Annotated in this window: 54 protein-coding genes (2 of these 54 running past the window's edge); 19 read left to right on the top strand and 35 right to left on the bottom strand. The window is 72.4% G+C overall.

The window, feature by feature from the left end; genetic code table 11:
* A protein-coding gene (locus ACWCO8_RS31070) for an acyl-CoA dehydrogenase family protein (RefSeq protein WP_451035040.1) crosses the window boundary here: on the top strand, positions 1 to 862 show its 3' portion. 284 nt of this gene lie to the left of the window's left edge; only the last 862 of its 1,146 coding nucleotides appear in the window; the start codon falls outside the window, past its left edge; its stop codon occupies positions 860 to 862.
* Positions 862 to 1,917 (top strand): acyl-CoA dehydrogenase family protein, encoded by a 1,056-nt coding sequence (locus ACWCO8_RS31065; protein WP_451035039.1) that lies wholly within the window; start codon positions 862 to 864, stop codon positions 1,915 to 1,917. The genes ACWCO8_RS31070 and ACWCO8_RS31065 overlap by 1 nt, the downstream gene beginning before the upstream one ends.
* Here ACWCO8_RS31065 and ACWCO8_RS31060 read toward each other — a convergent pair.
* From ACWCO8_RS31060 to ACWCO8_RS31040, 5 genes are all read right to left on the bottom strand, one after another.
* Entirely contained in the window at positions 1,912 to 2,436 is a 525-nt protein-coding gene (locus tag ACWCO8_RS31060; protein ID WP_451035038.1) for a pyridoxamine 5'-phosphate oxidase family protein, read from the bottom strand. The two genes, ACWCO8_RS31065 and ACWCO8_RS31060, sit on opposite strands and share 6 nt — an antisense overlap.
* A 41-nt stretch (positions 2,437 to 2,477) precedes the next feature.
* Complete coding sequence (locus ACWCO8_RS31055; protein WP_451035037.1) at positions 2,478 to 2,894, bottom strand: VOC family protein; 417 nt, start codon at positions 2,892 to 2,894, stop codon at positions 2,478 to 2,480.
* A gap of 52 nt (positions 2,895 to 2,946) precedes the next feature.
* A complete protein-coding gene (locus tag ACWCO8_RS31050) occupies positions 2,947 to 3,666 on the bottom strand; it encodes a VWA domain-containing protein (RefSeq protein ID WP_451035036.1) in 720 nt (239 codons plus the stop codon).
* A gap of 65 nt (positions 3,667 to 3,731) precedes the next feature.
* Positions 3,732 to 4,787: an acyl-CoA dehydrogenase family protein gene (locus ACWCO8_RS31045; RefSeq protein WP_451035035.1), complete on the bottom strand. Its 1,056-nt coding sequence runs from the start codon at positions 4,785 to 4,787 to the stop codon at positions 3,732 to 3,734.
* Positions 4,784 to 6,385 carry a FadD3 family acyl-CoA ligase gene (locus ACWCO8_RS31040; RefSeq protein WP_451035034.1) on the bottom strand — a complete coding sequence of 534 codons (1,602 nt, stop codon included), beginning with the start codon at positions 6,383 to 6,385 and terminating at the stop codon, positions 4,784 to 4,786. The genes ACWCO8_RS31045 and ACWCO8_RS31040 overlap by 4 nt, the downstream gene beginning before the upstream one ends.
* Before the next feature lie 113 nt (positions 6,386 to 6,498).
* On the opposite strand from ACWCO8_RS31040, the gene ACWCO8_RS31035 reads away from it, so the two are divergent.
* On the top strand, positions 6,499 to 7,062 hold the full coding sequence (locus ACWCO8_RS31035; RefSeq protein ID WP_451035033.1) for a flavin reductase family protein: 564 nt from the start codon (positions 6,499 to 6,501) through the stop codon (positions 7,060 to 7,062).
* Here the strand turns inward: ACWCO8_RS31035 and ACWCO8_RS31030 are convergent.
* On the bottom strand, positions 6,960 to 7,592 hold the full coding sequence (locus ACWCO8_RS31030; RefSeq protein WP_451035032.1) for a PadR family transcriptional regulator: 633 nt from the start codon (positions 7,590 to 7,592) through the stop codon (positions 6,960 to 6,962). The genes ACWCO8_RS31035 and ACWCO8_RS31030 overlap by 103 nt on opposite strands.
* Positions 7,593 to 7,679: 87 nt before the next feature.
* On the opposite strand from ACWCO8_RS31030, the gene ACWCO8_RS31025 reads away from it, so the two are divergent.
* The 3 genes from ACWCO8_RS31025 to ACWCO8_RS31015 are packed head-to-tail and all read left to right on the top strand — an operon-like array spanning position 7,680 to position 10,398.
* A complete protein-coding gene (locus ACWCO8_RS31025; RefSeq protein ID WP_451035031.1) occupies positions 7,680 to 8,807 on the top strand; it encodes an LLM class flavin-dependent oxidoreductase in 1,128 nt (375 codons plus the stop codon).
* Positions 8,804 to 9,529, top strand: a complete 726-nt coding sequence (locus ACWCO8_RS31020; protein WP_451035030.1) for a glucose 1-dehydrogenase — start codon at positions 8,804 to 8,806, stop codon at positions 9,527 to 9,529. Before ACWCO8_RS31025 ends, ACWCO8_RS31020 begins: the two co-directional genes overlap by 4 nt.
* On the top strand, positions 9,526 to 10,398 hold the full coding sequence (locus ACWCO8_RS31015; RefSeq protein WP_451035029.1) for an alpha/beta hydrolase: 873 nt from the start codon (positions 9,526 to 9,528) through the stop codon (positions 10,396 to 10,398). The genes ACWCO8_RS31020 and ACWCO8_RS31015 overlap by 4 nt, the downstream gene beginning before the upstream one ends.
* A gap of 180 nt (positions 10,399 to 10,578) precedes the next feature.
* Here ACWCO8_RS31015 and ACWCO8_RS31010 read toward each other — a convergent pair whose 3' ends face one another.
* The 3 genes from ACWCO8_RS31010 to ACWCO8_RS31000 form a co-directional block, all read right to left on the bottom strand.
* A complete protein-coding gene (locus ACWCO8_RS31010) occupies positions 10,579 to 12,039 on the bottom strand; it encodes a glutamate synthase subunit beta (RefSeq protein WP_451035028.1) in 1,461 nt (486 codons plus the stop codon).
* A complete protein-coding gene (gltB, locus tag ACWCO8_RS31005; protein WP_451035027.1) occupies positions 12,032 to 16,591 on the bottom strand; it encodes a glutamate synthase large subunit in 4,560 nt (1,519 codons plus the stop codon). Before gltB ends, ACWCO8_RS31010 begins: the two co-directional genes overlap by 8 nt.
* 506 nt (positions 16,592 to 17,097) lie before the next feature.
* The gene (locus tag ACWCO8_RS31000; RefSeq protein ID WP_362015989.1) at positions 17,098 to 17,826 is read right to left on the bottom strand and encodes a VIT1/CCC1 transporter family protein; all 729 of its coding nucleotides are present in this window, start codon (positions 17,824 to 17,826) and stop codon (positions 17,098 to 17,100) included.
* A 231-nt stretch (positions 17,827 to 18,057) separates the two neighbouring features.
* Between ACWCO8_RS31000 and ACWCO8_RS30995 the strand changes: the two genes are divergently transcribed.
* From ACWCO8_RS30995 to ACWCO8_RS30965, 7 genes are read left to right on the top strand one after another with little or no spacing between them, the layout of a single operon-like run.
* Positions 18,058 to 19,068 carry an ADP-ribosylglycohydrolase family protein gene (locus tag ACWCO8_RS30995; RefSeq protein ID WP_451035026.1) on the top strand — a complete coding sequence of 337 codons (1,011 nt, stop codon included), beginning with the start codon at positions 18,058 to 18,060 and terminating at the stop codon, positions 19,066 to 19,068.
* Positions 19,065 to 20,375, top strand: a complete 1,311-nt coding sequence (locus tag ACWCO8_RS30990; protein ID WP_451035025.1) for an ADP-ribosylglycohydrolase family protein — start codon at positions 19,065 to 19,067, stop codon at positions 20,373 to 20,375. Before ACWCO8_RS30995 ends, ACWCO8_RS30990 begins: the two co-directional genes overlap by 4 nt.
* On the top strand, positions 20,353 to 21,507 hold the full coding sequence (locus ACWCO8_RS30985; RefSeq protein WP_451035024.1) for an ADP-ribosylglycohydrolase family protein: 1,155 nt from the start codon (positions 20,353 to 20,355) through the stop codon (positions 21,505 to 21,507). Before ACWCO8_RS30990 ends, ACWCO8_RS30985 begins: the two co-directional genes overlap by 23 nt.
* Complete coding sequence (locus ACWCO8_RS30980) at positions 21,504 to 22,892, top strand: ADP-ribosylglycohydrolase family protein (protein WP_451035023.1); 1,389 nt, start codon at positions 21,504 to 21,506, stop codon at positions 22,890 to 22,892. Before ACWCO8_RS30985 ends, ACWCO8_RS30980 begins: the two co-directional genes overlap by 4 nt.
* Positions 22,889 to 23,809 carry a ribokinase gene (gene rbsK / locus ACWCO8_RS30975; protein ID WP_451035022.1) on the top strand — a complete coding sequence of 307 codons (921 nt, stop codon included), beginning with the start codon at positions 22,889 to 22,891 and terminating at the stop codon, positions 23,807 to 23,809. Before ACWCO8_RS30980 ends, rbsK begins: the two co-directional genes overlap by 4 nt.
* Positions 23,806 to 25,035 (top strand): CaiB/BaiF CoA transferase family protein, encoded by a 1,230-nt coding sequence (locus tag ACWCO8_RS30970; protein ID WP_451035021.1) that lies wholly within the window; start codon positions 23,806 to 23,808, stop codon positions 25,033 to 25,035. Before rbsK ends, ACWCO8_RS30970 begins: the two co-directional genes overlap by 4 nt.
* Positions 25,032 to 25,850, top strand: a complete 819-nt coding sequence (locus ACWCO8_RS30965; RefSeq protein WP_451035020.1) for an HpcH/HpaI aldolase/citrate lyase family protein — start codon at positions 25,032 to 25,034, stop codon at positions 25,848 to 25,850. Before ACWCO8_RS30970 ends, ACWCO8_RS30965 begins: the two co-directional genes overlap by 4 nt.
* Before the next feature lie 71 nt (positions 25,851 to 25,921).
* On the opposite strand, the gene lgt is transcribed toward ACWCO8_RS30965, so the two are convergent.
* The 11 genes from lgt to hisI all read right to left on the bottom strand — a co-directional run bounded on the left by lgt (position 25,922) and on the right by hisI (position 35,269).
* Positions 25,922 to 26,884 (bottom strand): prolipoprotein diacylglyceryl transferase, encoded by a 963-nt coding sequence (gene lgt, locus ACWCO8_RS30960; RefSeq protein WP_451035019.1) that lies wholly within the window; start codon positions 26,882 to 26,884, stop codon positions 25,922 to 25,924.
* Positions 26,885 to 27,026: 142 nt separating this feature from the next.
* On the bottom strand, positions 27,027 to 27,854 hold the full coding sequence (locus ACWCO8_RS30955) for a DsbA family protein (RefSeq protein ID WP_451035018.1): 828 nt from the start codon (positions 27,852 to 27,854) through the stop codon (positions 27,027 to 27,029).
* Positions 27,855 to 27,918: 64 nt separating this feature from the next.
* Positions 27,919 to 28,737, bottom strand: coding sequence for a tryptophan synthase subunit alpha (gene trpA, locus ACWCO8_RS30950; protein WP_451035017.1), 819 nt, complete (start codon positions 28,735 to 28,737; stop codon positions 27,919 to 27,921).
* Entirely contained in the window at positions 28,734 to 29,978 is a 1,245-nt protein-coding gene (trpB, locus tag ACWCO8_RS30945; RefSeq protein ID WP_451035016.1) for a tryptophan synthase subunit beta, read from the bottom strand. Before trpB ends, trpA begins: the two co-directional genes overlap by 4 nt.
* A 353-nt stretch (positions 29,979 to 30,331) precedes the next feature.
* The gene (trpM, locus tag ACWCO8_RS30940; RefSeq protein ID WP_362016048.1) at positions 30,332 to 30,520 is read right to left on the bottom strand and encodes a tryptophan biosynthesis modulator TrpM; all 189 of its coding nucleotides are present in this window, start codon (positions 30,518 to 30,520) and stop codon (positions 30,332 to 30,334) included.
* Positions 30,521 to 30,614: 94 nt separating this feature from the next.
* Entirely contained in the window at positions 30,615 to 31,424 is an 810-nt protein-coding gene (trpC, locus tag ACWCO8_RS30935) for an indole-3-glycerol phosphate synthase TrpC (protein WP_362015968.1), read from the bottom strand.
* A gap of 142 nt (positions 31,425 to 31,566) precedes the next feature.
* Complete coding sequence (locus ACWCO8_RS30930; protein ID WP_451035058.1) at positions 31,567 to 32,043, bottom strand: DUF2752 domain-containing protein; 477 nt, start codon at positions 32,041 to 32,043, stop codon at positions 31,567 to 31,569.
* A 274-nt stretch (positions 32,044 to 32,317) separates the two neighbouring features.
* Positions 32,318 to 32,566 (bottom strand): HGxxPAAW family protein, encoded by a 249-nt coding sequence (locus tag ACWCO8_RS30925; RefSeq protein WP_451035015.1) that lies wholly within the window; start codon positions 32,564 to 32,566, stop codon positions 32,318 to 32,320.
* A gap of 170 nt (positions 32,567 to 32,736) precedes the next feature.
* A complete protein-coding gene (locus ACWCO8_RS30920) occupies positions 32,737 to 33,402 on the bottom strand; it encodes a TIGR02234 family membrane protein (protein ID WP_451035014.1) in 666 nt (221 codons plus the stop codon).
* 14 nt (positions 33,403 to 33,416) lie between these two features.
* Positions 33,417 to 34,907: an anthranilate synthase component I gene (locus ACWCO8_RS30915; protein WP_451035013.1), complete on the bottom strand. Its 1,491-nt coding sequence runs from the start codon at positions 34,905 to 34,907 to the stop codon at positions 33,417 to 33,419.
* Positions 34,908 to 34,918: 11 nt separating this feature from the next.
* Complete coding sequence (gene hisI / locus ACWCO8_RS30910; protein ID WP_345692165.1) at positions 34,919 to 35,269, bottom strand: phosphoribosyl-AMP cyclohydrolase; 351 nt, start codon at positions 35,267 to 35,269, stop codon at positions 34,919 to 34,921.
* 84 nt (positions 35,270 to 35,353) lie between these two features.
* On the opposite strand from hisI, the gene ACWCO8_RS30905 reads away from it, so the two are divergent.
* Positions 35,354 to 35,989, top strand: a complete 636-nt coding sequence (locus ACWCO8_RS30905; protein ID WP_451035012.1) for a TIGR03085 family metal-binding protein — start codon at positions 35,354 to 35,356, stop codon at positions 35,987 to 35,989.
* Here the strand turns inward: ACWCO8_RS30905 and ACWCO8_RS30900 are convergent.
* The 10 genes from ACWCO8_RS30900 to hisD form a co-directional block, all read right to left on the bottom strand.
* Positions 35,986 to 37,242 carry an MFS transporter gene (locus ACWCO8_RS30900; protein WP_451035011.1) on the bottom strand — a complete coding sequence of 419 codons (1,257 nt, stop codon included), beginning with the start codon at positions 37,240 to 37,242 and terminating at the stop codon, positions 35,986 to 35,988. The two genes, ACWCO8_RS30905 and ACWCO8_RS30900, sit on opposite strands and share 4 nt — an antisense overlap.
* Positions 37,239 to 37,826: an ArsR/SmtB family transcription factor gene (locus tag ACWCO8_RS30895; protein WP_451035010.1), complete on the bottom strand. Its 588-nt coding sequence runs from the start codon at positions 37,824 to 37,826 to the stop codon at positions 37,239 to 37,241. Before ACWCO8_RS30895 ends, ACWCO8_RS30900 begins: the two co-directional genes overlap by 4 nt.
* Positions 37,827 to 37,985: 159 nt before the next feature.
* Complete coding sequence (hisF, locus tag ACWCO8_RS30890; protein WP_362015952.1) at positions 37,986 to 38,741, bottom strand: imidazole glycerol phosphate synthase subunit HisF; 756 nt, start codon at positions 38,739 to 38,741, stop codon at positions 37,986 to 37,988.
* Complete coding sequence (locus tag ACWCO8_RS30885) at positions 38,738 to 39,136, bottom strand: RidA family protein (RefSeq protein ID WP_362015950.1); 399 nt, start codon at positions 39,134 to 39,136, stop codon at positions 38,738 to 38,740. Before ACWCO8_RS30885 ends, hisF begins: the two co-directional genes overlap by 4 nt.
* Positions 39,133 to 39,861 carry a bifunctional 1-(5-phosphoribosyl)-5-((5-phosphoribosylamino)methylideneamino)imidazole-4-carboxamide isomerase/phosphoribosylanthranilate isomerase PriA gene (priA, locus tag ACWCO8_RS30880; RefSeq protein WP_362015948.1) on the bottom strand — a complete coding sequence of 243 codons (729 nt, stop codon included), beginning with the start codon at positions 39,859 to 39,861 and terminating at the stop codon, positions 39,133 to 39,135. Before priA ends, ACWCO8_RS30885 begins: the two co-directional genes overlap by 4 nt.
* Positions 39,858 to 40,499: an imidazole glycerol phosphate synthase subunit HisH gene (gene hisH / locus ACWCO8_RS30875; protein WP_362016044.1), complete on the bottom strand. Its 642-nt coding sequence runs from the start codon at positions 40,497 to 40,499 to the stop codon at positions 39,858 to 39,860. The genes priA and hisH overlap by 4 nt, the downstream gene beginning before the upstream one ends.
* A 5-nt stretch (positions 40,500 to 40,504) precedes the next feature.
* The gene (locus tag ACWCO8_RS30870; protein WP_362015946.1) at positions 40,505 to 40,672 is read right to left on the bottom strand and encodes a hypothetical protein; all 168 of its coding nucleotides are present in this window, start codon (positions 40,670 to 40,672) and stop codon (positions 40,505 to 40,507) included.
* A gap of 4 nt (positions 40,673 to 40,676) precedes the next feature.
* On the bottom strand, positions 40,677 to 41,270 hold the full coding sequence (hisB, locus tag ACWCO8_RS30865; RefSeq protein WP_158986436.1) for an imidazoleglycerol-phosphate dehydratase HisB: 594 nt from the start codon (positions 41,268 to 41,270) through the stop codon (positions 40,677 to 40,679).
* The gene (locus ACWCO8_RS30860; protein WP_451035009.1) at positions 41,267 to 42,382 is read right to left on the bottom strand and encodes a histidinol-phosphate transaminase; all 1,116 of its coding nucleotides are present in this window, start codon (positions 42,380 to 42,382) and stop codon (positions 41,267 to 41,269) included. Before ACWCO8_RS30860 ends, hisB begins: the two co-directional genes overlap by 4 nt.
* Entirely contained in the window at positions 42,379 to 43,704 is a 1,326-nt protein-coding gene (gene hisD, locus ACWCO8_RS30855) for a histidinol dehydrogenase (protein ID WP_451035008.1), read from the bottom strand. Before hisD ends, ACWCO8_RS30860 begins: the two co-directional genes overlap by 4 nt.
* A 174-nt stretch (positions 43,705 to 43,878) precedes the next feature.
* On the opposite strand from hisD, the gene ACWCO8_RS30850 reads away from it, so the two are divergent.
* From ACWCO8_RS30850 to ybaK, 4 genes are all read left to right on the top strand, one after another.
* Positions 43,879 to 45,480 (top strand): oxidoreductase, encoded by a 1,602-nt coding sequence (locus ACWCO8_RS30850; RefSeq protein ID WP_362015941.1) that lies wholly within the window; start codon positions 43,879 to 43,881, stop codon positions 45,478 to 45,480.
* A gap of 191 nt (positions 45,481 to 45,671) precedes the next feature.
* A complete protein-coding gene (locus tag ACWCO8_RS30845; RefSeq protein ID WP_451035007.1) occupies positions 45,672 to 46,811 on the top strand; it encodes a hypothetical protein in 1,140 nt (379 codons plus the stop codon).
* A gap of 5 nt (positions 46,812 to 46,816) precedes the next feature.
* The gene (locus tag ACWCO8_RS30840) at positions 46,817 to 47,554 is read left to right on the top strand and encodes an LON peptidase substrate-binding domain-containing protein (RefSeq protein ID WP_362015937.1); all 738 of its coding nucleotides are present in this window, start codon (positions 46,817 to 46,819) and stop codon (positions 47,552 to 47,554) included.
* A gap of 14 nt (positions 47,555 to 47,568) precedes the next feature.
* The gene (gene ybaK, locus ACWCO8_RS30835; RefSeq protein ID WP_451035006.1) at positions 47,569 to 48,066 is read left to right on the top strand and encodes a Cys-tRNA(Pro) deacylase; all 498 of its coding nucleotides are present in this window, start codon (positions 47,569 to 47,571) and stop codon (positions 48,064 to 48,066) included.
* Between the two features lie 13 nt (positions 48,067 to 48,079).
* Here ybaK and ACWCO8_RS30830 read toward each other — a convergent pair whose 3' ends face one another.
* The 4 genes from ACWCO8_RS30830 to ACWCO8_RS30815 form a co-directional block, all read right to left on the bottom strand.
* Complete coding sequence (locus tag ACWCO8_RS30830) at positions 48,080 to 48,718, bottom strand: DUF2567 domain-containing protein (RefSeq protein ID WP_451035005.1); 639 nt, start codon at positions 48,716 to 48,718, stop codon at positions 48,080 to 48,082.
* Between the two features lie 34 nt (positions 48,719 to 48,752).
* Positions 48,753 to 49,559 (bottom strand): ABC transporter permease, encoded by an 807-nt coding sequence (locus tag ACWCO8_RS30825; RefSeq protein ID WP_451035057.1) that lies wholly within the window; start codon positions 49,557 to 49,559, stop codon positions 48,753 to 48,755.
* A 64-nt stretch (positions 49,560 to 49,623) separates the two neighbouring features.
* A complete protein-coding gene (locus ACWCO8_RS30820; protein ID WP_362016040.1) occupies positions 49,624 to 50,595 on the bottom strand; it encodes an ABC transporter ATP-binding protein in 972 nt (323 codons plus the stop codon).
* A gap of 37 nt (positions 50,596 to 50,632) precedes the next feature.
* Positions 50,633 to 51,952 carry an NYN domain-containing protein gene (locus tag ACWCO8_RS30815; RefSeq protein WP_451035004.1) on the bottom strand — a complete coding sequence of 440 codons (1,320 nt, stop codon included), beginning with the start codon at positions 51,950 to 51,952 and terminating at the stop codon, positions 50,633 to 50,635.
* 237 nt (positions 51,953 to 52,189) lie between these two features.
* On the opposite strand from ACWCO8_RS30815, the gene ACWCO8_RS30810 reads away from it, so the two are divergent.
* On the top strand, positions 52,190 to 52,363 hold the full coding sequence (locus tag ACWCO8_RS30810) for a hypothetical protein (RefSeq protein WP_175439074.1): 174 nt from the start codon (positions 52,190 to 52,192) through the stop codon (positions 52,361 to 52,363).
* A 72-nt stretch (positions 52,364 to 52,435) separates the two neighbouring features.
* Here ACWCO8_RS30810 and dnaE read toward each other — a convergent pair whose 3' ends face one another.
* Positions 52,436 to 55,601, bottom strand: the 3' portion of a protein-coding gene (gene dnaE, locus ACWCO8_RS30805) for a DNA polymerase III subunit alpha (RefSeq protein ID WP_451035003.1). 377 nt of this gene lie beyond the right edge of the window; 3,166 of the gene's 3,543 nt are visible here — the last part of the coding sequence; its start codon lies off the right edge, out of view; it ends in the stop codon at positions 52,436 to 52,438.

Below are 55,601 nucleotides of genomic sequence, written 5' to 3'. Positions count from 1 at the left end.
GCTCGCCCCGACCCTCTTCGACCACGCGACGGAGGAGCAGCGGGCCCGGGTGCTGCCCTCGATGGCGACCGGGGAGGTCGTCTGGGCGCAGGCGTGGTCGGAGCCGGAATCGGGCTCGGACCTGGCGTCGCTCTCGTCGCGGGCGGTACGGACGGAGGGCGGCTGGCTGCTGTCCGGCCAGAAGACCTGGTCCTCGCGGGCCGCCTTCGCCGACCGGGCCTTCGGGATCTTCCGCACCGACCCGGAGACGGACCCGGCCCGGCCGCACCGGGGGCTGACGTACCTGATGTTCGACCTGCGGGCGCCGGGAGTGACGGTCCGGCCGATCGGCCGGCTCGACGGGAAGCCGGCGTTCGCGGAGCTCTTCCTCGACGAGGTCTTCGTACCGGACGAGGACGTGATCGGGGAGCCCGGCCAGGGCTGGCGGATCGCGATGTCCACGACCGGCAACGAACGTGGCCTGATGCTCCGCTCCCCGGGCCGCTTCCTGGCGGCGGCGGACCGGCTGGTGGGGCTGTGGCGGGAGACGGGCGCGGACCCGGCGCTACGGGACCGGGTCGCGGACGCGGTGATCGGGGCGCGGGCGTACCAGCTCTTCACGGCGGGCGGCGCGTCGCGGTTCGCGGCGGGGGCGACGATCGGGGCGGAGTCGAGCCTCAACAAGGTCTTCTGGTCGGAGTACGACATCGCGCTGCACGAGACGGCGCTCGATCTGCTGGGCGACGAGACGGAGTCGGCGGACGGGGAGTGGGGCGAGGGGTACGTCTTCTCGCTCGCGGGCCCGATCTACGCGGGCACCAACGAGATCCAGCGCGACATCATCGCCGAGCGGCTGCTCGGCCTGCCGAAGGGGCGGCGCTGATGCGATTCCTGCCGACGGACGAGCAGCGCGACTTCGCGCGCTCCCTGGACGCGATGCTGACGGCGGCGGACACACCGACGGCGATACGTTCCTGGGCGACGGGCGACCACGCTCCCGGCCGCACCCTGTGGTCCCGCCTGGCGGAAGCGGGCGTCTTCGCCCTGGCGATCCCGGAACACCACGAGGGCGTAGGCCCCCTCCCGATCGAACTGACCACAGCGTTCGTGGAGTTGGGCCGCCACGGGGTCCCGGGGCCGGTGGTGGAGACGGTGGCGGCGTCGGCACTCCTGACGGAACTGGCCGAACGGGGCGACCCGGCCCCCGCGAAGCGCCTGCTGCCGGGCCTTGCGACGGGGCAGACCATCGCCACGCTGGCCCCCGTTGTGGGCAGTCGTTCCGCTGGGGCCGACTGCCCACAACCCGGGGAGCCCGGGTACACGCTGGACACGGACGTCGCCGACGTGATCCTCGTCGTCCAGGGGGACGAACTCCGCCTGGCCCCCGGGCACGAGCCGGTCCGCACCTCACCGGACCCCGCCCGCCGCCTCGCCCGCCCCACCCCCGGCGGGGAGCTCCTGGCAGCCGGCCCCGTCGTCACCGCGGCGGCCACGCACGCCCAGCAATGGGCCATGCTCGCCACCGCCGCACAAGCCCTCGGCGTAGGGCTCACGCTGCTCGACCGCACCGTCGCCTACGCCAAGCAGCGCCGCCAGTTCGGCACCGAGATCGGCTCCTTCCAAGCGGTCAAGCACCGCCTCGCCGACACCCTGATCGCCCTGGAGTTCGCCCGCCCCCTCCTCTTCGGAGCAGCGGTCACGTTCCGGAGCGCCGATCTCGCCGCCGCCAAGGTCGCCGCGGGCGAGGCCGCGTACACCGCCGCCCGTACCGCCCTGCAGATCCACGGCGCCGTCGGCTACACCGAGGAGCTCGACCTCTCCCTCTGGCTGCGCAAGGCCCGTCCGCTCCGGGACGCCTGGGGCACCCCGTCCTGGTGCCGGGCCAGGGTCATGGAGACGTACGACCGCGACGCCGGCGAGGCCGACGACGGTTCATGACGTCGTCTCACGCGGCGGGCTGTCGTCCTTACCGCGCCGGATCGTCCGCACCGGCCGCCCCGGCGTCCACGAACGGATGACCATGTCGTCGCCCTCGACGAACGTGCGGACGACCTCCGTCGGCTCGACCCGGAAGACATGGAACGGCATCGGCATCCCGACCGCCTCCGCGTACCGGTCCAGCTCCACCGGGTCGGAGATCTCCACGACCCGGCCGGAGATCCGGACGTCCCCGCCGCCCATGTCCGTACCCGAGCCCGGGTTGGCGAGCAGCGAGAAGCGGGGGTCGCGCCGCAGGTCCAGGGCCTTGCGGGAGTTCGGCATCATGCCGAGCCACAGCTCGTCCCAGCGGAAGTCCGCCTCGATCCCGCTGAGCCGGGGCGAGCCGTCCTTCCGCAGGGTGCCGAGCACGTGGTGGGTGAACTGCCCGAAGCGCTCCCGTACGGTCGAGGCGAGTTCGGGCTCGGCGGCGGCGAAGGCCGCCCAGGAGGTTCCGGATCCGGTGCTGGTGTGTCCCATGACTCCAGTGAACACCGGAAACCGGACATCCTCTGTCTGGATTACTCCGACGCCGCCGTGGCCGTCGAAGCCGCCGCGGCCTCCGTGGCCTCACGCTCCGCCCGGCTCCGCTCGACGCAGAACTCGTTGCCCTCGGGGTCCACCATCGTCACCCACCCCAGACCGCCGGGCTTCCGGTGGTCCTCGAAGACCGTGGCGCCGAGGGCGAGCAGCCGCTCGACCTCCTCGTCACGGCTGCGGTCCTGCGGCTGGAGGTCGAGGTGAACGCGGTTCTTGACCGCCTTTACCTCCGGCACCTGAATGAAGAGCAGCGCGCCCGCGGCGGTCTCTACCAGCGCCTCCGGATCACCGGGCTTGTCGTCGTCGGAGACCTTGGAGTCCAGGGCGGAGGCCCAGAAGGTCGCCAGGGTGTACGCGTCGGCGCAGTCGATCGTCACATGTCGCACAAGAGAGGCCATGGGCCCACTATCACGGGCCCACTGCCACCCGGCCACAGGTTTTCGACCGCCGTCACGCCCGGACGATGGACCTGGCCCGGGCGGCCGCCAGCCACGCCGGGAACTCGGCGACGATCCTGTCGTACAGCTCGGCGTCCGGGACGGTACGCGGGTCCAGGCCGGCGTGGAAGAAGCCGGCGTTGTCGACGCACCGCCTCTGCGGAACCGCCAACTCGTCCAGTTTCCGCAGGAATTCGAACTGCCGGCTGCCCGGGTCACCGAAGCCGACGAACTGCCAGAAGAGCGGCAGCTCGGCCGCCTTGCACAGGTACCGTTCGGCCGCGAGCTTGTTGATCGGCCCGCCGTCCGTCTGGAAGACGACGAGCGCGGGGGCGGTCGCGCCGCTGTCGAGGTAGTGGTCGATGACCGCGTCCATCGCCAGGTGGTAGCTGGTCTTGCCCATGTGGCCGAGCCCGGCGACGATCCGGTCGATCCGCCCCGCGTGGCCGGCGAGTTCGATGTCCGTCTCGGCGTCGATGTCGGTGGAGAAGAAGACCACGGGCACCCGCCCGTCGTCGTCCAGGTTGGCCGAGAGCCCCAACACCCGGTCGGCGAGCGCTTGGACGCTGCCGTCCTTGTAGTACGGCTTCATGGAACCCGAGTAGTCGAGCACCAGGTAGACGGCCACCCGCTGCCCGTCCATCCCGTGCTTGCGCAGCGAGACCCCCGCCGACTTGTACAGACTCACCAGCGCCGGTGCGGTCTCCTCGACCTTGCGCAGACTCAGTGCCACGGACGGCTCCCCTCCCCGTTACGAAGAGGGGACCCCTTTCCCCCCGGAGTGCCGAGCGTACGTGATCAGGGGGCGGGAACCAGGGGGTCGAGTCCGAGCGCGGCGGCGATACGGCCCCGGTGCTCGGCGGGCGGTCCGAAGAGGCGGGCGCACTGGTGGGCGCGTTTGAGGTGGTCGTGCGCCGGGTGTTCCCAGGTCACGCCGATGCCGCCGTGGAGCTGGATCATCTCGCCCGCGACCGTCTCGTACGTCTCCGAGCACACCGCCCGCGCGGCCGCCGCGGCGAGGGGTTCGGCGTCCGCGTGGGCGGCGGCCATGGCGAGGGAGCGGGCGGACTCGACGGCGGTGTACAGGTCGGCCAGGCGGTGCTTGACGGCCTGGAAGGAGCCGATGGGCCGGCCGAACTGGACGCGCTCGCCGACGTGTCGGACCGTGTCCGCCAGGGCCCGGTCGGCACCCCCGACCTGCTCGGCCGCGAGGACGGTCGCGGCCACGTCGCGCACGCGCGCCAGGACGGCCTCCCCGTCGGCGGAGAGGAGCCGCGCGGGCGACCGTTCGAGCCGGATCCGGGCGAGCGGGCGGGTCCGGTCCAGGGTGGGAGCGAGGGTGAACTCCCACTGATCGTCCCTGAGTTCGTAGAGGCCCAGGCGGCCCGTGCGGGCGTCGACGGCGAAGACCAGGCACAGGTCCGGGCGTTCGGGTGCGGCCAGGACGTACTCCTTGCGGCCGGTGAGGTACGTGTCGCCGTCCGCCGTCGTCGCGAGCGCCCCCGCCTCCCAGCCGCCCTCCTCCGCCCAGGCGAGCGCGCCGGACCCGGTGCCCTCGGCGAGGCCGGGCAGGAGGCGGGCGCAGGCGTCCCAGTCGCCCGCGGCGAGGAGGGCGGTCACGGGCAGGACGGCGGAGCCGAGGAACGGGACCGGGCTGAGGGCCCGCCCCAACTCCCCCGCCACCACGGCGATCTCCGGCAGCCCGCAGCCGAGTCCGCCGTACGCCTCCGGTACGGCGAGGGCCGCCACGCCGATCTGCCCGGCCAGCGGAGCCCAGGCCGCCGCGCCCTCGTGGCGGTCGAGCACGGACCGTACCGCCGCCCGCAGTTCGTCCTGTTCAGGGGTCGTCCTCATGCGTCCTCTCCTCTCGCCGCGCGCCGCAGTTCGCCCTTCAGGAGCTTGCCTCCGGCGTTGCGCGGCAGCTCGGGGACGACGACGAAACGGCGCGGGACCTTGAAGTTGGCGAGCCGCTCGCGGGCCCAGGCGGTCAACTCGCCCTCGTCCAGGGCGCGGTCGGTCACGACGAACGCGACTCCGACCTCACCGAGCCGCTCGTCCGGTGCGCCGACGACGGCGGCGTCGCGCACGGCCTCGTGGCGCAGGAGGACGTGCTCGATCTCGGCCGGGTAGGCGTTGAAGCCGCCCACGACGTACATGTCCTTCAGCCGGTCGGTCACCGCGAGGTAGCCGCGCTCGTCGAGGGTGCCGATGTCCCCGGTGCGCAGCCAGCCGCCGTCGACGACCGCCTCGGCCGTGGCCGCCGGGTCGTCGAGGTAGCCGCGCATGACGTGGTGGCCGCGGACCTGGATCTCGCCGGGCTCCCCGGGGCCGAGCACCGCGCCGAGCGGGGAGGCGATCCGGATCTCGGTGCCGGGCAGCGGCAGGCCGACGGTGTGGGCGACGGTCTCGGCGTCGGCGTCCGTCGGGCAGACGGAGACCACGCCGCAGGACTCGGTGAGCCCGTACGCGGTGAAGACGTCGGGCGCTCCGAGTTCGTCCCGTATCTCCTCGACGAGCGGGGCGGGCACGGTCGCCGCGCCGGTCCCGGCGAGCCGGAGCGCGGAGAGGTCGTGCGTCGCGCGGCGCGGGTGGTGGATCAGGCCGTGGAAGACGGTCGGTGGTCCCATGAGGCAGGTGACGCGCTCGGCGGCGATCCGCTCCAGGACGCGGTCGGCGTCGTAGACGGCCTCGGGGAGCATGGTCGCGCCGGTCAGCAGGCAGGCGAGCACCCCGGCCTTGTAGCCGAAGGTGTGGAAGAAGGGGTTGACCAGCAGATACCGGTCGCCGGCGCGCAGTCCGACGAGCCGGGCCCAGTCGGCGTACACGCGCAGGGTCTGGCCGTGGGTGGTCATCACGCCCTTGGAGCGGCCGGTGGTGCCCGAGGTGTAGAGGATGTCGCAGAGGTCGTCGGGGCGTACGGCGGCGGCGCGGGCGATCCGCTCGCTCTCGGGGACCGCGGCGCCGGCGGCGAGGTAGGCGTCCCCGTCGGGTCCGTGGAGGGTGAGGGTGGAACGCAGCGCCCCGAGGTCCTCCCCGGAACCGTGCAGGGCGGCGGCGTAGTCGGTGCCGAGGAAGTCGTGTTCGGTGAACAGGAACCGGGCGCCGCTGCGGCGCACGATGTCGGCGGCCTCGGCGGGCTTGTAGCGGGTGTTGACCGGTACGAGGACGGCGCCGACCGCGACCGCGCCGAGGGCGGCGGTGATCCAACGGCGGCTGTTGGGGGCCCAGATCGCGACCCGGTCGCCGTGCCGTACGCCGTGGGCGAGGGCGGCGCGCGCGGCGGCGGCGATCTCGTCGCGGAGCCGCGCGAAGCCCCAGCGGACCCCGTCGTCGACTCCACCGGCCCCGCCCCCGACCAGCGCCTCAAGGGTCCGATCGGCGTGCGTGGCAGCCGCCCAGTCGGGCAACTCGGCGATGGTGCGGGGTAGTTGTCCCGTGGGTTGCTGTGGCACTTGCTGGGGGCTGATCACTGACCCTCCCTACTTGACGTGCGAGCGTGGCGGGTATCCAATCACAGGTGTTTCGGTTAGGCATATACCTAGTAGGAACATTCTCAGGAGGTCCCATGGATCCGGATCCCACCGACATGAAGTCCGCGCTGGCGGGCTTCTGCACGGGTGTCGCCGTCATCACCGCCCGCGACCCGGCCGACGGACGGCCCGTCGGCATGGCGGTGCAGTCCTTCTCGTCCGTCTCGCTCGACCCGCCCCTGGTCTGCTTCTGCCCGGCGCACACCTCGACGACCTGGCCGCGGATCCGCGCGGCCGGCCGGTTCGCGGTGAACGTGCTCGCGGCCGACCAGGAGGAGCTCTGCCGGCGCTTCGCGGTGACGGGCGGCGACAAGTTCGCCGGTACGGCCTGGCGGCCCGGCGCCGCGGGCGCGCCGCTGCTCGACGGAGCGCTCGCGACGATCGAGTGCACACTCGACGCCGTCCTGGACGGCGGAGACCACGCCATCGCGCTCGGCCGGGTCGACGCGCTCACCGCGCACCGCGACACCGGCCCGCTGCTCTACTTCCGCCGCACCTACGGGCGCTTGCCCTCAGCGGCGTCAGAGGCCGCGCGCGCCTTCTCCAGCTCCTCGATGTCGGCGAGCATGGCGTCCGCCAGGTCGCGCTCGGAGGCGTAGTACCGCTCGGCCCACTTGAGGGTGAGCGTGGGGTACGCCCACGCCTCCTCGGCCTTCGCCCCCTCCACGTCGGCCTCCGCGCGCAGCCGCATGGTCTCGGCGAACTCCCGGTGCCGGGCGAGGACTTCGCGCTGCTGCTCGGGTTCGAGGAGATGCCCGAGCCAGAGCCGCAGCATCGGCCCGTGCTTGAGCACGGGCGGATCCACGGGCGCGGTCCGTGCCCACGTACGGACGGCGGCCATCCCCTCGTCCGTGATCCGGTAGACCCGCTTGTCGCGGCTGCCCGTCTCCTGGGCGACCGTCCGCGAGGTGGCGTAGCCGGCCTTCTCCAGTCGCTTCAGCTCGCTGTAGATCTGGCTGAACGACGGGCTCCAGTAGAAGAAGCGCAGCGACCAGTCGGACCACTTCTTCAGGTCGTAGCCGGACAGCTCCTCCCCGAAGGAGAGCAGCCCGAGCACCGCCCAGCTGGTCGCCGGGAACCCCGGGATATCCGGGACGTCTTCCTGACCTGCCCGCTTCTTGTCCGCCACGGACCGAAGTCTACGGCCCCCTTCCCCACCCCAGGTATGACTGCTAGAAGTATTCCTATTAGAAATAGAAGAGGAGAGGAGTTCACCGTGAAGTTCTCCATGATCTTCGAGGCCCAGCTCGTCGACCCGACCCCCGAGCGGGAGCGCCAGGTCATCCACGACTGCGTCGAACAGGCCGTCCACGCCGAGAAGATGGGCTTCGACCGCGTATGGGCGGTCGAGCACCACTCCCTCACCCAGTACGCGCACATGAGCGCGTCCGAGATCTTCCTGACCTGGGTCGCCGCCCGCACCGAACGCATCCGCATCGGCCACGGCGTCGTCACCATGCCCTTCGGCTACCAGCACCCGGTGCGGGTCGCCGAGCGCGCCGCGATGCTCGACGTGCTCAGCGGCGGCCGGGTGGACATCGGCGCAGGCCGGGGCGCGACCCGGCAGGAGATGCGGATGTACGGCGTGCGCCCCGAGGACACGTACCCGCAGATGGAGGAGGCGCTGCGGATCTTCTCGCACGCCTGGCGCGAGGAGCAGTTCGAGTGGCACGGCTCGATCGACATCGGCCCGGGCGCGATCCTGCCCCGCCCCGTGCAGGACCCGCACCCGCCGCTCTTCATGGCCTGCTCGAAGCACGACACCCTCAAGCTCGCCGCCGAACTCGGCATCGGCGCGCTGGTGATGGGCTTCGCGGGCGCCGACGACGTGCGCGCGATGCGGAAGGTGTACGACGAGGCCATCGCCGTACGCGACGGCTCCCGGCTCGTCTCCTCCGAGGTCAACGACCACTTCTCGGCGCTCTGCCCGACGATCGTCCTGGACGACGCCGAGCGGGCGCTCCGGCTCGGCACGCGCGGCCAGCGCTTCTTCGCCGAGTCGATCGCCCACTGGTACGGCAACGCGCCCGCCCCGACCGGCTACGCGGAGGACGAGGACCACACGGGCGCGCTGGAGCGGCGCCGCGAGGAGCTGGTCGCCCGCCTCCACGAGGCGAACATCCCGGCCCGCCCGGTCGACACCGGCACGTACAACACCGACCACGCCTACGGGGACGCCGACACCGCCATCGCGTACGTCGAGCAGCTCCGCGAGATCGGGGTCGACGAGGTGATGTGCCTGATCCAGATGGGGACGGTCCCCCAGGAGGTCTGCATGGAGACCATCCGGCAGTGGGGCGAGAAGGTCATCCCGCACTTCCGCGCGCTGGAGGCGGCCAAGTGAGCTCCCTGGCAGGCAAGGTCGTCCTGGTCACCGGCGCGGCGCGCGGCCAGGGCGCGGCCGAGGCCCGGCTCCTGGTGGCGGAGGGCGCGCGGGTGGTCCTCACGGACGTACGGGAGGAGGAGGGCCGGGCGGTCGCGGCGGAGCTGGGCGACGCGGGGGTGTTCGTCCGCCACGACGTGACCTCCGCGGACGACTGGCGGAAGGTGGTCGCGCGCGCCGTCGACGCGTACGGCCGCGTGGACGCGCTGGTCAACAACGCGGCGCTGTGGCGGACGGCTCCGGTGGAGTCGGAGACGTACGAGAACTTCGAACTCCTCCTCCGGGTCAACCTGTTGGGCCCGTTCCTCGGCATCCAGGCCGTCGTGCCGGCGCTGCGCGAGGCGGGCGGCGGCTCGATCGTGAACGTGTCGTCGACGGCCGGCCTGGTCGGCATACCGGGCCACGCGGCGTACGGCTCCAGCAAGTTCGGGCTGCGCGGGCTGACCCGCTCCTCTGCGCTCGACCTCGCGCGGTACGGGATCCGCGTCAACTCGGTGCACCCGGGGGCCGTCGACACACCGATGACGGCGGAGGTCGCGGACCGGGACTGGTCGCACGTCCCGCTCGGCCGGATGGGCCGGGCGGAGGAGGTCGGCGGCCTGATCGCCTTCCTGGTCTCGGACGCCTCCTCGTACATGACGGGCGCGGAATTCACGGTGGACGGGGGGCTGACGACCGGATGACGGATCCACTGACCCCGACCGCCCGTGCGCTGTGCGAGGCGATGTCGGCGGGCTTCCCCGGCCCTGGCTCCCCGGAGGCCCTGCGGGCGGCGGCACGGGCGGGGGTACGGGAGATCCCGCCGCCGAGGGAGGAGACGGCGAACGGCGTACGAGTACGCCTGTACGGCCCTTCTGCGGGCACCGGCGCTCCGGTCATCGTCTTCGCGCACGGCGGCGGCTGGGTCCTCTGCGACCTGGACACGCACGACGGCCTCTGCCGCGAACTGGCGTCCCGTACCGGGGTGTCCGTGGTCTCCGTGGACTACCGGCGCGCCCCCGAGCACCGCTTCCCGGCCGCCGAGGACGACGTGCACACCGTCGTGGAGTGGGCGGCCGAGCGGTACGGCGGCCCGCTGTTCCTGGCGGGCGACTCCAGCGGCGGCAACCTCGCGGCGGGCGCGGCCCTGCGCGCCCGGGACGCGGGCGGCCCGCCGGTCGCCGGCCAGCTCCTCTTCTACCCGGCCCTGGACCACCGCCTGGACTCGCCCTCCGCCGAGGCGTACGCCGAGGGCTTCTTCCACACGACGGCCCACATGCGCTGGTACTGGGAGCAGTACGTGGGCCCTGCCGGCGACCCGGTGGCCGCGTCGCCCGGCCTCGCGGCCGACCTCACGGGCCTCCCTCCCACTCTCGTGGTCCTCGCGGACTGCGACCTCCTGCGGGACGAGGGCCTGGCCTACGCGCGCCGCCTCTCCTCGGCCGGGGTCCAGGCGCAGGTGCAGCTGCACACCGGGGTCTTCCACGGCTTCCTGGGGGCACGGGGCGTCCTGCCCGAAGCGGAGAACGCGCTGGACGGGGCGGCGGCCTGGGTGACCACCGTGGCCGGGTAATTCCCGAAACCCGGCCCACGACCCCGTACCGCCCGCTCGACCCGACCTCGGGCCACCACCCCACCGCCCCTGCGAGGCGGACGCACCGCGGCGCCCTCCCAGTCGTCCGGTCGGGGACATTCGGGGGGCGCCGCGCTCAGTTCCGTACGTCGTTGTACGGGACGTCTTGGGACGGGACGGTCAGACCGTCAGGGCACGGTCCGTCGGGCGGATCGGGGCCGGGAGGTCGCTCGCGCCCGTCAGGAAGCGGTCGACGCCGCGCGCCGCCGAGCGGCCCTCGGCGATCGCCCAGACGATCAGCGACTGGCCGCGACCCGCGTCACCGGCCACGAACACACCACCGACGTTGGTGGCGAAGTCCGCGTCGCGAGCGATGTTACCTCGCTCGTCGAGGTCTAGACCAAACTGCGCGACCAGACCGTTCTCCACGTCCGTACCCGTGAAGCCCATCGCGAGCGTCACCAGCTGCGCCGGGATCTTCCGCTCCGTGCCGGGCTTCTGCGTGAGCTTGCCCTCGACGAACTCGACCTCGACGAGGTGGAGGAACTGGACGTTGCCGTCCTCGTCGCCCTCGAAGTGGGTGGTGGAGACGGAGTAGACCCGCTCGCCGCCCTCCTCGTGCGCGGAGGTGACCTTGTACAGCATCGGGAACGTCGGCCAGGGCTGGCCGGCCACCCGGTCCTCGCCCGGACGCGGCATGATCTCCAGCTGCGTGACCGAGGCCGCGCCCTGACGGTGGGCGGTGCCCACGCAGTCCGCGCCCGTGTCACCGCCGCCGATGACCACCACGTGCTTGCCCTCGGCGGTGATCGGCGGGGCCACGAAGTCGCCCTCGACGACCTTGTTGGCGAGCGGCAGGTACTCCATCGCCTGGTGGATGCCGTTCAGCTCACGGCCCGGGACCGGCAGGTCACGCGCGGTCGTGGCGCCCGCGGCGATGACCACGGCGTCGTACCGCTTGCGCAGGTCCGTCGAGGTGATGTCGCGGCCGATCTCCACACCCGTGCGGAACTTGGTGCCCTCCGCGCGCATCTGCTCGATACGGCGGTTGATGTGCCGCTTCTCCATCTTGAACTCGGGGATGCCGTACCGCAGCAGGCCGCCGATCCGGTCCGCGCGCTCGAAGACGGCGACCGTGTGACCCGCCCGCGTCAGCTGCTGGGCGGCGGCGAGACCCGCCGGGCCCGAGCCGATGACGGCGACGGTCTTGCCGGACAGGCGCTCGGGCGCCTGCGGCTTGACGTCGTTGGCGTCCCACGCCTTGTCGATGATCGAGACTTCGACGTTCTTGATGGTGACGGCCGGCTGGTTGATGCCGAGCACGCACGCCGCCTCGCACGGAGCCGGGCACAGGCGGCCGGTGAACTCCGGGAAGTTGTTCGTCGCGTGGAGGCGCTCGGAGGCCTGCTCCCAGTCCTCGCGGTAGGCGTAGTCGTTCCACTCGGGGATCAGGTTCCCGAGCGGGCAGCCGTTGTGGCAGAACGGGATGCCGCAGTCCATGCAGCGGCCGGCCTGCTTGCTGATGATCGGCAGCAGGGAGCCGGGAACGTAGACCTCGTTCCAGTCCTTGACTCGCTCGCCCACCGGACGGGTCTTGGCGACCTCGCGCCCGGTGGTCAGGAAGCCCTTGGGGTCAGCCATTGGTCGCCGCCTCCATCATCTTCTCGGTGGTCTCGGCCTCGGAGAGACCGGCGAGCTCAGCGGCGTCCTTGGCGGCGAGCACTGCCTTGTACGTGGACGGGATGATCTTGCTGAACCGGTCCGCGTTCGCGTCCCAGTCGGCGAGGAGCTTCTCCGCGACCGTCGATCCGGTCTCCTCCTGGTGGCGGCGCACGACGTCGTGCAGCCACTGCTTGTCGGAGTCGCTCAGCGCCTCGACGGCGGACGCGTTCCCGGAGTTGACGTTGTCCCGGTCGAGGTCGACGACGTACGCGACGCCGCCCGACATGCCGGCCGCGAAGTTGCGGCCCGTCTCGCCGAGGACGACCGCGCTGCCGCCGGTCATGTACTCGCAGCCGTGGTCGCCCACGCCCTCCGAGACGACCAGCGCGCCGGAGTTGCGGACGCAGAAGCGCTCGCCGGTGCGGCCGCGCAGGAACAGCTCGCCGCCGGTCGCGCCGTACGCGATGGTGTTGCCGGCGATGGTCGAGTACTCGGCCAGGTGGTCGGCGCCGCGGTCCGGGCGGACGACGACCCGGCCACCGGAGAGGCCCTTGCCGACGTAGTCGTTGGCGTCGCCCTCCAGGCGGAGCGTGACACCGGCCGGCAGGAACGCGCCGAACGACTGGCCGGCGGAGCCGGTGAAGGTGATGTCGATGGTGTCGGCCGGCAGACCCGCGCCGCCGAACTTCTTCGTCACCTCGTGGCCGAGCATGGTGCCGACCGTCCGGTTGATGTTGCGGATCGCGACCTGCGCGCGGACCGGCTGGGCCTCCTCGGCCGTCGCCGCGCCAAGCGCCTCGGCGGCGAGCTCGATGAGCTCGTTGTCGAGGGCCTTCTCCAGGCCGTGGTCCTGCTCGATCAGGGCGTGGCGGACCGCGCCCTCGGGCAGCTCCGGCACGTAGAAGAGCGGGGCCAGGTCGAGGCCCTGCGCCTTCCAGTGCGTGACGGCCCGGCTGGTGTCGATCAGCTCGGCGTGGCCGACGGCCTCTTCGAGCGTACGGAAGCCCAGCTCGGCGAGGAGCTCGCGGACCTCCTCGGCGATGAACTCGAAGAAGTTGACGACGAACTCGGGCTTGCCGGAGAAGCGGTCGCGCAGGACCGGGTTCTGGGTGGCGATGCCGACCGGGCAGGTGTCCAGGTGGCAGACGCGCATCATGACGCAGCCGGAGACGACGAGCGGCGCGGTCGCGAAACCGAACTCCTCGGCGCCGAGCAGCGCGGCGATGACGACGTCACGGCCGGTCTTCAGCTGGCCGTCGGTCTGCACGACGATCCGGTCGCGCAGGCCGTTGAGCAGCAGCGTCTGCTGGGTCTCGGCGAGACCGAGCTCCCAGGGGCCGCCCGCGTGCTTCAGCGAGGTCAGCGGGGAGGCGCCCGTACCGCCGTCGTGGCCGGAGATGAGGACGACGTCCGCGTGCGCCTTGGAGACACCGGCGGCGACCGTGCCGACACCGACCTCCGACACCAGCTTCACGTGGATGCGCGCGGCCGGGTTGGCGTTCTTGAGGTCGTGGATCAGCTGAGCCAGGTCCTCGATGGAGTAGATGTCGTGGTGCGGCGGCGGCGAGATCAGACCGACACCGGGGGTGGAGTGCCGGGTCTTGGCGACCCACGGGTAGACCTTGTGGCCGGGCAGCTGGCCGCCCTCGCCGGGCTTGGCGCCCTGGGCCATCTTGATCTGGATGTCGTCCGCGTTGACCAGGTACTCGCTCGTCACGCCGAAGCGGCCGGAGGCGACCTGCTTGATGGAGGAGCGGCGCGCCGGGTCGTAGAGGCGGTCCGGGTCCTCGCCGCCCTCACCGGTGTTGGACTTGCCGCCCAGCTGGTTCATGGCGATGGCGAGGGTCTCGTGCGCCTCGCGGGAGATGGAGCCGTACGACATGGCGCCGGTCGAGAACCGCTTGACGATCTCGGAGACCGGCTCGACCTCGTCGATCGAGATCGAGGGGCGGTCCGAGGTGAAGCCGAAGAGGCCGCGGAGCGTCATCAGGCGCTCGGACTGCTCGTTGATCCGGTCCGTGTACTTCTTGAAGATGTCGTACCGCTTGTTGCGCGTGGCGTGCTGCAGGCGGAAGACGGTCTCCGGGTCGAACAGGTGCGGCTCGCCCTCGCGGCGCCACTGGTACTCGCCGCCGATGTCGAGCGCGCGGTGCGCGGAGGGGACGCCGGAGGCCGGGTACGCCTTGGAGTGCCGGGCGGCGACCTCCTTGGCGATGACGTCGAGGCCGGCGCCGCCGATCTTGGTGGCGGTGCCGTTGAAGTACCGCTCGACGAAGGCCGTCTCCAGGCCGACGGCCTCGAAGACCTGGGCGCCGCGGTAGGAGGCGACGGTCGAGATGCCCATCTTGGACATGACCTTGAGGACGCCCTTGCCGAGCGCGTAGATCAGGTTCCGGATGGCCTGCTCGGGCTCGAGGCCCTCGATGAAGGTGCCGGCGCGGACCAGGTCCTCGACGGACTCCATCGCCAGGTACGGGTTGACGGCGGCGGCGCCGTAGCCGATGAGGAGGGCCACGTGGTGGACCTCGCGGACGTCGCCGGCCTCGACGAGCAGACCCACCTGGGTGCGCTGCTTCGTGCGGATGAGGTGGTGGTGGACGGCCGCGGTGAGCAGCAGCGACGGGATCGGCGCGTGCTCGGCGTCGGAGTGCCGGTCGGAGAGGACGAGCAGGTGCGCGCCGCCCTCGATGGCCGCGTCGACCTCGCCGCAGATCGCCTCGATCCGGGCGGCGAGCGCGTCGCCGCCGCCGGAGACCCGGTACAGGCCGGAGAGGGTCGCGGCCTTCATGCCGGGCATGTCGCCGTCGGCGTTGATGTGGATGAGCTTGGCCAGCTCGTCGTTGTCGATCACCGGGAAGGGCAGGGTGACGCTGCGACACGACGCGGCGGTCGGCTCCAGCAGGTTGCCCGACGGGCCGAGGGAGGAGCGCAGGCTCGTCACCAGCTCCTCGCGGATCGCGTCCAGCGGCGGGTTGGTGACCTGCGCGAAGAGCTGGGTGAAGTAGTCGAAGAGCAGCCGGGGGCGCTCGGACAGGGCCGCGATCGGCGAGTCCGTGCCCATGGAGCCGAGCGGCTCGCCGCCGGTGCGGGCCATCGGGGCGAGGATGACGCGGAGCTCTTCCTCGGTGTAGCCGAAGGTCTGCTGGCGGCGGGTGACCGAGGCGTGGGTGTGCACGATGTGCTCGCGCTCGGGGAGGTCGGAGAGCTCGATCTCCCCGGTCTCCAGCCACTCGGCGTACGGCTTCTCGGCGGCGAGGCCGGCCTTGATCTCGTCGTCCTCGATGATCCGGTGCTCGGCGGTGTCGACGAGGAACATCTTGCCGGGCTGGAGGCGGCCCTTGCGGACGACCTTGGCGGGGTCGATGTCGAGGACGCCGACCTCGGAGGAGAGGACGACGAGGCCCTCGTCGGTGACCCAGTAGCGGCCGGGGCGCAGACCGTTGCGGTCGAGGACCGCACCCACCTGCGTACCGTCGGTGAAGGTGACACAGGCCGGGCCGTCCCAGGGCTCCATCATCGTGGAGTGGTACTGGTAGAAGGCGCGCCGGGCCGGGTCCATGGAGTCGTGGTTCTCCCACGCCTCGGGGACCATCATCAGGACGCTGTGCGGGAGGGAACGCCCACCGAGGTGGAGCAGCTCCAGGACCTCGTCGAAGGAGGCGGAGTCGGAGGCGTCGGGGGTGCAGACCGGGAAGATCCGGTCGAGCTCGCCCTCGCCGAAGAGCTCGGAGACGAGCTGGGACTCGCGGGCCACCATCCAGTTGCGGTTGCCCTTGACCGTGTTGATCTCGCCGTTGTGCGCGACGAAGCGGTACGGGTGGGCCAGCGGCCAGCTCGGGAAGGTGTTGGTGGAGAACCGGGAGTGGACCAGGGCCACGGCGGTGGCGCAGCGGCGGTCCGACAGGTCCGGGAAGAAGGGCTCCAGCTGGCCGGTGGTCAGCATGCCCTTGTAGACGATCGTGCGGGCGGAGAGCGACGGGAAGTACGTCCCGGCCTCGCGCTCGGCGCGCTTGCGCAGCACGAAGGCCTTGCGGTCGAGCGCGATGCCCTCGCTGCTGCCGTCGGCGACGAAGAGCTGACGGAAGACGGGCATGGTGGCGCGGGCGGAGGCGCCGAGCAGTTCGGGGGCGACGGGGACGTCGCGCCAGCCGAGGACGTTCAGACCCTCCTCGGACGCGATCGTCTCGATCTGCGAGACGGCCTGTGCGGAGCCGTCGGCAGGGAGGAAGGCGATACCGACGGCGTAGGCGCCGGCGGTGGGGAGGTCGAAGTCGGTGACCTCGCGCAGGAAGGCGTCCGGGACCTGGAAAAGGATGCCGGCGCCGTCTCCCGAGTCGGGCTCGGAGCCGGTGGCGCCGCGGTGCTCGAGATTGCGCAGTACGGTCAGCGCCTGCTCGACCAGCGCGTGGCTGGCAACACCGGTCAGGGTGGCCACGAACCCGACACCACAGGCGTCGTGTTCGTTACGGGGGTCGTACATCCCCTGCGGAGCGGGGCGACCGTCCATGGGCGACCAGGCGTCGGAACGCATCGGCTCTCCCGTCGTCGTCGTGGCATATGCAGCTGCCGAGGGACGACGTTGGCCCTCCGCGAAATTTCGTGCAGGTTACATGATGGCTGGCTTCTCGCGAAGTGGATAGCTCATTCCAACATGCGGACACCGCTGACACGGAGCGGTGATGGTGGTTCACACGTGAACTCGTAAATCTCAGGGTGGTTCTGGGGGTGAATCTCTACGGATCTCAAGGGGTCGGAGGACCCGTCGCAGAGCGAGCCTCATTGCCCGCGGCGCTTACGCCTCATGCCCGGTGGTTAAGCCTTCGAAACCGCCGGGTTACGGCTACATATGTCGCGCTGTGCATAGTGTCTCACTGGCCGGCCGATCCGCCCAGGGGATATACATCACAGCCAGCATGCACGCGAAAGGCCCTCGCCGCAGGGCGAGGGCCTTTCACAGAGGGCGGGCGCGGGCCTGTCGCAGAGGGCCTCGGCGCAGGGCGAGGGCCTTCAGCAGGGGGCGGCCGCGGGCCGCGCGGGTCAGAGCGCGGCGCCGAAGGCCATTCCGAGCCCGTACGTGACGGCCGCGGCGGCGCCGCCCAGGACGAGCTGGCGCAGCCCGCTGAACCACCAGCTGCGGGCGGTCACCCGGGCCACCAGCGCGCCGCAGGCGAAGAGCCCGAGGAGGGCGAGCAGCACGGCCGGCCACAGGGCGCTCGCACCGAGCAGGTACGGCAGCAGGGGCAGCAGCGCGCCGAGCGCGAACGACGCGAACGACGACACGGCGGCGACCGTCGGCGACGGCAGGTCGTCGGGGTCGATGCCCAGCTCCTCGCGGGCGTGGATCTCCAGGGCCTGCTCCGGGTCCCGGGAGAGCTGCATCGCGACCTCGCGGGCCAGCGCCGGCTCGACGCCGCGCGACACGTACAGCGCGGCGAGCTCCTCCATCTCGTCGACCGGGTGCTTGCGCAACTGACGACGCTCGACGTCCAGTTCCGCCTGGACGAGCTCGCGCTGCGAGGCGACGGAGGTGTATTCACCGGCCGCCATCGAGAAGGCGCCGGCGGCGAGTCCGGCGAGGCCGGTGATGACGATGGTCTGCTGCGAGACCGCGCCGCCCGCGACACCGGTCATCAGGGCGAGGTTGGAGACGAGTCCGTCCATCGCGCCGAAGACCGCGGGGCGCAGCCAGCCACCGTTCACATCGCGGTGCGTGTGGTTGTCGCGGTGGGCTTCGTGCAGTGGCGCCTGGGCTTCGATGATGGACATGCTTCTCCCCTGTTCAGTCCGGCGGGCCGGGTCGCACCCGCCGCCCCCAACACCCTCGAAAATACGCGCGATGTAAGGGGCGCGCCAGCAAGGCAGGCCGTACTTACTAAGGCTGACCTTGCTGTCCACACCCCCTTCTGGCGGGGTGTCAGCCGGGTGACAGAGACGTTTCTTCGACGTCATCGCCGCCCCCACGTGGCACAGATCCAGGAACCGCGAAAGGGGTGCGAGATGGTGAGCGAGACGGGAACGATTGCATGCGATACGCGCGAGCGCGCGAGGGGCGCGCTCCTCGGCCTCGCGGTCGGTGACGCGCTCGGGGCGCCCGCCGAGAACATGCGCCCGTCGGAGATCCGACGCCGATGGGGCCGGATCGAGGGCTTCGTGACGGACAGTCCGGCGGGCACGGACGACACGGAGTACGCGATCTTCTCGGGGCTGCTGCTCGCCCGGCACGGCTCGGCGCTGACGGTCCAGCATGTGGAACGGGCCTGGCACCACTGGATCGCGGACCTCGACGAAGGCCCGTTCCGGGGCGCGGGCTTCAGCGAGCGGGGCACGCTGGAGAACCTCCGCAGGGGGCTCGCGGCGCCGATCTCGGCCCAGCACCGGCACGCGTGGTCGGACGGCCTGGCGATGCGGGCGGCCCCGTTCGGGGTCTTCGCGGCGGGCCGCCCGGCGGAGGCCGCCCGCCTGGTGGCGATCGACGGCACGGTCAGCCACGACGGCGAGGGCATCTACGGCGGGCAGGCGGTCGCGGCGGGCGTGGCGGCGGCGATGGGCGGCGCGTCGGTGACGTCGGTCATCGCGGCGGCGCTCTCGGTGGTCCCGATGGACTCGTGGACGGCGCGCTCGATGCGCCGCGCCGTGGTGGCCGCGCAACGGCTGGAGCCGGACCCGCTGCTCCGCGAACGCACGGTCCGCTCGGCGGTCGTCATCGGCGGCTACCCCTGGACGGACCTGGCCCCGGAGGCGGTGGGCCTCGCCTTCGGCGCCTTCGCTGCGGCCCGCGGCGACTTCCGTACGGCGGTCCTGACCGCGGTCAACATGGGCCGCGACGCCGACACGACGGCCGCGGTGGCGGGCGCCCTGGCGGGCGCGGCCTCGGGCGTCTCGGCGATCCCGGACGAGTGGGCCACGGCCATCGGACCGGTCACAGGCAGCTGCCTCCCGTCGATGCGCGGCTACCACGTCCTGGACATCGCGGACCTGCTGACGACAGACGAGGAGGACCAGTCATGAGCTCCGCTGTGGGCAATCGTCCCGCAGGGCGGGACGGGTGGGCACAGCCCACGAGACCGAGCGCCCCGGACGTGACCGGCAGCCACGTGGGCCTCATGGCCGCGCACGGGGCCGGCGCCGCACCCGAGGGCCTGGGGCACGCCCCAAGACCTGGCGCACCCGCGCGGCGGGAGGCCGTCGAGGGCCTGCTCCTCGGCCTCGCCGCAGGCGACGCCGCAGGCTGGCCCGCCGCCAGACACCGCGCCGCCCGCATGCCCGAGTGGACCCGCCGCCTCACCCGCGAACTCGACACCTTCGCCGAACAGAACGCCACCACCACCCTCCCCGTCCCCATCGCCCTCAACCAGCCCCCCGAGCCCCTCCGCCTCGGCCCCTCCGACGACGCCGAATGGGCGGTCTTCACCGCCGAGGCGGTCCTCGCCGCCGCCGGCCCCCTCTTCGGCACCCTCCCCCCGGAGCGCCGCCTCCGCGCCGCCGTCGACCTCGCCTGGAACTCCCTCGCGAGCCAGGTCGCCGCCGCCGCCGACCGCGCCCCCGAGGTCGAGTCCGCCGTACTGCCCCTCCGCGCACGGATCTCCGTACGCGCCGGCCTCGGCAATCTCGCCACCGGCCTCCGCCCGCCCGCCACCGGCCACGACAACCCGCACTACTTCGACGACGCCGCCTGCGTCCGCGCCGCCGTCCTCGCCCTCGTCCACCCCGGCGACCCGGCCGCCGCCGCCGAACTCGCCGAGTTCGACGCCCGGTACACCCAGGACGGCGACGGCGTGCACGGCGCCCGCGCGATGGCCGCCGCCGTCGCCGTCGCCCTGGGCGGCGCGGACGTGGACGAGGCCGTGGAGGCGGCCCTCGCCCAACTCCCGCCCGCCACCGAGATCGGCCGCAACGCCCAACAGGCCGTCAAGATGGCCCAGGACGCGACGAGCGCCTTCGAACTCGTCCCCCTCCTGGAGCACCAGATCGTCGACCACGTCTACAGCTACGGCATCGCCGCCGCCGAGACCGTACCGGTGGCCCTCGCGCTCGCCCTCGCCGCGCGCGGCGAGCCCTCCGGGGCAGTGCCGGCCGCGGCCTGCCTGTCGCGTGTCGCCGACTCCGCCCCCGCGCTCGCGGGCGCGCTCACCGGCGCGCTCGGCGGCGCCGGTTCCCTCCCCGCGACCTGGCGCGACGCCTGCCGCACGCTCGCCGGCTGCGCGCTCCCCCGCCTCGCGGGCACGGATCTGGTCGAACTCGCCGGGCTCCTCGCAGCCACGGAACTGACCACCAGGGGTAGACAATTCCGACATGACCCCCACACCACCACTTGATGACCGCATCACCGGAAGCCTCGTCGGGGCCGCCGTGGGCGACGCCCTCGGCGGCCCGGTCGAGGGCTACACCCCCGACCAGATCGTCGAACGCCACGGCGGTCGCGTCACGGGCATCGTCGGCCCCTGGAACGGCGACGACTGGCGTACGGCACGCCCCATCGCGCCGTACCACAAGGGCGACGGGCACGTCACCGACGACACCTTGATGACCCACGCGCTGATCAGGGTGTACGAGAAGGTCCGCGACCACCTCGACGCGTACGCGGTGGCGGACCACCTGGTCCCCGACCTGATCTCGACCCCGGTCTGGATCCCCGAACTGGAGGCGGAGGCCCTCCCCCTCCAGCGGATCTTCCTCGCGGAGAAGTGGCTGGTGGCCCGTATCCACTACGGCCACGTGGACCCGCGTGAGGCGGGCAGCGGAAACATCGTCAACTGCGGTGCGGCGATGTACATGGCGCCGGTGGGCCTGGTCAACGCGGCGAACCCGGCGGGCGCGTACGCGGAGGCCCTGGACGTCGCGGCTCCCCACCAGTCCTCGTACGGACGGGAGGCGGCAGGGGTGTTCGCGGCGGCGGTGTCGGCGGCGTGCGAACCGGGCGCGACGCCGGTCTCGGTCGTGGAGACGGCGCTCTCCCTGGCGAAGGACGGCACACGCGAGGCGATCGAGGCGGTGGCGGAAGTGGCCTGCGGACACACGGACTTCGAGTCGGCGCTGATCCCCCTGCGCAAGGCGGTGGCCCCGTTCGACACGGTGGGCGCGGAGTACCGCGCGCCGGGCCTGGGCGCGCGGCGCCCGTCGCGCCTGCACGCGATCGAGGAACTCCCCATCGCCCTCGGGATGCTGCTGGTCGGCGCGGGCGACTACCGCCACACGGTCCTGGGCGCGGTCAACTACGGCCGTGACTGCGACTCGATCGCGACGATGGCGGGCGCGATCGTGGGCGCGCTGGTGGGCGAGTCGGCCGTCCCGTCCACCTGGGCGAAGCAGGTGGCGGAGGCGAGCCGTCTGGACCTGCACGCTCCGGCACGGGCGCTGACGGCGGTCGCGCACGAGGTGTTCGCCCGCGACACGGCCCGCCGCCGGGCCCACGAGTCGGCGTTCACGACCCTGACGAACGTCCGATGAACGTACGCCTCACCTGGGTCCAGCCGGAGGACCTCGTCGGCCACGAACTCCGCCAGGCGGCGGAGGACGGCCGCGACGCCACCACGATCGCCGCCCGCTGGCAAGCGGCGGGCGGCCCCCCACCCCCGCCCACAGCGGGCGCCTCCCCCACTCCCCGCCCGGACCTCCGCCCCCTGGCGGAAACCCTCCTGACCGAACTGGCAGCCCTCCCCCCGGCCGAGCCCAAGGCATCACAACCCCCCACCCCCGCCCCCGTGCACGCGCCCCCCGCGCACGAAGCACCGCGTCCCCAGGGGTACGGGGGCGGAGCCCCCGCGAGGGAACCCCACCCCCTCCGCGACCGGCTGCACGCCGCCTGGCTCGGTCGCGCCGCCGGCTGTCTGCTCGGCAAGCCCGTCGAGAAGCTCCCGCTCCCCGCCATCCGCACACTCGCCCGCGCCGCCGGCAACTGGCCCCTCACCACCTGGTTCACCGAGCGCGGCGTCCCCCCGCACCTTCTCGCCGCCCACCCCTGGAACCGTCGCTCCGCCGCCACCTCCCTCGCCGAGAACATCGACGGGATGCCCGAGGACGACGACCTCAACTACCCCCTCCTCAACCTGCTCCTCCTCCAGCGGTACGGCCGCGGCTTCACCACCTCCGACGTCGCCCGCCTCTGGCTCGACGAACTCCCCGCCGGCCGCACCTTCACCGCCGAGCGCATCGCCTACCGCAACCTCCTCGACGGCATCGAACCCCCGCTGACCGCCTCCCACCGCAACCCCTTCCGCGAGTGGATCGGCGCCCAGATCCGCGCCGACGTGCACGGCTGGACGCACCCCGGCGACCCCGCGGCCGCCGCCGAGCAGGCGTACCGGGACGCGGCGCTCACCCACACCGCCAACGGCCTCTACGGCGCCCAGTTCGTCGCCGCGGCCATCGCCGGCGCCGCCACCGGCACCGCCGACGTCCACCAGGCCCTCGCCGCCGGGCTCTCCGTCGTCCCGCCCCGCTCCCGGCTCGCCGTCGCCGTCCGCCTCGGCATCGAAACCGCCCGCACCACCCCCGACTTCGACGCCGTCGTGGACCGGCTCCACGCCACCCTCGGCGGGTATCACTGGGTCCATGCCGTCCCCAACGCCGCCCTCCTCGCCGCCGCCCTCACCCACGGCGACGGCGACTTCTCCCGCACGATCTGCGCGGCGGTCTCCGGCGGCTGGGACACCGACTCCAACGGCGCCACCGCCGGTTCCGTCGCCGGTCTCCTCGCCGGCCACCCCGACCGGCTCCCCGAGCGCTGGACCTCCCCCCTCAAGAACCGGCTCGCCACCTCGATCCCGTCCTTCGACGGCATCGGCTTCGACACCCTCGCCGAACTGACGTATCTGGAGGCAGTACGCCCATGACCAGCATCGTGGTGCTCGGCAGCACCAACATGGACCTCGTCGCCTTCGTGTCCCGGGCCCCCGCGCGCGGAGAGACCGTCACCGGTCGGGAGTTCCGTACGATCCCCGGCGGCAAGGGCGCCAACCAGGCCGTCGCGGCCGCCCGGGCCGGCGCCGAGGTCGCGATGATCGGCGCGGTCGGCGCCGACGACTTCGGCGAACGGCTCCGCGCCGCCCTCGAAGCGTCCTCGGTCGACACCGACCTCCTGCGCACCGTCGAAGGCCCCTCCGGCACAGCCCACATCGTCGTCGACGACGAGGGCGGCAACGCGATCGTCGTCGTCCCCGGCGCCAACGGCACCGTCACCTCCCTCGACCACGGCGACGAGGCCCTGATCGCCACCGCCGACGCCCTGCTCCTCCAGCTCGAGCTCCCCCTCTCGGCCGTCACCGAGGCCGCGGTCACCGCCCGCCGCCTCGGCGTCCGTACGGTCCTCACCCCCGCCCCGGCCCAGCAGCTTCCCCCCGAACTCCTCGCCGCCACCGACCTCCTGGTCCCCAACGAGCACGAGGCCGCCGCGCTCACCGGCCTCACCGACCCGCGCGCCGCCGCGACCGCCCTCCTCGCCCACGTCCCCGAGGTGGTCGTCACCCTGGGCGCCTCCGGCAGCCTGTACGCGGCCCGGGGCGGCGAACCCATCACGGTCCCCGCCCCCCGGGTCGCCGCCGTGGACACCACCGCCGCCGGCGACACGTTCGTCGGCACCCTCGCCGTCGCCCTCGGCGAGGGCCGCCCGGTCCGCGAGGCGCTGGCCTGGGCGTCCACCGCCGCCGCGCTCTCCGTCCAGCACGCGGGCGCCTCGTCCTCGATGCCGTACCGCGCCGAGATCGACGAGGCCCACACCGCCTTCACCGGCCGGGAGGTCGACGCCGTATGACACCCAGCGAGGAACGCACGGACCGCACCGAACCCGCAGCCCGGCCTCCCCTCCACGGGCTGCGCGTCCTCGATCTCGCCACCCTCTTCGCGGGACCGCTCGCCGCGATGATGCTCGGCGACTTCGGCGCCGACGTGATCAAGATCGAGCACCCCCGCAAGCCCGACCCCTCCCGCGGCCACGGCCCGGCGAAGGACGGCGTCGGTCTGTGGTGGAAGGTCCTCGGCCGCAACAAGCGGACCGTCACCCTCGATCTCTCCACCCCCGGCGGCCGGGACACCCTGCTGCGGATGGCCGCCGAGGCCGACGTGATCGTGGAGAACTTCCGCCCCGGCACCCTGGAGCGCTGGGGTCTGGGCTGGGAGGAGCTCTCCACCGTCAACCCCCGCCTGGTCCTGACCCGGGTCACCGGCTTCGGCCAGTTCGGCCCGTACTCCCACCGGCCCGGCTTCGGCACCCTGGCCGAGGCGATGAGCGGCTTCGCCGCCATCACCGGCGAACCCGACGGTCCGCCCACCCTTCCCCCCTTCGGCCTGGCCGACTCGATCGCCGCCCTGGCCACCGCGTACGCGGTGATGACCGCGCTCACGGCCAGGACGACCACCGGCCACGGCCAGGTCGTCGACATGGCCATCATCGAACCGATGCTCTCCGTCATCGGCCCCCACCCCCTCTGGTACGACCAGCTCGGCTACGTCCAGCCCCGCACCGGAAACCGCTCCCGCAACAACGCCCCCCGCAACACGTACCGCACGTCCGACGACGCCTGGGTCGCCGTCTCCACCTCGGCCCAGTCGATCGCCGAACGCGTCCTGCGCCTGGTCGGCCGCCCCGAGCTGATCGACGAGCCCTGGTTCGCCGACGGCGCCGGCCGGGCCGCCCACGCGGACGTCCTCGACGAGGCGGTCGGCTCGTGGATCGCCCGCCACACCCGGGACGAGGCGATGGCCGCCTTCGAGAAGGCCGAGGCGGCGATCGCGCCCGTCTACGACGTCCGGGACGTCATGGCCGACCCGCAGTTCCGCGCCCTGAACACGGTCACCGAGGTCCCGGACCCCGAGCTGGGGCCGATCCGCATGCAGAACGTCCTCTTCCGGCTCTCCGAGACCCCCGGAGCGATCCGCTGGGCCGGCCGCCCGCACGGCGCGGACACCGCCGAGGTCCTCGCCGAACTCGGCCTCACCCCCGCCGAGATCGGCGCCCTGCGCGGCGAAGGAGCCGTATGAGGACCACGCCCCTGCCCCTCACCTGGCTGTACGCCCCCGGGGACCGCCCCGCCGTCGTCCAGAAGGCGCTGGCCTCCGGCGCCGACGTCGTGATCGTCGACCTGGAGGACGCGGTCGCCCCCGACCGCAAGGCGTACGCGCTCGACGCCACGGCCGATCTGCTCTCCGACCCCCACTCCGTACCGATCCATGTCCGCATCCACACCCCGCGCGACATCCCCACCCTGGCCCCCCTCCCCGGCCTCCGCGGTCTCCGTGTTCCCAAGGTGACACACGCCACTGACATCCACCGGATCGCCGACGCCGTCACCGACGTCACCGCCGGAATCCCCCTCTACCCCCTCCTGGAGAACGCCCTCGCCGTCGAGCGCGCGTACGCCATCGCCAGCGCCCATCCCGCCGTCCACGGCATCGCCCTCGGCGAGGCGGACCTCCGCGCCGACCTGGGGGTACGCGACGACAGCGGCCTCGACTGGTCGCGCGGCCGCCTGGTGGTCGCCGCCCGCGCGGCGGCCCTGCCCCCACCGGCCCAGTCGGTGCACCCCGACATCCGCGACCTGGACGCCCTGGCGGCGAGCTGCACCCGGGGCCGCGCCCTGGGCTTCTTCGGCCGGGCCGCGATCCACCCCCGCCAGCTCCCGGTGATCGAGCAGGCCTACCTCCCCACCCCCGACGAGGTGGCGGCCGCCGAGGAGGTCGTGAAGGCGGCCGAGGCGGAGGAGGGCGCCCTGGCGCTCCCGGACGGCCGCTTCGTCGACGCGGCGGTCGTCGACGGCGCCCGCCGCACCCTCACCCTGGCGGCCCGATTCTGCTGACCGCGGGAAAACGACAGGGCCGCCGGGACCAGAAGGTCCCGGCGGCCCTGTGAAAAGGCGTTCGGCGTCCGTCAGCCCTTGGCGGGCGACTCCGCACCGCCCGCGGGTGTGTCGACCGCCTCGTCGCCGAGGTCCGCGAACAGAGCGGCACCGCTCTCGCCCTCGGCGGTCCCGTCCTCCGGGTCGGCTCCGTTCCCGGCCTTGCCACCGGCCGGCTTGTCGCGCTCCGGCTCGACGATCTCCTCGCGCCCCGGGCGGAGCCGCGACGAGATCACGATGTAGGCGACGGCCAGGGCGAAGACGACGATCGCCGTCCAGACGTTCAGCCGCAGACCGAGGACGTGGTGCGCCTCGTCGACCCGCATGTACTCGATCCACGCGCGGCCCGTGCAGTACGCGGCGACGTACAGGGCGAAGGCCCGGCCGTGTCCGAGCTTGAAGCGACGGTCGGCCCAGATGACCAGGAGCGCGACGCCGATGCACCACAGCGACTCGTAGAGGAAGGTCGGGTGGTAGATCCCGGCCTCGCGGTTCGCGCCGGCGCTGATCTCCAGGCCCCAGGGCAGGTCGGTCGGCTTGCCGTACAGCTCCTGGTTGAACCAGTTGCCCCAGCGGCCGATGGCCTGGGCGAAGGCGATACCGGGCGCGATGGCGTCGGCGTACGCAGGGAGCGGGATGCCGCGGCGGCGGCAGCCGATCCAGGCGCCGACCGCGCCGAGGGCGATGGCGCCCCAGATACCGAGGCCGCCCTCCCAGATCTTGAAGGCGTCGACCCAGTTCTCACCCTCGCTGAAGTACAGCTGGTAATCGGTGATGACGTGGTAGAGCCGGCCGCCGACGAGGCCGAAGGGCACCGCCCAGACGGCGATGTCGGCCACGGTGCCGGCTTTGCCGCCCCGGGCGATCCAGCGCTTGTTGCCGTACCAGACGGCGACGAAGACACCGAGGATGATGCAGAAGGCGTAGGCGCGCAGCGGAACCGGTCCGAGGTGGAGGACACCGGTCGACGGGCTGGGAATGAAGGCAAGGTCCATGGCAGGACCGACGCTACCTTGCCGGGTGGGCGTCACGGCAGCCCACCCGGCAACGTCTGAGTAACTAAGAGGATCGAACAAGAGGGTCGGCCGAGCGGATCGGCCCGGAGGGTCGAGCCGAGCGGATCCGGCCCCGGGGAGGTCAGCCCGCCGACGGCGAGGCCGTGCCCGCCGTCTTGCCCTTGTTGGCCTCGGCGACCCACTTCTTCAGGTTCTCCGGGGAGATCTGCTCGCTCCCCTTCTGCGGGAAGATCGATTCTCCGTTCAGGAGCACCGAGGGCGTGCCCTGGAAGTTGCCCTTCTCGAAGGCCTGGTTCGACTTCCCGACCCAGCTGTCGTGCGTGCCGTCCTCGACACAGCTGCGGAAGTCCGGCGTGTCGAGGCCTGGCACCTTCGCCGCGAGCTCGATCAGCTTGGCGTTGTCCCCGAAGGTGTCGTCGGTCTCCGGCGGCTGGTTGATGTACAGCGTGTCGTGGTACGCCGTGAACTTCCCGGCGTCCTGGGCGCACGCGGCCGCGTTCGCCGCGCGCAGCGAACCGTTGCCGCCCATGTTCCGGTCGATGAGGGTGGCGAGGTGGTACTCCGTCTTGAGCGCGCCGGAGGCCTCCAGCTCGTGGATGGTGTCCCGGAACGCGTTCTCGAAGGAGGCGCACGCCGGGCAGCGGAAGTCCTCCCAGATCGCGAGCGTCGACGGGGCGTCCGACGTCCCCGTGGGGATCGCGGGCTTGTCCCCTTCGACCGCGCCGGTCGGGGCGACGACCGGGCCCGCCTTGTCGGAGCCGCCGTCCTTGCCGCCGGTGTTGGCGGCGATCACGCCGACGACCGCGGCCAGGCCGAGGACGCCGACGACCGCGGCCGACACGATCAGGACGCGCCGCTGCTTGTCGCGGGCCTTGTCGCGCTCGCGCTGCTGCTGGAGCCGCTCCCGCGCACTCCGATTACCGTTACCGTCACTGTTCTTCTTGCTCACGTCCGGAGCAACGAACCGGGGAGGCGCGGACGCGCCTCCCCGGTCACAGATCCACCCGATCGGGCTACGAAACTCGACGGACGCCCTCGGCGAGTTCGCCCGCCAGTTCCCTTACGGCGGCGAGTCCGGCGGCCTCGTCGTCGGCGTCGAGCATCCGCTTGACGAACGCGGAGCCGACGATGACGCCGTCGGCGAAGGCCGCGACCTCCTTGGCCTGTCCGGCGTTGGAGACGCCGAGGCCGACGCAGACCGGCAGATCGGACGTGGCGCGGGTACGGCGGACGAGGTCGGCCGCCTCGGCGCCGACGGACTCGCGGGTGCCGGTGACGCCCATGAGCGAGGCGGCGTAGACGAAGCCGGAGCCGGCGGCCGTGATGGTGGCGAGCCGCTCGTCCTTGCTGCTGGGGGCGACGACGAAGACGGTCGCGAGACCGTGCTTCTCGGCGTGCTCACGCCACAGGCCGGACTCCTGGACGGGCAGGTCCGGCAGGATGCAGCCGGTACCGCCGGCCGCGGCCAGCTCCTCGGTGAACCGCTCGACGCCGTAGCGGTCGATGGGGTTCCAGTACGTCATGACCAGGACGGGCTTCCCGGTGGCCGCGAAGGCCTCCCGCACCGTCCGCATGACGTCGGCGATCCGGACGCCGCCGCGCAGGGCGATGTCGTCGGCGGTCTGGATGACGGGGCCGTCGAGGACCGGGTCGCTGTGCGGGAGACCGACCTCGACGATGTCGGCGCCGCCGTCGAAGACGGCCTTGACCGCCTCGATGCCGCCGTCGACGGTCGGGAAGCCGGCCGGGAGGTAGGCGATGAGCGCGGCGCGGTTCTCGGACTTGGCCTTCGCCAGGGTGTCGCTGAGCAGCTGGATGTTCCCGGTCGTCACTTCGTGTCCCCCTCGGTCCCGTCGTACAGCCCGAAGTAGCGGGCCGCCGTGTCCATGTCCTTGTCGCCGCGCCCGGAGAGGTTGACCAGGAGCAACCCCTCGGGGCCGAGCTCCTTGCCGATCTCCAGGGCCCCGGCGAGCGCGTGCGCGGACTCGATGGCCGGGATGATGCCCTCGGTACGGGAGAGCAGCCGCAGGGCCTGCATGGCCGCGTCGTCGGTGACGGCGCGGTACTCGCCGCGTCCGGTGTCCTTGAGGTACGCGTGCTCCGGGCCGATGCCCGGGTAGTCCAGGCCGGCCGAGATGGAGTACGGCTCGGTGATCTGGCCCTCGTCGTCCTGGAGGACGTACGACCGCGAGCCGTGCAGGATGCCGGGCTCGCCGGCGGTGAGGGTGGCCGCGTGCTCGCCGGTCTCGACGCCGTGGCCGGCCGGCTCGCAGCCGATGAGGCGGACGTCGCTGTCCGGGATGAAGGCGTGGAAGAGCCCGATGGCGTTGGATCCGCCGCCGACGCAGGCGACGGCCGCGTCGGGGAGGCGGCCCGCGCGCTCCAGGATCTGGCGGCGGGCCTCGACGCCGATGACGCGGTGGAAGTCGCGGACCATGGCGGGGAACGGGTGCGGTCCGGCGACGGTCCCGAAGAGGTAGTGCGTACGGTCGACGTTGGCGACCCAGTCGCGGAACGCCTCGTTGATGGCGTCCTTGAGGGTGCGGCTGCCGGACTTCACCGGGATGACCTCGGCGCCGAGGATGCGCATCCGGGCGACGTTCAGCGCCTGGCGCTGGGTGTCGATCTCGCCCATGTAGATGGTGCATTCGAGCCCGAAGAGGGCGCACGCGGTGGCGGTGGCGACCCCGTGCTGGCCGGCGCCGGTCTCGGCGATGACCCGGGTCTTGCCCATGCGCTTGGTGAGCAGGGCCTGCCCGAGCACGTTGTTGATCTTGTGCGAGCCGGTGTGGTTGAGGTCCTCGCGCTTGAGGAAGACCCGGGCACCGCCCGCGTGTTCGGCGAACCGGGGGACCTCGGTGAGGGCGCTCGGGCGGCCGGTGTAGTTGACCATCAGGTCGTTGAGCTCGCGCGCGAACTCGGGGTCGGCCTTGGCCTTGTCGTACTCGACGGCGACCTCGTCCACGGCGGCGACGAGGGCCTCCGGGATGAACTTGCCGCCGTAGGCGCCGAAGTAGCCCTCGGCGCTCGGAACCTGACCGTCGAGGTCGGGAAGGAAGAACTCGCTGGACATGCGACTGCTCCTCGCGGGGCGAACGCCCCGATGACGTGCTGGGTGATGGTCACGTTATGCGCGCGACGAGCTCACGTACGGCAACGCCGTGTGCCGTGACGGCAACGCCATAGCCGTCCCGGCCGCCACCGCCCCCCGTTGTGGGCAGTCGTTCCGCTGGGGCGGAACGGGTGGGCACAACGGAACGGCGCCCTTGCCGGGCCCAGGCTCCCGGTCCCTACGGTGCCCACAGGTGCGGGCGCCGCGTCGTGCGGGGGGCCAGGGAGCGGACGCGCCCGCGGGGGGGGCGCCGTCCCGTGTGCCCACCCGTCCCGCCCTGCGGGACGATTGCCCACACGGGGGGGTGGGTTGCTCTAGGTGAAGTCGCGCACGAGGCGCTCGCGCCATCGCATGCCGTTGACCTGGCCCGGCTCGCTGCCGATCACGTACCGCACACGGCGCCCGTGGACCCGCCGCGCCGGCGCGCGGCAGCCGCGCGGGCGGCAGCCTCGGGCGAGCGGGGCGTGGGCGGGCGCGGCGGCGGTACGGAGCCGGGTGCGCATCGCGCGCGTCGTCACCGCGGCCGCGCCGAACCCGCCCGGGGCGGCGAGGCCCCGGGTGAGCGGCGACGTGACGCGGTACGAGGTCATGGCGGGGTCAGCCCCGCCCGTGGCGCAGGGCCGGGTGGGCGCCGGCGGCGACGAGGTCGGCGACTGCGGACTTCGGGTCGCGGCCGGTCACGAGGGACTCGCCGACCAGGACCGCGTCGGCGCCGGCGTTGGCGTACGCGATGAGGTCGTGCGGCCCGCGGACGCCGGACTCGGCGATCTTGACGATGCCGGCCGGGATCTCCGGGGCGACCCGCTCGAAGGTGGAGCGGTCGACCTTGAGGGTCTTGAGGTTCCGCGCGTTGACGCCGATGATCCGGGCGCCCGCGTCGACGGCGCGCTCGACCTCGTCCTCGTCGTGGACCTCGACCAGCGGCGTGAGGCCGATGGACTCGGCGCGCTCGATGAGGGAGACGAGGGCCTCCTGCTCGAGGGCGGCGACGATCAGGAGCGCGAGGTCGGCGCCGTAGGCCCGGGCCTCCCACAACTGGTACGCCGTGACGATGAAGTCCTTGCGCAGCACCGGGATGTCGACCCGGGCGCGGACGGCCTCCAGGTCGGCGAGCGAACCGCCGAAGCGGCGCTCCTCGGTGAGCACGGAGATGACGGCGGCGCCGCCCGCCTCGTAGTCGGCGGCGAGACCTGCCGGGTCGGCGATCGCGGCGAGTGCGCCCTTGGACGGGCTGGAGCGCTTGACCTCGCAGATCACGGTGACGCCCTCGCCGCGCAGTGCGGCGACGCCGTCCTTGGCCTGCGGCGCCTTGGCGGCGCGCTCCTTGAGCTCGTCGAGGGAGACCCGCGCCTGCCGCTCTGCGAGGTCGGCGCGTACGCCTTCGATGATCTCGTCGAGCACACTCACGCGAGAGGCCCCCTTCCGGGACGGTGATGGTGACGGTCGTGTGGATGAACCAGGTTCAGCCACGTCGATGGTATCCGCCCGAGGGCCCGGGACCCGCATCCGGCCGACGTGCGTCCCATCTGCTGGGACTTCCCCGGAGGGGTCATGGGGCGAGCGCGGAGCCGAAGGGCAGGTTCCGTACGACGCTGAAGAGGGCGAGAACGGCGCCGATCCCCCAGGCCCGGGCGGGGCTGATCGCGATCCTCATGGGCACGGCGCGTACGGCGCGAATCAGCCACACGGCCATGAGGACGGCGAAGAGGCCGTAGCCGACGACGGCGAGGGCGTTGGCGCCGAAGGCGGCGGGGAGGTCGCCGTGGATGAAGGCGTGGGCGCTGCGGAGGCCGCCGCAGCCGGGGCAGTACAGGCCGGTGAAGCGGAGGAGCGGGCAGACGGGATAGTGCCCGGGTTCGTTGGGGTCGACGGCCCCGACGTACGCGAACGCGGCGGCGACACCGGCGAGCGTGCCGAGCGGCGCGAGCAACCGCACCCCGAGCGCCCGAGGCGCCCGCAGGGGCGCCTGAGGCGCGAACGGGCCCCCAGGAGCGCCCACGGGCGCGTACGGGCCGTCCGCGCGCACGGGAGCCCCGGACGGCACCGGAGCCGGCCTCAGGCGCTCCGGGGCCTGCCCGGGCGGCACCGGAGGCGGACCGGGCGGCACCGCGGCCGGGCCCGGACGCGCCGAAGCCTCACACGGCGGCACCGAAGCCCCGCCGGGCTGGTCCGTGGCGGGTTCGTCGTGCTTCGCGGGCGTCGGCTTCGGGTTCACGCGGTGATTGTCGCGCCTGACGCGCGAAGGCGCAGCCCGGCCCCGCCGGACTGCGCCTTCGCGCGTGTCGTGTGTGCCGCTGCCGTCAGGCGCGTGCCTTCAGCGTCGCCGCCTCGCGGGCCGCTGCGACCGCCGCCGACTCCTTCGGCATGCCCATGCCCGCCACCCTCATCGCCAGGCCGATCACACCGCCGAGGACGACGACGGCCATGCCGGCCCAGAAGCCGGCCGTGTTGGCGGCCACCATGAAGACTCCGGCGATGCAGAAGCCGATGAAGGAGATGATGACACCGGTCCAGGCGGCCGGGGTGTGTCCGTGGGCGCTGCCCGCCATGAGTTGCTCCTCGTTGCTGTTGCTCGGTGGTGGCTCGAAGGTGAGGTCTCGCGTGCGCGGACACTCGTGGTTCATTGTCCCGCACACAGGGGCGCGAGGATGAATCGGGGTGGCCCGACGATCACGCGTCGTGTCCGCCGCGGGCACCCGAGGCGCGTGCGACCCCGGGGTCAGTCCTCGCGGGTCGGGTCCTCGCCGCGGTCCAGGGCCTTCCACAGGTCCTCGGGCCGGTCCGTCGCCGCCGCCGTGCGGGGCGTGGGGCGCCCGGCGCGCGGGGCGCCCGCACGCTCGTAGCGGCCGCCCATCGCCGGCCAGCTCGTGCCGAACCGCAGCGCGAGCAGCCCCGCGACGAGGATCAGCAGCGCGCCGCCGGCCGTGACGTACGGCCAGGCGGAGTGGGTGAGGTGGGCGACCGTCGCCGAGGTGTCGCCGGAGATCCGGGCGGCCTCCGCGTCAAGGGCGCCGCTGTCGGACGCGCCGAGGAACGCGGCCACCGCCGCGCCCGCGCCGCTGAGCGCGAGCAGGCCGGCGACCAGGGTGCGTCCGGTGCGGCGGACGGCGAAGACGGCGACGAGCGCGGCGAGGCCGACGATCGCGAGCGCCGTCGGTACGCCCGTGACGGCGCCGCCGTCGGCCTCGACGGGCACCGTGCCGCCGCCGACCGACGCCGTGCCCTGGGCCCAGATCTGGCCCGAGGACAGCAGGACGACGGTGGCGCCGAGGGCGCCGAGGAGGAGAGCCGCGGCGAGGCTGCGGCGGCCGCCGGGCGCGGCGGCGGCGCCGCCCGCGCGAGCGGCTCGGGGCTGGGGTACGGGAACAGCACTCACGTACCCCACTATCCCTTACGCCGTCATGACGCGTTCATCCGGTTGGCGGTGTGGACGGCGCGGAGCACCGCGGCGGCCTTGTTCCGGCACTCGTTGTCCTCGGCGACCGGGTCGGAGTCGGCGACGACACCCGCCCCGGCCTGCACGTACGCGGTGCCGTCGCGCAGCAGGGCGGTACGGATGGCGATGGCGGTGTCGGAGTCGCCGGCGAAGTCGAGGTAGCCGACGCACCCGCCGTACAGTCCGCGCCGGGACGGCTCCAGCTCCTCGATGATCTGCATCGCGCGCGGCTTCGGGGCGCCGGAGAGCGTGCCGGCGGGGAAGCAGGCGGTGAGGACGTCGAAGGCGGTGCGGCCCTCGGCGACCTGTCCCGTGACGGTCGAGACGATGTGCATGACGTGCGAGTACCGCTCGATCGACATGAAGTCGACGACCTCCACCGAGCCGGGCTCGCAGACCCGGCCGAGGTCGTTGCGGCCGAGGTCGACGAGCATCAGGTGCTCGGCGCGCTCCTTGGGGTCGGAGAGCAGCTCCTCGGCGAGGTCGTGGTCCTCCTGCGGGGTGGCGCCGCGGTGCCGGGTGCCGGCGATGGGGTGGACCATCGCCTGCCCGTCCTCGACCTTGACCAGGGCCTCGGGGCTGGATCCGACGACGTCGAAGCCGTTCTCGAAACGGAAGAGGTACATGTACGGGGACGGGTTGGTGGCCCGCAGCACCCGGTAGACGTCGAGCGCCGAGGCGTGGCAGGGGGTCTCGAACCGCTGCGAGGGCACCACCTGGAAGGCCTCGCCCGCCCGGATCCGCTCCTTGATGTCCTCGACGGCGTCCTGGTAGGCCGGGCCGCCCCAGAGCGCCGAGAACTCCGGCAGTTCGGAGGGCGGGAGGGCGACGGGAACGGAGGCGACGGGGCGGGCCAGGTCGGCCTCCATCGCGTCGAGCCGGGTGACGGCGTCGGCGTACGCCTCGTCGACGCCGGTCTCCAGGTCGTTGTGGTTGATCGCGTTGGCGATCAGCAGGACCGAGCCGTCCCAGTGGTCCAGGACGGCGAGGTCGCTGGTCAGGAGCATGGTCAGTTCGGGCAGCTCCAGGTCGTCGCGGGTGGAGTCGCCGATGCGCTCCAGGCGGCGGACGATGTCGTAGCCGAGGTAGCCGACCATGCCTCCGGTGAACGGCGGCATGCCCGAGGCGAGGTCGCGCGGGGTGTGGAGGGTCTCGACGGTGGCGCGCAGGGCGGACAGCGGGTCGCCGTCGGTGGGGACGCCGACGGGCGGGGTGCCGAGCCAGTGGGCCTGCCCGTCCTGGACGGTGAGGGTGGCGTCGCTGCGGACGCCGATGAAGGAGTAGCGCGACCAGGAGCGGCCGTTCTCGGCGGATTCGAGGAGGAAGGTGCCGGGGCGCTCGGCGGCGAGCTTGCGGTAGAGCGCGACCGGGGTGTCGCCGTCCGCGAGGAGCCGGCGGCTGACGGGAATCACACGGCGGTCGGCCGCCAGCTTGCGGAAGGTCTCGAGATCCATGGCGCCAGACCCTACTTGCCCAGGGGCAGGACGTCGGCGTCGAAGCAGGTCCGCGCGCCGGTGTGGCAGGCGGCCCCCACCTGGTCGACCTTGACGAGCACGGTGTCGGCGTCGCAGTCGAGGGCGACGGACTTGACGTGCTGGACGTGGCCGGAGGTGTCGCCCTTGACCCAGTACTCCTGGCGGCTGCGGGACCAGTAGGTGCAGCGGCCGGTGGTGAGGGTGCGGTGGAGGGCCTCGTCGTCCATCCAGCCGAGCATCAGCACCTCGCCGGTGTCGTACTGCTGGGCGATGGCCGGGACGAGTCCGTCCGGGCTGCGCTTGAGGCGGGCGGCGATGGCCGGGTCGAGATTGCTGCTCATGGGGCCATTGTGCCGTGGGCCCGGGGTATGCCCAGGTGGGCGTCCACTGGGCGGACCGCGGTCCGCGGTCGTACGCTGGCGGGCATGTCGACCCATGCCAAGCGTGAACGCCTTCTGCTCGCCGACCTGTTGGAGGCGGCCGGGCCCGATGCTCCGACGCTCTGCGAGGGCTGGCGGACCCGGGATCTCGCGGCCCATGTGGTGGTGCGCGAGCGCCGCCCGGACGCGGCCGCGGGAACGGTCGTACCGGCGCTGAAGGCACGGCTCGACCGGGTGCAGGCGGAGTTCGCGGAGAAGCCGTACGAGGAGCTGATCCAGCTCATCCGTACGGGGCCGCCGCGGATGTCGCCGTTCACCATCAAGCAGGTGGACGAGGGGGCGAACGTCGTCGAGTTCTACGTCCACACGGAGGACGTACGGCGCGCCCAGCCCGACTGGTCGCCGCGCGAGCTCGACCCGGTCTTCTCGGACGCGCTCTGGTCCCGCCTGGAGAAGGGCGCCCGTCTCCTCGGCCGCAGGGCCCCGGTGGGCCTGGTGCTCCGCCGCCCGAACGGTCAGACGGCGGTCGCGCACAAGGGCACCCCGGTGGTGACGGTCTCCGGCGAACCGGGCGAGCTGACCATGTTCGTCTTCGGCCGCCAGGACGTGGCGAAGGTGGAGCTGGACGGCGACCAGGACGCGATCGAGCGCCTGCACGACACCAAGCAGCTGGGGATCTAGGCGGTACCCGGGCGCTTGCCGCCCGGGAGCTCCGCCCGGCGCAGGGCGGTCACGGACAGGCCGTACACCCCGCCCAGCGCGCAGATCGCCGCGCTCGCCACGAACACCGGGCCGAGGCCCCACAGGCCGACCGCCGCGCCCGTGAGGGGGTAGCTCAGCGGGGCGAGGCCCAGGCTGACGAAGCTGGTCACCGCCGTCACCCGGCCGAGGTACGCGGGGTCGCACTCGGTCTGGGTGAGCGCGCCGCACAGGGCGCCGCTGAGCCCCGCGAGCAGGCCCACGCAGAGCGCGAGGGCCACGGCGAACGGCAGCTCGGGCACGTACGCGAGGGCGCCCAGGGAGGCCGCGCCGAGGGCGATCGTCCAGCCCAGGACCGCCCCGGCGCGGGGTATTCGGCCCCGCACGGTCAGCAGCAGGGACGCGGCGCCCGCTCCCGTACCGAATCCGGCGAGGACCCAGCCGATGCCCGAGGCGCCCCAGCCGCGCGCGTCGGCGAGGAGGGCGAGGCCGACGTTGAGGGGGCCGACGAAGCCGAGGTCGCTGAGCGCAACGACGATCATCAGCGGGCCGAGGACGCGGTGCCGGCGAAGGTAGCGCAGGCCGTCCGTGAGGTCGCGCAGGGCCGTGCCGTCACGGGACGGCCCGCCGCCCGGCAGCGGGGCGATCCGCAGCGCGAGGAGCAGCGGCAGGGAGGCCGCGAAGAGGAGCCCGGCGACTCCGAACGCGGCGGCCGGCCCGCCGAGGGCGACGGCGAGGCCGCCGAGCGGGGCGCCGAGGACGAGCGCGCTCCGCTGAGCGAGGCCGCGCATGCCCTGGACCCTGGCGAGCTGGTCGCGGGCGGCGATCCGGGGCGGAAGGGCGCCGACGGCCGGCAGGAAGAGGGCATCGACGGTGCCGAAGACGAGGGCGACGGCGGCGAGCACCCAGAGGGTCGGGCTGCTCAGCAGGAGCAGTCCTGCCACGCCCAGGACGACGAGGCAGCGGACGGTGTCGGAGACGAGGACGACGCGGCGCGGTCCGAAGCGGTCGGCGATCACTCCCCCACCGAGCATGAGCAGCGCGCGCGGGACGGCGCTGACGGCCATGACGAGCCCGGCCTGGGCGGGCGTGCCGCTGCGGACGGCGGTCCAGGAGAGGGCGAGGTAGTAGACGCTGTCGCCGAGGGTGGAGGCGGAGTACCCGCCGAGCCAGCGCAGGACGTTGCCGTCGCGGTGGGCGGGGACGGCGGCGGGCAGGGACGCGGTGGCCGTCATGAGCGGTAGGGGAAGCCGTGGAGGTGGACGGCCACGTTCTCGCGGCCCTCGGTGTCGCCGGCGGCCTCGGCGGCCCGGGCGCGCTGGTCGTGCTTCCTGAGGACCGCCTCCAGCTCCTGGCCGAGGTCGGTGAGTTCGGCGGCGGTCATGCGGGGCAGCCACTCGGCGCTGACGGAGGCCGAGCGCCACTCGGGCGACCAGGTGAGCCGCTCGTCGAGGAAGCGCTCCAGGAGCGAGGCGCGCTGGTCGTTGATCGCGCGGCCGAGGGCGTCGCTCGCGGCGATCAGCTCGGGGGCGCCGCGCATGTCCTCGTCGTGGATGCTCAGCCCGTACGAGCTGGGCCGCCACCAGCGCTCGCGCCCGTCCGCCGACTGGGTCTCCGCCTCCTCGATGAGCCCGTGGTCGGCGAGCTTGCGCAGGTGGTAGCTGACGAGTGAGACGGCCTCGTCGACCTGGTCGGCGAGCTGGGAGGCGGTGGCCGTACGGGCCACGAACAGGGCTCGGTAGAGCCTCATGCGCAGCGGGTGCGAGAGGGCCTTGAGGGTGCCGAGGTCGGTGATCCGGCGACTGTCGGGCGAGGTCATGGAACGACCGTAGATGCGAAAGAAAACTTGCGCAAGAGAAATTGCACAACCAATCTTGCGCAACTGATCCTGCGTATCTGGTCTTGCGCATCCGACAGCATCCGGCAAAGAGAAAGGCCCCCGCCGGACGAACCGGCAGGGGCCCACGCCTGAGACGAGTCAGCGGACCGGGTGGCCCGCCTCCCGCAGCGCGCCCTTGACCTCGGAGATCCGCAGGTCGCCGAAGTGGAAGACCGACGCGGCGAGCACCGCGTCCGCGCCCGCCTCGATGGCCGGCGGGAAGTCGGCCAGCCTGCCCGCACCGCCCGACGCGATCACCGGCACGGTCACGTGCTTGCGCACGGCCGCGATCATCTCCGTGTCGTAGCCGTCCTTCGTGCCGTCCGCGTCCATCGAGTTGAGCAGGATCTCGCCCGCGCCCAGCTCGGCGGCCCGGTGGGCCCACTCGACGGCGTCGATGCCGGTGCCCTGGCGGCCGCCGTGCGTCGTCACCTCGAAGGAGCCCGAGGCCGTGCGGCGGGCGTCCACCGAAAGCACGAGCACCTGGCGGCCGAAGCGCTCCGCGATCTCGCGGATCAGCTCGGGCCGGGCGATGGCCGCCGTGTTGACGCCGACCTTGTCGGCACCGGCGCGCAGCAGCTTGTCGACGTCCTCCGCCGAGCGCACCCCGCCGCCCACGGTCAGCGGGATGAAGACCTGCTCGGCGGTGCGGCGCACCACGTCGTAGGTCGTCTCCCGGTTGCCGGAGGAGGCGGTGATGTCGAGGAAGGTCAGCTCGTCGGCGCCCTCGGCGTCGTACAGCTTCGCCATCTCGACGGGGTCGCCCGCGTCCCGCAGGTTCTGGAAGTTGACGCCCTTGACGACCCGGCCGTTGTCCACGTCCAGGCAGGGGATCACCCGTACGGCGAGAGTCATGACGCCTCACTCCTGTACGCCTCGACCTCGACCTCGACGACCAGACTCGGGTCGACGAAGCCGGACACGATGATCATCGAGGCGGCCGGGCGGACGGCGTCGAACAGCTCCTTGTGGGCGCGGCCGACCTCGTCCACGTCCCGTGCGTGGGTGATGTACATCCGGGTCCGTACGACGTCCTGCGGGCCGAGGCCGAGCTTCTTCAGGGCGTCGAAGGCCACGTTGAAGGAGTTGATCGCCTGCTCGTACGGGCCTCCGCCGGCGATCTGGCCGCCGATCACCGACGTACAGCCGGCGACGAGGACCAGGCCGTTCGGCAGCTCCACCGCGCGGGAGTAGCCGAACTGCTCCTCCCAGGGCGCGCCGGTGACGACCTTCTTCACGCCGTCGGTCATACGGCAGCCACCGCCTCCAGCGCTTCCTCCAGGGTGAACGCCTTGGCGTACAGCGCCTTGCCGACGATCGCGCCCTCGACGCCCAGCGGCACGAGGCCGGACAGGGCGCGCAGGTCGTCCAGGGACGACACGCCGCCGGAGGCGACGACGGGCTTGTCGGTGGCCGCGCAGACGTTCTTCAGGAGCTCCAGGTTGGGGCCCTGCAGGGTGCCGTCCTTGGCGATGTCGGTGACGACGTAGCGGGAGCAGCCCTCGGAGTCGAGGCGGGCGAGCGTCTCGTAGAGGTCGCCGCCGTCGCGGGTCCAGCCCCGGCCGCGGAGCGTGGTGCCGCGCACGTCGAGGCCGACGGCGATCTGGTCGCCGTGCTCGGCGATGACCTTGGCGACCCACTCGGGGGTCTCCAGGGCGGCGGTGCCGAGGTTGACGCGGGTGCAGCCGGTGGCGAGGGCGGCGGCGAGCGAGGCGTCGTCGCGGATGCCGCCGGAGAGCTCGACCTTGATGTCCATGGCCTTGGCTACCTCGGCGATCAGCTCGCGGTTGTCGCCGGTGCCGAAGGCGGCGTCCAGGTCGACCAGGTGCAGCCACTCGGCGCCGGAGCGCTGCCACGCGAGGGCTGCCTCGAGCGGGGAGCCGTAGGAGGTCTCCGTACCGGACTCGCCGTGCACGAGACGGACGGCCTGGCCGTCACGGACGTCGACGGCGGGAAGGAGTTCGAGCTTGCTCACAGCGTTCCGATCCAGTTCTTCAGCAGCTGGGCTCCGGCGTCGCCGGACTTCTCGGGGTGGAACTGGGTCGCCCACAGCGCGCCGTTCTCGACGGCCGCGACGAAGGTCTCGCCGTGGGTGGCCCAGGTGACCTTGGGGGCCCGCATGTTCGGGTTGCCGACCTCCAGGGTCCACTCCCGCACTCCGTAGGAGTGCACGAAGTAGAACCGGGCGTCGGCGTCGAGGCCCGCGAACAGCTCGCTGTCCTCGGGCGCGTCGACGGTGTTCCAGCCCATGTGGGGCACGATCGGGGCCTTCAGCGGCTCGACCGTACCGGGCCATTCGTCCAGACCCTCGGTCTCCACGCCGTGCTCGATGCCACGGGCGAAGAGGATCTGCATGCCGACGCAGATGCCCATGACGGGGCGTCCGCCGGAGAGCCGGCGGTCGACGATCCACTCGCCACGGGCCTCCTTGAGGCCCTTCATGCAGGCGGAGAAGGCGCCGACACCGGGGACGAGGAGTCCGTCGGCGTTCATGGCCCTGTCGTAGTCGCGGGTGATCTCGACGTCGGCGCCGACGTGGGCGAGGGCGCGCTCGGCGGAGCGGACGTTTCCGAAGCCGTAGTCGAAGACGACGACCTTCTTGGACGGGCTCACAGTGCTCACTCCCAGATTCCCTGGATCCGCAGGACGCCCGCGACCAGGCACATCACGGAGGCGACGGCGAGGAGGACGATCACGCCCTTGGGCAGCTGCTGCTTGGAGAAGGAGTACACACCGCCGGCGAGGAAGAGCCCGACGACGATGAGGATGGTGGAGAGGCCGGTCATGGAGTTAGAGCGCGCCCTTCGTGGAAGGCAGGATGCCGGCCGCGCGCGGGTCGCGCTCGGAGGCGTAGCGCAGGGCCCGGGCCAGCGCCTTGAACTGGCACTCCACGATGTGGTGGGCGTTGCGCCCGTACGGCACGTGGATGTGGAGCGCGATCTGGGCCTGCGCGACGAAGGACTCGAAGATGTGCCGGGTCATCGTCGTGTCGTAGGAGCCGATCATCGGCGCCATGTTCTCGGGCTCGGTGTGCACCAGGTAGGGACGGCCTGAGAGGTCGACGGTGACCTGGGCGAGCGACTCGTCCAGGGGGACGGTGCAGTTGCCGAAGCGGTAGATGCCGACCTTGTCGCCGAGCGCCTGCTTGAAGGCGGCGCCGAGGGCGAGGGCGGTGTCCTCGATGGTGTGGTGCGAGTCGATGTGCAGGTCACCGTCGGTCTTGACGGTGAGGTCGAAGAGCCCGTGGCGGCCGAGCTGGTCGAGCATGTGGTCGTAGAACCCGACGCCGGTGGCGACATCGACCTTGCCGGTGCCGTCGAGGTCGATCTCGACGACGACGGAGGTCTCCTTGGTGGTGCGCTCGACTCTGCCAACGCGGCTCATGAGCTCTGCTCCTTCTTCAACTGACGGACCGCGTCGAGGAACGCGTCGTTCTCTTCAGGGGTGCCGGCGGTGACCCGCAGCCAGCCCGGTACGCCGTTGTCCCGGACCAGGACGCCCCGGTCGAGGATCTTCTGCCAGGTCTCGTGGGAGCCCGCGGCTCCGTCGAAGCGGCCGAACTGGACGAAGTTGGCGTCGGAATCGGTGACCTCGTAGCCGATGGCGCGCAGCTCGCCGACCAGGCGGTCCCGCTCGGTCTTGAGCTGTTCGACGTACCCGAGGAGCGTATCGGTGTGCTCCAGGGCGGCGAGGGCGGTGGCCTGCGTGACGGCGGACAGGTGGTACGGCAGGCGTACGAGCTGCACGGCGTCGACCACGGCCGGGTGGGCGGCCAGATAGCCGAGGCGAAGCCCGGCGGCGCCGAATGCCTTGGACATGGTGCGGGAGACGACGAGGTTCGGGCGGCCCTCGATCAGCGGCAGGAGCGAGTCCCGGTGGCTGAACTCGACGTACGCCTCGTCGACGACCACCAGCGAGGGCTTGGCGGCCTGGGCGGCCTCGTAGAGCGCGAGGACCGTCTCGGCCGCGACCGCCGTGCCGGTGGGGTTGTTGGGCGAGGTGATGAAGACGACGTCGGGACGGTTCTCGGCGATCGCCTTCTCGGCCGCCTCGACGTCGATGGTGAAGTCCTCGTTGCGCGGTCCCGAGATCCAGCCCGTGCCGGTGCCGCGCGCGATGAGCGCGTGCATCGAGTACGACGGCTCGAAACCGATGGCCGTACGGCCGGGGCCGCCGAAGGTCTGCAGCAGCTGCTGGAGGACCTCGTTGGAGCCGTTGGCCGCCCAGACGTTCTCGACGGCGACGGGGTGCTTGCCGGTACGGGTGAGGTAGCGGGCGAGCTCGGTGCGCAGCTCGATCGCGTCCCGGTCGGGGTAGCGGTTGAGGCCGCGGGCGGCCTCGGCGACCCGCTCCGCGATCCGGGCCACCAGGGGCTCGGGCAGCGGGTAGGGGTTCTCGTTGGTGTTCAGCTGGACGGGGACGTCGAGCTGGGGCGCGCCGTACGGGGACTTGCCGCGCAGCTCGTCCCGGATCGGAAGATCGTCAATACCGGTCACTTGCTCTCAGGCACCTTCCATCCGAACCGCGCCTTGAGCGCGGCGCCGTGCGCGGGCAGGTCCTCGGCCTCGGCGAGCGTGACCACGTGGTGGGTGACGTCGGCGAGGGCGTCGCGGGTGTAGTCCACGATGTGGACGCCGCGCAGGAAGGACTGGACGGACAGGCCGGAGGAGTGGCAGGCACAACCGCCGGTGGGCAGCACGTGGTTGGAGCCGGCGCAGTAGTCGCCGAGGGAGACCGGCGCCCAGGGGCCGACGAAGATCGCGCCCGCGTTGCGGACGCGGTCGGCGCGGGCGGCGGCGTCGGCGGTCTGGATCTCCAGGTGCTCGGCGCCGTACGCGTCGACGACCTTGAGGCCGTCCTCCAGGTCGTTGACGAGGACGATCGCGGACTGCTTTCCGGCCAGGGCCGGGACGATCCGGTCGTCGATGTGCTTGGTGGCGGCGACCTGGGTCTTCAGCTCGGCCTCGGTGGCGGTGGCCAGTTCCTCGGAGTCGGTGACGAGGACGGCGGCGGCCATCGGGTCGTGCTCGGCCTGGCTGATGAGGTCGGCGGCGACGTGCACGGGGTCGGCGGTGGAGTCCGCGAGGATCGCGATCTCGGTCGGGCCGGCCTCGGCGTCGATGCCGATGCGGCCGGTGAAGTACCGCTTGGCGGCGGCGACCCAGATGTTCCCGGGGCCGGTGACCATGTTGGCGGGGGCGCAGGACTCGGTGCCGTACGCGAACATCGCGACGGCCTGGGCGCCTCCGGCGGCGTACACCTCGTCGACGCCGAGCAGCGCGCACGCGGCGAGGATCGTCGGGTGCGGCAGACCGCCGAACTCCTTCTGCGGCGGGGACGCGAGCGCGACGGACTCGACGCCCGCCTCCTGCGCCGGGACCGCGTTCATGATCACGGAGGAGGGGTAGACGGAGCGGCCGCCGGGCGCGTAGAGACCGACGCGCTGGACGGGGATCCACTTCTCGGTGACGGTGCCGCCGGGCACGACCTGGGTGGTGTGCGTCGAACGGCGCTGGGCGCGGTGGACGATCCGGGTGCGCCGGATGGACTCCTCCAGGGCCTCCCGGACGGCCGGGTCGAGCTGCTCCAGGGCCCGGGCGATCGCCTCGGCGGGCACGCGCACGTGCTCCAGGGTCACACCGTCGAACTTCTCCGCGTACTCGACCAGCGCCGCGTCGCCCCGATGATGGACGTCCTCGCAGATGGGCCGCACCTTCTCCAGGGCGGCTTCCACGTCGAACTCGGCACGGGGCAGCAGGTCGCGCAGTGCGCCACCCTCGGGGAGGGCGTCGCCGCGCAGGTCGATACGAGAGATCACGGGTCAATTCTCGCAGACGCCCCACAAGCGTCGGACGCCCGTATCACTGGCTGATACGAGCCACTCTGGCGTCTTGTCGCCACAGCTGACCGTTAGCGTTCACTCCGTCACTCAGCGGGAAGAACGGCTGTACGAATCCAGGGAAGCGGGTTCGTGGAAAGCGAGGGGGCGGCAGTGACCGAGCCGCACGAGGACGGAATGCCGGACGGGCTGACCGGCCCGGAGCGCGTCATGTGGCGGGCCTTCCGGATCGGCAGGACCTGTGATCTGAGTGAGGGGGACGCGACACGGGACGACCCTTTCGGGGCGCACGTCTGGGGTGAGGAGCGCAGTGTGCGCGCCGAGGTGGTGGCGCTGCTGCTGCTCGACGGCCCGCCGCCGCGCTCCGGGCGGGTCTCGGCGCTCAAGCTGCGGGGCGTGCGGATCACCGGCGTGCTCAATCTGGCCGGCGGGACGGTCGATCCGTACGTGGAGTGGAACCGCTGCCGGTTCGACCAGGAGATCGTGCTGCCGGAGGCCCGGTTCGGCACGGTGCGGATGGTGGAGTGCGCGATCCCCCGGATCGAGGCGGCGCGGCTGCACACCCAGGGCGATCTGCATCTGCCGAGGTGCCGGATCCAGCGCGGCATCCGGCTCACGGACGCGCAGATAGGGACGGATCTGCTGATCAACCAGATCCGGGTGTGGCCGGACCGGCGCGGCCGGGCGATCACGGCGGACGGTCTCGTGGTCGCGCAGGACCTGCAGGCCGAGCTGATCGAGACGTACGGCGAGCTGAGCCTGCGCGGGGCGAAGGTCGGGGTGTCGCTGAGCCTGCGGGGCAGCGTGCTGCGCGGGGCGCAGCAGCGCCGCGCGCTGAACGCGCCGCAGCTGACGGTGGAGCGCTCGCTCTATCTGAACGCGGCGTGGGTGTACGAGGGCACGGGGAACGCCACGGCCACTCCCCCGTACGGCATCGGGTACACCCCGGTGCGAGGGGCGCTGCGCAAGCCGGTGGAGTGCCACGGCGGAGTGCGCCTGGACGACGGGCGGTTCGGGGACGCGGTGGACCTGCACTACGCGCGGTTCGTCCTGGACGGGTCGAAGCGGGAGGAGGTGTCGCTGCGCCGGATAGTGACCCCGGAGCTGCGCTTCAACGGGGAGCAGCCGGAGGAGGGCCGGGTGGTGCTGAACGGCGCCCGGGTGGTGACCCTGATCGACCTCTCCACGAGCTGGCCGGGCCCTGGCGGCCTGTCGATGAACGGCTTCGTCTACGAGAACCTCGTGCCGTACGGCCACTTCCCGCTGGCGCGGCGCCTGGAGTGGGTGGCGGCGGCGACCCCGGAGTACGCCCCGGAGCCGTACGAACGCCTGGCGACGGTGCTGCGCAACAGCGGGGAGGACGCGGACGCCCGGGAGGTGTTGCTCGCCAAGCAGCGCAGACGCCGGGAGACGCTGCCGGTGGCCGGGAAGCTCTGGGGCTATCTCCAGGACTGGACGGTGGCGTACGGCTACCGCCCGGGCCGGGCGGCGCTGTGGATGGCGGTGCTCTGGGCGGCGGGCGCGCTGGCCTTCTCGCGCTACGACCCGGTGCCGCTGAAGGCGGAGGAGTCGCCGAACTGGAGCGCCACGCTGTACGCGCTGGATCTGCTGCTGCCGGTGATCAATCTCGGCCAGGACGGCTACTGGCGCCTGGAGGGCGTGTGGCAGTGGGGCGCGGCGGCGCTCATCCTGCTGGGCTGGGTGCTGGCGACGACGGTGGCGGCGGGGGCGTCGAGGCTGCTGCGGAGAGGGTGAGGCGGGCGGGACGCGAAAGCGGAGGCGCACTGAGGCCCGTGGGGATCGTGGGGATGGTGTGACGCAGGGGATGGATTGCGCCAACCGTCGCCTCTTTCTTTACGGTGTCTTGACCATCTGGAGGACAACTTTCCCGCCGCTACCAAAGCTTCACAGTCCCCCACTGGCGCCGCTCCCACCTGCGGTTTTCAATGGTCCGCACCATGTCTTTGCTCCGCGCCCTGATCGGCACCGCCCGTCTGGTCCGGCACGCACCGCGGCTCACCGCCGCACTGCCGCCGGACGACGACGTGCTGCTCGACGCGCCGGACGAGCGGCTCGCCCCCGCGCTGATCGCGGCCGCGCTCGCCGATCCCGAGCCCGCGGCCAAGCTGCTCGCGACGACCAGGGACGGCGCCGAGTGGGAGGCCAGGGACCGGTACGTGGCCCGGCTCGCCACGTTCGCGTACAGCCGTGACGAGTGGCTGACCCACTGGCTGGAGGCCACCCCGCGCGACCCGGACGCGCTGCTCGTGAAGGCCGAGCTCGCGGTGCGCCGGGCCTGGGAGTCGCCGGCCCGCGCGGAGCGGCTGCGCGAACTGGGACCGCTGATCGACGCGGCGGCCGAGGCCTCGCCCCGCGACCCGGTGCCGTGGCGCCTCGCCCTGGACCACGCGCGCGGCACGCACGCCGGGCACGCGGCCTTCGAGTCGCTCTGGGAGCAGGCCGTGCGCCGCTCCCCGCACCACTACGGCTGCCACATCGCCGCGCTCCGCTACCTCTCGGCCCAGTGGTACGGCTCGCACCGCGAGTGCTTCGACTTCGCGGAACAGGCCGCCGAGGACGCCCCGCCCGGCTCGCTCGCCCGGGTGCTCCCGGTCAACGCGGCCTTCGCCCAGTACCTCACGGGCACCGGCCCGATGCCGGACGACCGGATCGACGCGGCCGCGGACCGGGGCCTCGCGCTGTCGGCGGCGTACCCGGAGGGCGATCCCTGGCCGGCCGAGGTCCGCAACCTGCTGGTGTACGTCCTGGTCCGGCGCGGCCGCTGGGAGGAGGCGTTCGAGGAGTTCCGCAAGATCGGCCCGTACGCCACGTCGTTCCCGTGGGCGCTCGTCGGCGACGACCCGCTGCAGGGCTTCCTGGAGACGAGGGACGCGGTACGGGCGGAGGTGGCGCGGACGATGCCGCTGAGGGAGCCGGGGCGCGGGGGCAACGGGGGCGTCGGCATCTCGCACGGATCGGCCCTCGACAGCAGCCGCGCGACGACCTTCGACACCGGTCGTGGAAGGGGATGGCGGACCGGTCATGGACGGGCCGACCGCGGCGGCCCCGGCGGCCATTACGCTTGACCGCTGTGACCACCGCCAGCCTGCCTCTCTTCCCGCTCAACGCGGTGCTGTTCCCGGGCCTCGTGCTGCCCCTGAACGTGTTCGAGGAGCGGTATCGCGCCATGATGCGCGAGCTGCTCAAGACCGACGAGTCGGAGCCCCGCCGCTTCGCGGTCGTCGCGATCCGCGACGGCCGTGAGGTCGCGCCGACGGCACCGGGGATGCCGGACCCGACGGCGATGCCGGAGAAGGGGCCCGCGGCGGGCTTCGGCCCGGACCCGATCCAGGCGTTCCACCGGGTCGGCTGCATCGCCGACGCGGCGACGATCCGGGAGCGGGCGAACGGCAGCTTCGAGGTGATGGCCACCGGGACGACCCGGGTGAAGCTGCTGTCGGTGGACGCGAGCGGCCCGTTCCTGGTGGCGGAGGTCGAGGAGATCCCCGAGGAGCAGGGCGACGAGGCGGGCACGCTCGCGGAGGGCGTGCTGCGGGCGTTCCGGAGCTACCAGAAGCGGCTGGCCGGGGCGCGGGAGCGGTCGCTGACGACGAGTGACCTGCCGGACGACCCGTCGGTGGTGTCGTACCTGGTGGCGGCCGCCGCCGTCCTGGACACCCCGGCGAAGCAGCGGCTGCTGCAGGCGCCGGACACGGCGACGCGGCTGCGCGAGGAGCTGACGCTGCTGCGGTCGGAGACGGCGGTGCTGCGGCACCTGCCGTCGCTGCCGGCGGTGGAGCTGACCCGGGCGCCGACGAGCCCGAACTGACGGAGGAGCGCGGAGTGGCGAAGAAGCAGAAGAAGCAGACGGGCGGCACTCCGGCGACGGTGGCCCTGACGACGGCCGGTGTGGCGTACACCCTCCACTCCTACGACCACGACCCGGCGTCGCCGTCGTACGGCGAGGAGGCGGCGGAGGCGCTCGGCGTCTCGCCCGACCGGGTCTTCAAGACGCTGGTCGCGGACGTCGACGGCGAACTGACGGTCGCGGTCGTCCCGGTCGCCGGCCAGCTGGACCTGAAGGCCCTGGCCTCGGCGGTCGGCGGCAAGCGGGCGACGATGGCCGACCCGACCCTGGCGGAACGCACGACGGGCTACGTCCGAGGCGGCATCTCCCCCCTGGGCCAGCGCAAACGCCTCCGCACGGTCCTGGACGCCTCGGCCTCCACCCACGAGACGATCTGCATCTCGGCAGGCCGCAGAGGCCTGGAAGTAGAACTCACCCCCACGGCCCTGACGACCCTGACCGCAGCAGTCCTGGCCCAAATCGGCCGAGGCTAGCGCCCCGCGCCGCCTACGCCGGCGGGCTCGCCTGCTCCTCGGGCCACGTCGGGTCCGGGTCCCTCGGGCCGAAGAGGGCCGTCAGGACCAGGTGGACGATCATGGCCGCCAAGGGCCATGCCAGGAGCGCGCCCGCCCACATCTCCAGCTTCAGGGGCGCGTCGAAGACCACGTTCGGGCCGACCTCCCGCGCGTGGGCGACCACGTCGTGGGTCGGGCCGAAGTACGTGCCCACGCCCCAACCAAGGGCGGAGCCCAGCACTCCGCCCACCGCCAGCGCGAGCACCAGCGCCACGCCACCGTGCCGGTGGATCAGGAAGACGAGCGCCGCCGCCAGCGCACCGAAGCCGAGCGCGATCAGCACGAACGTGCCGTCCGCCCCGACCGCCGACTCCCCCTCGCTGTCCCGCAGGAACACCGCCTTGCCGTCCGAGATCAGCGGAACCCTCGGCGCCAGCCACAGCCACAGCAGCCCCAGGGCCACACCGGCCACCGTCGAGACCGCGGCCACCACGGCGGCCTGCCGCAGCTCGGTGGCCGTGCTCGGGGCCCCGTCGTCCACGGGCAGGGAGGGCGGATACGGCGCCGGCCATCCCACAGCGTCGTGCGGAGGCTCGTGAGGCTGGTGAGGCGGTGTCAGGGGTGCGGTCACCCCGCCATCGTGCCAGGTCCGGAACGCGCCCGCCTCAGCGGACCGCCGCCCGGCGATACGCCCATGTCGCCACCGCGAGCGACACCACCCCGACCACCCCGCACACCGCGAGGTTCAGGCCGACCGCCGCCCAGTCCGGACGCGCGTCGAAGGTCCTGGCCAGCGCCTCCACCCCGTACGTCGACGGCAGCAGGTCCCGCGCCCAGCCGATCGGCGCCGGCAGCCGTTCCGCCGGCAGCACGCCGAGGAGCAACGCGGCCGACATGCCCAGCTGCCCGAGCAGCGTCGCGAACTCCTGGCGCGGCGCGAGCAGCCCGAGCGCCGCGCCCAGACCGGCGAGCGCGGCCCCCGCCAGCGGCACGACCGCCGCGAGGATCCAGAGATGGCCGAGCGGCAGCCCGAAGAGCAGGGAGCCGATCACCGCGGTCACCACCGTCCCCGGCACGGTGAAGGACGCGTACGCCCCCGCCGCCCCGAGCACCACGGCCGCCGGCGGCACCGGCAGGGTGGCGTAGTGGTCGAGGCCGCCGGTCGCCCGCAGCTGTCCGAAGTACTGGGCGAGCAGGTTCAGCGCGACGAACGCGACGACGAGCACCGAGGAGCCCGCCACCACGGCCCGCGCCTCCGAGCCGCCGTCGACGACGCCCCGCATCAGGACCATGATCCCGACGGACTGGAACGTCGCCACGAAGAGCAGGGGGATACGGGAGACCCGGGCCCGCGAGAGCTGCGCGCGGTACACGGCGGCGAGCGCCGGCAGCAGCCGGGCGCGCGGCGCGAGCGGCGCGACCGGGCTCACGGCCGACGGCGCGTCGGAGCCAAGGGCCCCGGCCGCCGCCAGGCCCTCGGCCGAAGGGGACGACGACGCTGCCTGTGCGGGCACGATACTCACTCCGTACAGCTCCTCACGCCTTGACCAACCCCTGCGTCTCCCCGCCCAGCGCCAGATACACGTCCTCCAGGCTCGGCGTCGCCAGCGTGAAGTCGTCCAGGGCCGCGAACGCCGCCCCGCCCGTCACCGCGGCGACCGTCGCCCTGGCCTCGTCCGGGGCGAGCCGGAGGGTCCAGCGCCGCCCCGACTCCTGTGCGAGCCCGCGCAGCGCGGCGACCTCGGGCACCTCCAGCGGGGCGCGCTCGCGCCACACCAGGTCGACCCGGACCTCGCCCGCGACGCGCTCCTTGAGCCCGGCCGGGGTGTCGCAGGCGATGACCTTGCCCCGTTCCAGAACGGCGACCCGGTCCAGTACGGTCTCGGCCTCGATCACGTTGTGGGTGACGAGCAGCACGGTGGTGCCGAACTCGGCGCGCCGCCGGTCCACCGCCGACCAGACGGCCCGTCGGGCGACGGGGTCCATTCCGGTGGTGGGCTCGTCGAGGACCAGGACCGGCCGCTCGCCGACGAGTGCGGCCGCGACGCAGGCGAGCCGCCGCTGTCCGCCCGAGAGCTTCCTGAGCGGCCGCCCGGCGAGTTCGGTCAGCCCCAGCTCGGCGAGGACCGCGTCCTTCTCGGCCCGGGCGTCCCGCGCGGAGAGTCCGCGCAGCCGCGCGGTGGTCTCGGCGGCGAGCGAGACCGTCAGCTCGTCGAGCGCGGTGGACTCCTGGCCGAGGTAGGCGAGCAGGCGCGCGGCCCGCTCCGGGTGGCGTACGAGATCGTGGCCGAGCACCTCGACGGTGCCGGAGTCGGGGCGCATCAGCCCGGTCAGCTGGCGGACCAGCGTGGACTTGCCGGCGCCGTTGGGCCCGAGCAGGCCGAAGATCTCGCCGCCCCTGACATCGAGGCTGATTCCGTCGGTGGCGCGGATCTCCGGCGTCGCGGGCGTCCCCCGCCGTGCGCGCGCGGCGGGGTACGTCTTGACCAGATCCCGCACCACGCACACCGTACTCACGGGGGGAGAGCCTACGGGGTCCCCCGCCCTACTCCCCAGCGGGGGCGCGTTCCGCGGCGGCCCGGACGTCGATCTCGCGCCAGAAACCGGCCCGGATCGCGTACCGGTCGTGCTCGTCGATCTGGTCGTCCTTGTGGGCGAGCAGGCCGAATCGGGCGGCGTACCTGAGCAGTTCGCCGTCGATGCGGTGCGGGATCCGCGGGTACATGAGGGAGAGCTTCTGGACGTGGCTCTGCTCGGGGAGCCGTTCCATCCAGCGGCGGGCGAACACCTGCCCGACCTCGAAGGGGTCGCCGCCGACGGTGGTGATGTCCTCCTCGCGGTCCGCCCAGCGCTGTTCGGCGCTGGTGAGCTGGGCGAGGGTGGGCAGGGATGCGGTCTCGGGCGGCTCGCCGAGGGCGGCGGTGGGGCGGTCGATCCAGCCCTTGTCGGAGGACCAGCGGAGGGTGGCGGCGGGCTGGTGCGCGCCGGGCGCGCCCGGTCCGCCCGGTCCGCCCGGTCCGCCCGGTCCGGCGCCGGGCCCGCGCAGCCCGGCCAGGTCCTTGGGTGTGGGGACGCCCTTCCCGGTGGACGGCGCGGGCACCCCGCCGGCCGCCGGTCCGTCCTCGTCGGACGCGGGCGCCGCGGTCTCGGGGGCGGCGACCCCGTTGTGCCCGGCGGCGGCCGCCGCGGCCGCCGCCTCGGCGGCCCGCTCGGCGGAGGCGGCGAGCGCCGACTCGGGCAGCGGGGCGGAGAGGATCGCGGCGATCTCGGGGCGCGGGGCGGGCGGGGGCGCGCAGATGCCGGTGAGGTCCTTGGCGCGGACGGCCCGGGTGATCCAGGCCCGGTCGAGGACGCGGCGCTCGTCGGCCTCGGCGACGAGGTCCTCGGACTGGTTGTAGTCGCCGTCGGCGGCCTGGACGGCCCAGAGGTGGACGGCGACGCCGTGCTCCTTGGCGGACATCAGGCCGGGCAGCAGGTCGCCGTCGCCGGTCACGAGGACCACGTCGGAGCAGGCCCGGTTCCTGGCCAGCTCGGTCAGCTCGGCGTGCATGGCGGCGTCGACGCCCTTCTGGGCCCAGCGGCCGTCGCTGCGGGTCAGGGCGCCGAGCCGGACGGTCACCCGGGGCATCACGCGGAGCCTGCGGTGTTCGGGCTGGGGCACCCGGTCGGGTGCGCCGTCGAACCAGTAGATGCGCAGCAGGGGCTGCTCGGTGTCGGCCTCGGCCCGTTCTCGGAGGTTCTGGATGAGGGCGGCGTGGTCGACGGTGATCCTGGAGCGGGCCGGTTCCCCGGCGAGAAGGCTCGCGGCGGCACCCAGCAGATAGCCGGCGTCCACCAGAACGACGCAGCGGTCCACGTGTTCCACCCTCTTTCGGGAACCTCGGGATCGGAAGTTGCTTCGGATTTCCTTCGAGTCTGCCCGAACGTCGGGAGGTTGACGGCCGGAACTGGATCATCGGCGTGGCGAATGTCACTTCGCGGACGCTCGGTGGCCGACCGGCATACCGATCACTGTCGGTAATGATCCAAAATGCGGCGTTTCACCCCATGTGTGAGTCTGACAGCGGCCCTGGCCCCGAGATCCCTTTGAGGAGGCATCACCATGGCCAAGAATCGCAAGCAGAACCGCAGTCAGCAGCAGTCCTCGCCGGCCGAGCGCGGCGCCCAGCAGGCGCAGCAGTCGTCGATGGAGTCGCAGGCCGAGCAGCGTGCCTCGCAGGTGACTCCCGGCGACATGGCTCGCAAGGGCCGTCAGAAGCGCTTCGGTCACAACTGACCGCGCGTAACCCCGGAAGGGGCGCACCCGTGACGACGGGCGCGCCCCTTCCGCGCGTACGAAAGCTCCCCGCTATCCCGCGAGGCAGGACGGCCCGAGCAGCACCTTCAGGTCGCCGAAGAGCGCCGGGTCGGGCTGGACCCGGTGCCGGTCGAGCCGCAGCACGGTCGTGGTGCGGGGGCCCTGGAGCTTGATCCGTACCTCGGTGTTGCCCTTGTGGTGGCCCAGGATCTCGCCCAGTCGGCTGATCATGGGCGGGGTGACCTTGACCGTCGGGATGGTGAGGATGACGGGCGCGTTGGTCCCGGCGTTCGACAGGTCGGGGACCATCAGCTCCATGGCGACCAGCCGGGGCACGTCCTCGCGCTTGTCGAGGCGGCCCTTGACGAAGACGACCGTGTCCTCGACGAGCTGGGTGGAGACCAGCTGGTACGTGGCCGGGAAGAACATGCACTCGATGGAGCCGGCCAGGTCCTCGACGGTGGCGATGGCCCAGGCGTTGCCCTGCTTGGTCATCTTGCGCTGGAGGCCCGAGATGATGCCGCCGATGGTGACGACCGCGCCGTCCGCGTGCTCACCGCCGGTGAGCTGGGAGATCGCCGCGTCCGTCTTGTCGGAGAGGACGTGCTCGATGCCGAAGAGCGGGTGGTCGGAGACGTAGAGGCCGAGCATCTCGCGCTCCTGGGCGAGCAGGTAGGACTTCTCCCACTCCAGGTCGGAGAACTCCACGTCCAGGCCGAAGCCGGGCTCGTCGCTCGTCTCGTCGCCCATGCCGCCGAAGAGGTCGAACTGCCCCTCGGCCTCCTTGCGCTTGACCGCGACCACGTTGTCGATCATCGGCTCGTGGTGCGCGACCAGGCTCTTGCGGGTGTGGCCCATCTCGTCGAAGGCGCCGGCCTTGATCAGCGACTCGATGGTCCGCTTGTTGCAGACGACGGCCTCGACCTTGTCGAGGAAGTCGGGGAACGTCGCGTACTTCCCCTTCGCCTTGCGCGATTTGATGATCGACTCGACGACGTTGGTGCCGACGTTACGGACGGCGGAGAGGCCGAAGAGGATCACGTCGTCGCCCTGGGCGGCGAAGTTCGACTCCGACTCGTTCACGTTCGGCGGCAGGACCTTGATGCCCATGCGGCGGCACTCGTTCAGATAGACCGCGGACTTGTCCTTGTCGTCCTTGACCGAGGTCAGCAGACCCGCCATGTACTCGGCGGGGTAGTTCGCCTTGAGGTACGCGGTCCAGTAGGAGACCAGGCCGTACGCGGCCGAGTGCGCCTTGTTGAAGGCGTAGCCGGCGAACGGCACCAGGACGTCCCACAGCGCCTGGATGGCCTCGTCGCTGTAGTCACGCTTGCGCGCGCCCTCCTGGAAGATGGTGAAGTTCTTCGCCAGCTCGTCGGGCTTCTTCTTGCCCATCACGCGACGGAGGATGTCGGCCTCGCCGAGGGAGTACCCGGCGATGATCTGGGCGGCCTTCTGCACCTGCTCCTGGTAGACGATCAGGCCGTAGGTGACCGCGAGCACCTCTTCGAGCGGCTTCTCCAGCTCGGGGTGGATCGGGGTGATCTCCTGCTGCTTGTTCTTGCGCAGGGCGTAGTTCGTGTGCGAGTTCATGCCCATCGGGCCCGGCCGGTAGAGGGCCGAGACGGCGGAGATGTCTTCGAAGTTGTCGGGCTTCATCAGCCGCAGCAGCGAACGCATCGGACCGCCGTCGAACTGGAAGACACCGAGCGTGTCGCCCCGCTGGAGCAGTTCGAAGGTCTTCGGGTCGTCGAGCGGCAGGGCCAGCAGGTCGAGGTCGAGGCCCTTGTTGGCCTTCACCATCTTGACCGCGTCGTCCATGATCGTGAGGTTCCGGAGGCCCAGGAAGTCCATCTTGATCAGGCCGAGCGACTCGCACTGCGGGTAGTCCCACTGCGTGATCGTGACGCCGTCGGTGTGCCGGACCCAGATCGGGGCGTGCTCGACGATCGGCTCGCTGGACATGATCACGCCGGCCGCGTGCACACCCATCTGCCGGACCAGGCCCTCCACACCCTTGGCGGTGTCGATGACCTTCTTCACGTCCGGCTCGTTCTCGTACATCGCCCGGATCTCGCCGGCCTCGCTGTAGCGCGGGTGCGACGGGTCGGTGATGCCGTTGAGGTCGATGCCCTTGCCGAGGACGTCGGCGGGCATGGCCTTGGTGAGCCGGTCGCCCATGGCGTACGGGTAGCCGAGGACGCGGGCGGAGTCCTTGATGGCGTTCTTCGCCTTGATCTTGCCGTACGTGCCGATCATGGCGACCTTGTCGGCGCCGTACTTCTCGGTGACGTACCGGATCACCTCGACGCGCCGACGCTCGTCGAAGTCGATGTCGACATCGGGCATGGAGACGCGCTCGGGGTTGAGGAAGCGCTCGAAGATCAGTCCGTGCGGGATGGGATCGAGGTCGGTGATGCCCATGGCGTACGCGACGATGGAACCGGCCGCGGAGCCTCGGCCGGGACCGACGGCGATGCCCTGCTTCTTCGCCCACATGATGAAGTCGGCGACGACGAGGAAGTAGCCGGGGAACCCCATCTGGATGATGACGTCCATCTCGTACTCGGCCTGCTGCTGCCGGTCCTCGGGGACGCCTCCGGGGAAGCGGCGGTTCATGCCGCGCCGCACTTCCTCCCTGAACCAGGTGGTGTTGGTGAAGCCCTCTTCCGGGATGTCGAACTTCGGCATGAGGTCGCGCGGCTCGAACATGCCGGTGGTGTCGATCTGCTCGGCGACCAGGAGGGTGTTGCGGCAGCCCTCCTGCCAGGCGTCCGAGGAGTCGATGGCGTACATCTCGTCCGTGGACTTCAGGTAGTAGCCGGTGCCGTCGAAGCGGAAGCGGTCCGGGTCGGAGAGGTTCTTGCCGGTCTGGATGCAGAGCAGGGCGTCGTGCGCGGTCGACTCGTGTGCGTACGTGTAGTGCGAGTCGTTGGTGACCAGCGGCGGGATGCCGAGCTTCTTGCCGATCTCCAGGAGCCCGTCGCGGACCCGGCGCTCGATCTCGATGCCGTGGTCCATCAGCTCCAGGAAGTACCGGTCCTTGCCGAAGATGTCCTGGTACTCGGAGGCGGCCTTCAGGGCCTCGTCGAACTGGCCGAGGCGCAGCCGGGTCTGCAGCTCTCCGGAGGGGCAGCCGGTGGAGGCGATCAGGCCCTCGGACCACTTCGAGATGGTCTCCTTGTCCATCCGGGGCCACTTCTGGAGCCAGCCCTCG

The sequence above is a fragment of the Streptomyces sp. NPDC001927 genome, from assembly GCF_053594455.1.
The sequence above is the reverse complement of the archived record's forward strand: the minus strand, read 5'-3'. Positions and strand labels throughout refer to the sequence as shown.

What these genes read in the sequence shown, in the direction of transcription:
- gltB (WP_451035027.1), bottom strand. Translation starts at nt 16,591, where the DNA reads ATGCGTTCCGACGCCTGGTCGCCCATGGACGGTCGCCCCGCTCCGCAG.
- ACWCO8_RS30980 (WP_451035023.1), top strand. Translation starts at nt 21,504, where the DNA reads ATGAACGTACGCCTCACCTGGGTCCAGCCGGAGGACCTCGTCGGCCAC.
- ACWCO8_RS30925 (WP_451035015.1), bottom strand. Translation starts at nt 32,566, where the DNA reads ATGGCGGGCAGCGCCCACGGACACACCCCGGCCGCCTGGACCGGTGTC.
- ACWCO8_RS31065 (WP_451035039.1), top strand. Translation starts at nt 862, where the DNA reads ATGCGATTCCTGCCGACGGACGAGCAGCGCGACTTCGCGCGCTCCCTG.
- ACWCO8_RS30845 (WP_451035007.1), top strand. Translation starts at nt 45,672, where the DNA reads ATGGTCCGCACCATGTCTTTGCTCCGCGCCCTGATCGGCACCGCCCGT.
- hisI (WP_345692165.1), bottom strand. Translation starts at nt 35,269, where the DNA reads ATGAGCAGCAATCTCGACCCGGCCATCGCCGCCCGCCTCAAGCGCAGC.
- ACWCO8_RS31055 (WP_451035037.1), bottom strand. Translation starts at nt 2,894, where the DNA reads ATGGCCTCTCTTGTGCGACATGTGACGATCGACTGCGCCGACGCGTAC.
- ACWCO8_RS30895 (WP_451035010.1), bottom strand. Translation starts at nt 37,826, where the DNA reads ATGACCTCGCCCGACAGTCGCCGGATCACCGACCTCGGCACCCTCAAG.
- ACWCO8_RS30905 (WP_451035012.1), top strand. Translation starts at nt 35,354, where the DNA reads ATGTCGACCCATGCCAAGCGTGAACGCCTTCTGCTCGCCGACCTGTTG.
- ACWCO8_RS30810 (WP_175439074.1), top strand. Translation starts at nt 52,190, where the DNA reads ATGGCCAAGAATCGCAAGCAGAACCGCAGTCAGCAGCAGTCCTCGCCG.
- trpB (WP_451035016.1), bottom strand. Translation starts at nt 29,978, where the DNA reads ATGTCCAGCGAGTTCTTCCTTCCCGACCTCGACGGTCAGGTTCCGAGC.
- trpM (WP_362016048.1), bottom strand. Translation starts at nt 30,520, where the DNA reads ATGCGCACCCGGCTCCGTACCGCCGCCGCGCCCGCCCACGCCCCGCTC.
- ACWCO8_RS30985 (WP_451035024.1), top strand. Translation starts at nt 20,353, where the DNA reads ATGACCCCCACACCACCACTTGATGACCGCATCACCGGAAGCCTCGTC.
- ACWCO8_RS31015 (WP_451035029.1), top strand. Translation starts at nt 9,526, where the DNA reads ATGACGGATCCACTGACCCCGACCGCCCGTGCGCTGTGCGAGGCGATG.
- hisB (WP_158986436.1), bottom strand. Translation starts at nt 41,270, where the DNA reads ATGAGCCGCGTTGGCAGAGTCGAGCGCACCACCAAGGAGACCTCCGTC.
- ACWCO8_RS31045 (WP_451035035.1), bottom strand. Translation starts at nt 4,787, where the DNA reads ATGAGGACGACCCCTGAACAGGACGAACTGCGGGCGGCGGTACGGTCC.
- ACWCO8_RS31000 (WP_362015989.1), bottom strand. Translation starts at nt 17,826, where the DNA reads ATGTCCATCATCGAAGCCCAGGCGCCACTGCACGAAGCCCACCGCGAC.
- ACWCO8_RS31035 (WP_451035033.1), top strand. Translation starts at nt 6,499, where the DNA reads ATGGATCCGGATCCCACCGACATGAAGTCCGCGCTGGCGGGCTTCTGC.
- lgt (WP_451035019.1), bottom strand. Translation starts at nt 26,884, where the DNA reads ATGGACCTTGCCTTCATTCCCAGCCCGTCGACCGGTGTCCTCCACCTC.
- ACWCO8_RS30995 (WP_451035026.1), top strand. Translation starts at nt 18,058, where the DNA reads ATGGTGAGCGAGACGGGAACGATTGCATGCGATACGCGCGAGCGCGCG.
- ACWCO8_RS30885 (WP_362015950.1), bottom strand. Translation starts at nt 39,136, where the DNA reads ATGACCGACGGCGTGAAGAAGGTCGTCACCGGCGCGCCCTGGGAGGAG.
- ACWCO8_RS30965 (WP_451035020.1), top strand. Translation starts at nt 25,032, where the DNA reads ATGAGGACCACGCCCCTGCCCCTCACCTGGCTGTACGCCCCCGGGGAC.
- ACWCO8_RS30915 (WP_451035013.1), bottom strand. Translation starts at nt 34,907, where the DNA reads ATGGATCTCGAGACCTTCCGCAAGCTGGCGGCCGACCGCCGTGTGATT.
- ACWCO8_RS30990 (WP_451035025.1), top strand. Translation starts at nt 19,065, where the DNA reads ATGAGCTCCGCTGTGGGCAATCGTCCCGCAGGGCGGGACGGGTGGGCA.
- ACWCO8_RS30870 (WP_362015946.1), bottom strand. Translation starts at nt 40,672, where the DNA reads ATGACCGGCCTCTCCACCATCCTCATCGTCGTCGGGCTCTTCCTCGCC.
- ACWCO8_RS31060 (WP_451035038.1), bottom strand. Translation starts at nt 2,436, where the DNA reads ATGGGACACACCAGCACCGGATCCGGAACCTCCTGGGCGGCCTTCGCC.
- hisF (WP_362015952.1), bottom strand. Translation starts at nt 38,741, where the DNA reads ATGACTCTCGCCGTACGGGTGATCCCCTGCCTGGACGTGGACAACGGC.
- rbsK (WP_451035022.1), top strand. Translation starts at nt 22,889, where the DNA reads ATGACCAGCATCGTGGTGCTCGGCAGCACCAACATGGACCTCGTCGCC.
- ACWCO8_RS30970 (WP_451035021.1), top strand. Translation starts at nt 23,806, where the DNA reads ATGACACCCAGCGAGGAACGCACGGACCGCACCGAACCCGCAGCCCGG.
- ACWCO8_RS31010 (WP_451035028.1), bottom strand. Translation starts at nt 12,039, where the DNA reads ATGGCTGACCCCAAGGGCTTCCTGACCACCGGGCGCGAGGTCGCCAAG.
- ACWCO8_RS30900 (WP_451035011.1), bottom strand. Translation starts at nt 37,242, where the DNA reads ATGACGGCCACCGCGTCCCTGCCCGCCGCCGTCCCCGCCCACCGCGAC.